Source organism: Paenibacillus sp. JNUCC 35, assembly GCF_058269095.1.
Window position 1 is genome coordinate 1,838,639 of the sequence record NZ_CM177771.1, and the last position, 57,671, is coordinate 1,896,309.

Annotated in this window: 43 protein-coding genes (1 of these 43 cut by a window edge); 38 read left to right on the top strand and 5 right to left on the bottom strand. The window is 57.6% G+C overall.

Going from position 1 to position 57,671, the window contains the following annotated elements:
• Nucleotides 1-4: 4 nt before the first annotated feature.
• The 18 genes from lepA to AC2TF6_RS08520 all read left to right on the top strand — a co-directional run bounded on the left by lepA (nt 5) and on the right by AC2TF6_RS08520 (nt 22,283).
• On the top strand, nt 5-1,822 hold the full coding sequence (gene lepA / locus AC2TF6_RS08435; RefSeq protein ID WP_491310665.1) for a translation elongation factor 4: 1,818 nt from the start codon (nt 5-7) through the stop codon (nt 1,820-1,822).
• 131 nt (nt 1,823-1,953) lie between these two features.
• Nucleotides 1,954-3,105 carry a radical SAM family heme chaperone HemW gene (gene hemW / locus AC2TF6_RS08440; protein WP_491310666.1) on the top strand — a complete coding sequence of 384 codons (1,152 nt, stop codon included), beginning with the start codon at nt 1,954-1,956 and terminating at the stop codon, nt 3,103-3,105.
• Between the two features lie 211 nt (nt 3,106-3,316).
• Nucleotides 3,317-3,778: an N-acetyltransferase gene (locus AC2TF6_RS08445; protein WP_491310667.1), complete on the top strand. Its 462-nt coding sequence runs from the start codon at nt 3,317-3,319 to the stop codon at nt 3,776-3,778.
• A 137-nt stretch (nt 3,779-3,915) separates the two neighbouring features.
• Nucleotides 3,916-4,941, top strand: a complete 1,026-nt coding sequence (gene hrcA, locus AC2TF6_RS08450) for a heat-inducible transcriptional repressor HrcA (RefSeq protein ID WP_009675428.1) — start codon at nt 3,916-3,918, stop codon at nt 4,939-4,941.
• 117 nt (nt 4,942-5,058) lie between these two features.
• Nucleotides 5,059-5,643 carry a nucleotide exchange factor GrpE gene (gene grpE, locus AC2TF6_RS08455; RefSeq protein WP_369993392.1) on the top strand — a complete coding sequence of 195 codons (585 nt, stop codon included), beginning with the start codon at nt 5,059-5,061 and terminating at the stop codon, nt 5,641-5,643.
• Between the two features lie 67 nt (nt 5,644-5,710).
• Nucleotides 5,711-7,555, top strand: a complete 1,845-nt coding sequence (dnaK, locus tag AC2TF6_RS08460) for a molecular chaperone DnaK (protein ID WP_491310668.1) — start codon at nt 5,711-5,713, stop codon at nt 7,553-7,555.
• 129 nt (nt 7,556-7,684) lie between these two features.
• Nucleotides 7,685-8,809, top strand: coding sequence for a molecular chaperone DnaJ (gene dnaJ, locus AC2TF6_RS08465; protein WP_009675385.1), 1,125 nt, complete (start codon nt 7,685-7,687; stop codon nt 8,807-8,809).
• A 203-nt stretch (nt 8,810-9,012) separates the two neighbouring features.
• Entirely contained in the window at nt 9,013-10,356 is a 1,344-nt protein-coding gene (locus AC2TF6_RS08470) for an APC family permease (RefSeq protein ID WP_491310669.1), read from the top strand.
• Between the two features lie 232 nt (nt 10,357-10,588).
• Nucleotides 10,589-10,762 (top strand): YfhD family protein, encoded by a 174-nt coding sequence (locus AC2TF6_RS08475; protein WP_491310670.1) that lies wholly within the window; start codon nt 10,589-10,591, stop codon nt 10,760-10,762.
• Nucleotides 10,759-11,130 (top strand): hypothetical protein, encoded by a 372-nt coding sequence (locus tag AC2TF6_RS08480; RefSeq protein WP_491310671.1) that lies wholly within the window; start codon nt 10,759-10,761, stop codon nt 11,128-11,130. The genes AC2TF6_RS08475 and AC2TF6_RS08480 overlap by 4 nt, the downstream gene beginning before the upstream one ends.
• Before the next feature lie 266 nt (nt 11,131-11,396).
• Nucleotides 11,397-12,371: a 50S ribosomal protein L11 methyltransferase gene (prmA, locus tag AC2TF6_RS08485; protein ID WP_491310672.1), complete on the top strand. Its 975-nt coding sequence runs from the start codon at nt 11,397-11,399 to the stop codon at nt 12,369-12,371.
• A 9-nt stretch (nt 12,372-12,380) separates the two neighbouring features.
• Nucleotides 12,381-13,085 (top strand): site-2 protease family protein, encoded by a 705-nt coding sequence (locus tag AC2TF6_RS08490; RefSeq protein ID WP_491310673.1) that lies wholly within the window; start codon nt 12,381-12,383, stop codon nt 13,083-13,085.
• Nucleotides 13,086-13,265: 180 nt separating this feature from the next.
• Nucleotides 13,266-14,096, top strand: a complete 831-nt coding sequence (locus AC2TF6_RS08495; RefSeq protein WP_491310674.1) for a 16S rRNA (uracil(1498)-N(3))-methyltransferase — start codon at nt 13,266-13,268, stop codon at nt 14,094-14,096.
• Nucleotides 14,097-14,100: 4 nt separating this feature from the next.
• The gene (mtaB, locus tag AC2TF6_RS08500) at nt 14,101-15,462 is read left to right on the top strand and encodes a tRNA (N(6)-L-threonylcarbamoyladenosine(37)-C(2))-methylthiotransferase MtaB (RefSeq protein ID WP_491310675.1); all 1,362 of its coding nucleotides are present in this window, start codon (nt 14,101-14,103) and stop codon (nt 15,460-15,462) included.
• A gap of 297 nt (nt 15,463-15,759) precedes the next feature.
• Nucleotides 15,760-16,977, top strand: a complete 1,218-nt coding sequence (locus tag AC2TF6_RS08505; protein WP_491310676.1) for an LLM class flavin-dependent oxidoreductase — start codon at nt 15,760-15,762, stop codon at nt 16,975-16,977.
• 55 nt (nt 16,978-17,032) lie between these two features.
• Complete coding sequence (locus AC2TF6_RS08510; protein WP_491310677.1) at nt 17,033-18,106, top strand: aliphatic sulfonate ABC transporter substrate-binding protein; 1,074 nt, start codon at nt 17,033-17,035, stop codon at nt 18,104-18,106.
• A 238-nt stretch (nt 18,107-18,344) separates the two neighbouring features.
• The gene (locus AC2TF6_RS08515) at nt 18,345-20,813 is read left to right on the top strand and encodes a transglycosylase domain-containing protein (protein WP_491310678.1); all 2,469 of its coding nucleotides are present in this window, start codon (nt 18,345-18,347) and stop codon (nt 20,811-20,813) included.
• Nucleotides 20,814-21,158: 345 nt separating this feature from the next.
• A complete protein-coding gene (locus tag AC2TF6_RS08520; protein WP_491310679.1) occupies nt 21,159-22,283 on the top strand; it encodes a hypothetical protein in 1,125 nt (374 codons plus the stop codon).
• Nucleotides 22,284-22,432: 149 nt separating this feature from the next.
• Here AC2TF6_RS08520 and AC2TF6_RS08525 read toward each other — a convergent pair whose 3' ends face one another.
• The gene (locus tag AC2TF6_RS08525) at nt 22,433-23,410 is read right to left on the bottom strand and encodes a peptidoglycan-binding protein (protein WP_491310680.1); all 978 of its coding nucleotides are present in this window, start codon (nt 23,408-23,410) and stop codon (nt 22,433-22,435) included.
• A gap of 277 nt (nt 23,411-23,687) precedes the next feature.
• Here AC2TF6_RS08525 and AC2TF6_RS08530 point away from each other — a divergent pair, with 277 nt between their 5' ends.
• A complete protein-coding gene (locus tag AC2TF6_RS08530; RefSeq protein ID WP_491310681.1) occupies nt 23,688-24,131 on the top strand; it encodes an NUDIX hydrolase in 444 nt (147 codons plus the stop codon).
• Complete coding sequence (gene deoC / locus AC2TF6_RS08535; protein WP_491310682.1) at nt 24,128-24,805, top strand: deoxyribose-phosphate aldolase; 678 nt, start codon at nt 24,128-24,130, stop codon at nt 24,803-24,805. The genes AC2TF6_RS08530 and deoC overlap by 4 nt, the downstream gene beginning before the upstream one ends.
• Here deoC and AC2TF6_RS08540 read toward each other — a convergent pair.
• The gene (locus AC2TF6_RS08540) at nt 24,771-26,036 is read right to left on the bottom strand and encodes a Na/Pi symporter (RefSeq protein WP_491310683.1); all 1,266 of its coding nucleotides are present in this window, start codon (nt 26,034-26,036) and stop codon (nt 24,771-24,773) included. The genes deoC and AC2TF6_RS08540 overlap by 35 nt on opposite strands.
• A gap of 163 nt (nt 26,037-26,199) precedes the next feature.
• Here AC2TF6_RS08540 and AC2TF6_RS08545 point away from each other — a divergent pair, with 163 nt between their 5' ends.
• The 4 genes from AC2TF6_RS08545 to AC2TF6_RS08560 all read left to right on the top strand — a co-directional run bounded on the left by AC2TF6_RS08545 (nt 26,200) and on the right by AC2TF6_RS08560 (nt 29,101).
• Nucleotides 26,200-27,564, top strand: a complete 1,365-nt coding sequence (locus AC2TF6_RS08545) for a class I SAM-dependent rRNA methyltransferase (protein ID WP_491310684.1) — start codon at nt 26,200-26,202, stop codon at nt 27,562-27,564.
• A gap of 99 nt (nt 27,565-27,663) precedes the next feature.
• Nucleotides 27,664-28,197, top strand: coding sequence for a DinB family protein (locus AC2TF6_RS08550; protein ID WP_491310685.1), 534 nt, complete (start codon nt 27,664-27,666; stop codon nt 28,195-28,197).
• A gap of 122 nt (nt 28,198-28,319) precedes the next feature.
• Nucleotides 28,320-28,769, top strand: a complete 450-nt coding sequence (locus AC2TF6_RS08555) for a NucA/NucB deoxyribonuclease domain-containing protein (protein ID WP_491310686.1) — start codon at nt 28,320-28,322, stop codon at nt 28,767-28,769.
• A 56-nt stretch (nt 28,770-28,825) separates the two neighbouring features.
• A complete protein-coding gene (locus AC2TF6_RS08560) occupies nt 28,826-29,101 on the top strand; it encodes a hypothetical protein (protein ID WP_009675426.1) in 276 nt (91 codons plus the stop codon).
• Between the two features lie 66 nt (nt 29,102-29,167).
• Here AC2TF6_RS08560 and AC2TF6_RS08565 read toward each other — a convergent pair whose 3' ends face one another.
• Nucleotides 29,168-29,521: a hypothetical protein gene (locus AC2TF6_RS08565; RefSeq protein ID WP_491310687.1), complete on the bottom strand. Its 354-nt coding sequence runs from the start codon at nt 29,519-29,521 to the stop codon at nt 29,168-29,170.
• Between the two features lie 123 nt (nt 29,522-29,644).
• Between AC2TF6_RS08565 and AC2TF6_RS08570 the strand changes: the two genes are divergently transcribed.
• The 10 genes from AC2TF6_RS08570 to AC2TF6_RS08615 all read left to right on the top strand — a co-directional run bounded on the left by AC2TF6_RS08570 (nt 29,645) and on the right by AC2TF6_RS08615 (nt 48,916).
• Nucleotides 29,645-30,568, top strand: coding sequence for an AEC family transporter (locus tag AC2TF6_RS08570; protein ID WP_491310688.1), 924 nt, complete (start codon nt 29,645-29,647; stop codon nt 30,566-30,568).
• Nucleotides 30,569-30,817: 249 nt separating this feature from the next.
• Nucleotides 30,818-31,252: a GNAT family N-acetyltransferase gene (locus AC2TF6_RS08575; protein WP_491310689.1), complete on the top strand. Its 435-nt coding sequence runs from the start codon at nt 30,818-30,820 to the stop codon at nt 31,250-31,252.
• 215 nt (nt 31,253-31,467) lie between these two features.
• Complete coding sequence (locus AC2TF6_RS08580) at nt 31,468-31,692, top strand: spore germination protein (RefSeq protein WP_491310690.1); 225 nt, start codon at nt 31,468-31,470, stop codon at nt 31,690-31,692.
• A 122-nt stretch (nt 31,693-31,814) separates the two neighbouring features.
• Nucleotides 31,815-35,399 (top strand): helicase-exonuclease AddAB subunit AddB, encoded by a 3,585-nt coding sequence (gene addB, locus AC2TF6_RS08585; RefSeq protein WP_491310691.1) that lies wholly within the window; start codon nt 31,815-31,817, stop codon nt 35,397-35,399.
• Entirely contained in the window at nt 35,396-40,018 is a 4,623-nt protein-coding gene (gene addA, locus AC2TF6_RS08590; RefSeq protein ID WP_491310692.1) for a helicase-exonuclease AddAB subunit AddA, read from the top strand. Before addB ends, addA begins: the two co-directional genes overlap by 4 nt.
• Before the next feature lie 80 nt (nt 40,019-40,098).
• Nucleotides 40,099-41,286, top strand: a complete 1,188-nt coding sequence (locus AC2TF6_RS08595) for an exonuclease SbcCD subunit D (RefSeq protein WP_491310693.1) — start codon at nt 40,099-40,101, stop codon at nt 41,284-41,286.
• A 15-nt stretch (nt 41,287-41,301) separates the two neighbouring features.
• Nucleotides 41,302-44,853 carry an AAA family ATPase gene (locus AC2TF6_RS08600; RefSeq protein WP_491310694.1) on the top strand — a complete coding sequence of 1,184 codons (3,552 nt, stop codon included), beginning with the start codon at nt 41,302-41,304 and terminating at the stop codon, nt 44,851-44,853.
• A gap of 338 nt (nt 44,854-45,191) precedes the next feature.
• Nucleotides 45,192-47,627 carry a nitrite reductase large subunit NirB gene (nirB, locus tag AC2TF6_RS08605; protein WP_491310695.1) on the top strand — a complete coding sequence of 812 codons (2,436 nt, stop codon included), beginning with the start codon at nt 45,192-45,194 and terminating at the stop codon, nt 47,625-47,627.
• A gap of 54 nt (nt 47,628-47,681) precedes the next feature.
• Complete coding sequence (gene nirD, locus AC2TF6_RS08610) at nt 47,682-48,017, top strand: nitrite reductase small subunit NirD (RefSeq protein ID WP_491310696.1); 336 nt, start codon at nt 47,682-47,684, stop codon at nt 48,015-48,017.
• A gap of 110 nt (nt 48,018-48,127) precedes the next feature.
• On the top strand, nt 48,128-48,916 hold the full coding sequence (locus AC2TF6_RS08615; RefSeq protein ID WP_491310697.1) for a formate/nitrite transporter family protein: 789 nt from the start codon (nt 48,128-48,130) through the stop codon (nt 48,914-48,916).
• A 300-nt stretch (nt 48,917-49,216) separates the two neighbouring features.
• On the opposite strand, the gene AC2TF6_RS08620 is transcribed toward AC2TF6_RS08615, so the two are convergent.
• Together AC2TF6_RS08620 and AC2TF6_RS08625 are read right to left on the bottom strand one after the other, a co-directional pair.
• Nucleotides 49,217-49,942, bottom strand: a complete 726-nt coding sequence (locus AC2TF6_RS08620) for a Crp/Fnr family transcriptional regulator (RefSeq protein WP_009675045.1) — start codon at nt 49,940-49,942, stop codon at nt 49,217-49,219.
• Nucleotides 49,943-50,156: 214 nt separating this feature from the next.
• Nucleotides 50,157-50,684, bottom strand: coding sequence for a hemerythrin domain-containing protein (locus AC2TF6_RS08625; RefSeq protein WP_491310698.1), 528 nt, complete (start codon nt 50,682-50,684; stop codon nt 50,157-50,159).
• A 165-nt stretch (nt 50,685-50,849) separates the two neighbouring features.
• On the opposite strand from AC2TF6_RS08625, the gene adhE reads away from it, so the two are divergent.
• The 4 genes from adhE to AC2TF6_RS08645 all read left to right on the top strand — a co-directional run.
• Nucleotides 50,850-53,459, top strand: coding sequence for a bifunctional acetaldehyde-CoA/alcohol dehydrogenase (gene adhE / locus AC2TF6_RS08630; protein WP_491310699.1), 2,610 nt, complete (start codon nt 50,850-50,852; stop codon nt 53,457-53,459).
• 187 nt (nt 53,460-53,646) lie between these two features.
• Complete coding sequence (gene pflB, locus AC2TF6_RS08635) at nt 53,647-55,917, top strand: formate C-acetyltransferase (protein WP_491310700.1); 2,271 nt, start codon at nt 53,647-53,649, stop codon at nt 55,915-55,917.
• A 39-nt stretch (nt 55,918-55,956) separates the two neighbouring features.
• Nucleotides 55,957-56,715, top strand: coding sequence for a pyruvate formate-lyase-activating protein (pflA, locus tag AC2TF6_RS08640; protein ID WP_491310701.1), 759 nt, complete (start codon nt 55,957-55,959; stop codon nt 56,713-56,715).
• Between the two features lie 329 nt (nt 56,716-57,044).
• Nucleotides 57,045-57,671, top strand: the 5' portion of a protein-coding gene (locus AC2TF6_RS08645; RefSeq protein ID WP_491310702.1) for a polysaccharide deacetylase family protein. Its footprint extends 318 nt past the window's final position; 627 of the gene's 945 nt are visible here — the first part of the coding sequence; the start codon lies at nt 57,045-57,047; its stop codon lies off the right edge, out of view.

Genomic DNA, 57,671 nt, shown 5'->3' on the forward strand with positions numbered 1-57,671 from the left:
AGGCATGACTGACATTCGGCAAAGACAAAAGCAAATTCGAAACTTTTCGATTATCGCACATATTGATCACGGTAAATCTACGCTTGCGGACCGCATCCTCGAATTCACAGGGGCTCTTTCGTCTCGTGAAATGCAGGAACAGGTTCTCGACACGATGGACCTTGAGCGGGAACGCGGTATCACCATCAAGCTTCAGGCGGTACGCCTGAACTACAAGGCCGATGACGGTCAGGAATATATCCTGAACCTGATCGACACTCCGGGACACGTCGACTTCACGTATGAAGTTTCGCGGAGTATGGCCGCCTGCGAAGGCGCGCTGCTCGTTGTGGACGCGGCCCAGGGGATTGAAGCCCAGACGCTGGCCAACGTATATCTGGCCCTGGACAACAATCTGGAGATTCTCCCGGTCATCAACAAGATCGACCTGCCGAGTGCCGATCCGGAACGCGTCAAGCAGGAAGTCGAAGACGTGATCGGACTGGATGCGAGCGAAGCGGTTCTGGCTTCCGCCAAAGCCGGTATCGGCATCAAGGAAATTTTGGAGCAGGTGTGCCAGAAGGTACCCGCCCCGCAGGGCGATCCGGACGAGCCGCTCAAAGCGCTCATCTTCGATTCGCACTACGACCCGTACAAAGGCGTCATCGTGTACGTGCGTGTCGTGGACGGCGCTATCAAGGCCGGCACGAAAATCAAGTTCATGGCGACGGGCAAAGTCTTCGACGTGATCGAAGTCGGCGCTTTCAAGCCGCGCATGTCCATCGTGGATGAGCTGAACGTCGGCGATGTCGGCTTTATCGTAGCCGGGATCAAGAACGTCGGCGACACGCGCGTCGGGGATACGGTCACGAACGCCGTCAAACCGGCGGTGGAACCGCTGCCCGGCTACCGCAAAATCAATCCGATGGTATTCTGCGGGCTGTACCCGATCGAAACATCGGATTACAACGATCTGCGCGAAGCGCTCGAGAAGCTGGAGCTTAACGACGCGTCGCTCACTTACGAGCCGGAGACGTCCTCCGCGCTCGGCTTCGGTTTCCGCTGCGGATTCCTGGGCCTTCTCCATATGGAGATCATCCAGGAACGCATCGAGCGCGAATTCAACATTCCGCTTATTACGACGGCGCCAAGCGTTATTTACCGCATCACGATGACGAACGGCGAGATCATCGAGATCGACAACCCGTCGAACTATCCGGATCCCCAGCGGATCGAATTCGTTGAGGAGCCTTACGTGAAGGCGTCGGTCATCGTGCCGAACGACTTTGTCGGCGCGATTATGGAACTGTGCCAGGGCAAGCGCGGCGAGTTCATCAACATGGAGTACCTGGACACGAACCGGGTAACGCTGTCTTACGACATTCCGCTTGCGGAAATCGTGTATGACTTCTTCGATCTTCTGAAATCCCGGACGAAGGGGTACGCCTCGTTCGATTATGAAATTTCCGGGTACAAGAAATCCAACCTGGTCAAAATGGACATTATGCTGAACGGCGAGCAGGTCGATGCCTTGTCTTTCATCGTTCACCGGGACGGCGCCTACAACCGGGGCCGCATTATTTGCGAAAAGCTCAAAGAGCTTATCCCGCGGCAAATGTTCGAAGTGCCGATTCAGGCCGCAATCGGACAGAAAATCATTTCGCGCGAAACCGTCAAGGCGATGCGGAAGAACGTTCTGGCCAAATGTTACGGCGGCGACATCTCGCGGAAACGGAAACTGCTGGAGAAGCAGAAGGAAGGCAAGAAGCGGATGAAGCAGGTCGGCAGCGTGGAAGTGCCGCAGGAAGCGTTCATGGCGGTACTTCGTATCGACGACAACTAATATTGAGTGTATGACCGAGAAATAGGAGCCGCGTGCTCCTATTTTTATTGCCTTCGATCTTTTCCGCTTTTCATAGTACAATGAAGGAACGGCCGTGAGGCCCGACCCTTTCTGGAAAGGAACTACCTGCAATGAACACACGTTATACCGCCCCCGAGGCGGTTTATATCCATATCCCTTTCTGCACGAACAAATGCTTTTACTGCGATTTCAATTCTTATGTCCTTAAAGGCCAGCCCGTTATGGACTATCTGGATGCCCTTGAGCGTGAGATGGAGCGTACGGTGCAGGCGCAGCCGCCCGGAAAGATCGCGACGATCTTCGTGGGAGGGGGCACGCCGACGGTTCTGCTGCCGGATCAGATGGCGCATTTTCTGAAGCTGGTGAGAACGTATTTCCCGGATCAGCATGAGAATCTGGAATTTTCCATGGAGGCCAACCCCGGGACAACGGACCTCGAAAAGCTGACAGCGATGAAAGAAGGCGGCGTCAACCGCATTTCATTCGGTGTCCAGTCGTTCGACAACGGTCTGCTGGAGACGATCGGCCGCATTCATAACACGGACGACGTTTACCGGAGCTTGGAAAATGCGGCGAAGGCGGGCTTCGACAACATGTCGATCGACTTGATGTTCGGGCTGCCTAACCAGACGCCGGAAATTATGGAGAAGACGCTGAACGCGGCACTGGCCCTTGATCTCAAGCATTATTCGATCTACAGTTTGAAGGTGGAAGAGAACACCTTGTTCCACACGATGTACCACAAAAACCAGCTTCCGCTCCCGAGCGAGGACGACGAGCTGGACATGTACCTGCTCATTATGCGCCGGTTGAAAGAAGCGGGCTACGGGCAGTATGAAATCAGCAATTTCGCGCGCCCCGGTTACGAAAGCCGGCACAACACGACGTACTGGCGCAATCAGCCTTATTACGGCCTTGGCGCGGGGGCTCACGGCTACGCCGAAGGACACCGTCATGTGAATGTCAAAGGCGTCCAGCCTTATATTGACCGGACGAAAGAGGGCCTTCCGCATCTGGAAAGATTCCCTGTGACGGAGCAGGAGGCGATGGAGGACTTCATGATGGTCGGCCTGCGTCTCTTGGAAGGAATCAGCGGGGACGATTTTACCGCTCAATTCGGTGTTCCGGTGGAGGAGAAATTCGGCGGGATTCTGGACAGTCTGATCAAACGCGGACTTCTGGAGCGTGCCGGAAACAAGATCCGTTTGTCGGAACAAGGAATTTTGTTCGGCAACGACGTGTTTGCTTCGTTCCTCGAATAACGGCAGGCAAGGGCGTGGCCCAGGCTGGAGAACGCTCGTCATTTACGCTTCAAAATCCATTCAAAATTTTACAAAAAGCCACTTGTGCGATTATGCATGCTGATGTATATTTATTCAATATACTATTTCCGCATAGCAATTGTACAAGTGGTTTTTTTGATTTGTTCCTATTTTTTCATATATTTTCAGCAGGCGAATGGTGGGATGCGAGATGACAGTGGCTTGCCGCAGAGCAACGGAAGACGATATAGAAGAACTCGTACATATTATACAAGGATATGCACGTCAGGGGATTATGCTCCCCCGAGACCGGGAGATGATCCGGCAGCATTTGGATACTTTTGTAGTCGCGGAAGACGAAGGCGCGCTGATCGGCTGCGGGTCGCTGACGAGGCTCGGTGAGAATCTGGTGGAGATTCGCTCGCTGGGCGTTTCCGAGGATTACAAGGGACAGGGCGTCGGTACCAAACTGGTGGATTCCTTGCTGGAGGAGGCGCAGCGCCTGACCGTTACGAAGGTAATGGCCCTCACTTACGAAGTGAAATTTTTTCAGAAAAACGGCTTCAGAATCGTGCCGAAACATATCTTTCCGGAAAAAGTGTGGACTGATTGCATTCACTGTAAAAAACAGTACTGCTGCGACGAGATTGCGGTACTCCGGGAGTTGGATTGAACTTGACAACAGGCCGAAAGGTCTGTTATTTTTGTATTAGGAATTAGCACTCGTTAAGGTTGAGTGCTAACGAAGCGGATCGTGCCCGAGCGGCGCATTCATGCGGCGGTTTACCTATATGTAAAGGAGGAGTTACTATGTTGACGGAGCGTCAGCGGATGATTTTGAATGCCATTGTAGATGATTATATTCGTTCCGCAGAGCCGATCGGTTCCAGAAGCATTTCCAAACGGGGCGATGTCGGTTTCAGTCCGGCCACGATCCGCAACGAAATGTCGGATCTCGAAGAATTGGGCTTTCTGGAGCAGCCGCATACGTCAGCAGGCCGTATTCCTTCTCATAAAGGGTACCGTTACTATGTAGATCACCTGGTGCGACACGGTACGCTGGACGCTCACGAGCTGGAGACAGTCAAGCTGTTCTTCGCGGAGAAGGTCCAGGAGATGGAAGAGGTCATCCAGCATACGGCGAATATGCTGTCGGGTTTGACCAATTACACATCGATCGTGCTCGGCCCCGAGGTTTTTACCAATACGCTGAAACATCTGCAGATTATTCCGCTTAACGACAAGACCGCCGTTGCGATTATCGTGACGAATACGGGGCATGTCGAGAACAAAACCGTCGCGATCCCCCCGGGATTGCCGATGAACGAAATCGAGAAGGTCGTCAATTTGTTGAACGCACGCCTTCAAGGAGTGCCGCTGCTGCAGTTTAAGTCGAAGCTCTATACGGAAGTGGCCGGCGAGCTGAATAAGTACGCCGTGGGCTACCACGAGCTTCTGAACATGGTCGAAAGCGTGCTAGAGAATGACGAGAAAGACCGCATTTTCCTGGGCGGCACGACCAATATGCTGACACAGCCGGAATTTAAAGATGTGGATAAAGTTAAAAATATTTTGGATCTGCTGGAGCAAACTCCGGTTTTATTCAAATTGGTGACTTCATCGCCTACAGGACTTCAAATCAAGATCGGTTCGGAGAACAGTCTGGCCGCCATGAACGATTGCAGCCTGATTACGGCGACCTATTCGTATGACGATCAGCCGCTTGGAACGATCGGGATACTCGGACCTACGCGGATGGAATATGCCAAAGTGATCCGGCTTCTCGAGCACTTGTCCGCCAATATGGAAGTTCTTCTGTCAAGGTGGTACAAATAAAGAGACAGGTTTACAATGAGATTCTACACGAAGTTTAAGCGGGATTAGCTGGGGCAAACTTAAACGTGGCCGGCAAACGCGGGCCCGTCCACTCTTTCAAGGAGGTGAACACGACAAGTGAGTACCGAAGAAACAAAGAACATCAACCCGGATACGAACGCCGCGGAAGCAGAAGAAGCTACATATGACGCGGAACAAGCAGAAGCTGCCGAAGCAGCGGCTCCTGATGCGGAAGGCGCGGCCTCCGGCCGGAACGCGGAGCTGGATGAGCTTCGTAAAGCGGCCGAGGAGAGCCAGCAGCGTTTGCTGCGCGCTCAGGCCGATTTCGACAATTTCCGCCGCCGCACACGCCAGGAGAAAGAAGAGTTTGCGAAATACGCTTCTCTTAAGCTGATCGAACAAATGCTGCCGGTCATCGACAATTTCGACCGTGCGCTGGTTTCCAGCCGCGAGACGCAGGATTTCGAAGCTCTCACCAAAGGGATCGAAATGGTGTACAGACAGCTCGAGCAGCTGATGACCCAGGAGGGTCTGACGCCGATCGAAGCGGTAGGCCAACCCTTTAACCCGGAATTTCACCAGGCGATCATGCAGGTGGAATCGGATGATTACGAAGAAGGCATCGTTGTGGAAGAAGTCCAGAAGGGCTACATGCTGAAGGATAAAGTGATCCGTCCTTCGATGGTTAAAGTCAGCATGTAAGCCGGAAGGGCTTTAGGCCCGGCGAATTCATATATACGCACCCCTAATAAGGAGGAAATAGATTATTATGAGCAAAGTAATCGGTATTGACTTAGGAACCACCAACTCCTGCGTAGCCGTAATGGAAGGCGGCGAAGCCGTCGTTATCCCTAACGCCGAAGGAAACCGCACCACTCCGTCCGTAGTGGGCTTCAAGAAAGACGGAGAGCGTGTTGTGGGCGAGACGGCAAAACGCCAGTCCATCACGAATCCGGACCGTACGATTATCTCCATCAAGCGTCACATCGGTACGAACCATAAGGAATCCATTGACGGCAAGGACTACACGCCTCAAGAGATTTCCGCGATCATTCTGCAAAAGCTGAAAGCCGACGCAGAAGCTTACCTGGGATCTCCGGTAACGCAAGCGGTTATCACGGTCCCTGCTTACTTCAACGACAGCCAGCGTCAAGCGACCAAAGACGCCGGTAAAATCGCCGGTCTCGAAGTGCTCCGTATCGTCAACGAGCCTACGGCGGCTGCACTCGCTTACGGCCTGGAGAAATCCGAAGATCAGACGATCCTCGTATATGACCTTGGCGGCGGTACGTTTGACGTATCTATCCTTGAACTCGGCGACGGCTTCTTCGAAGTTAAAGCGACAAGCGGCGACAACAAGCTGGGCGGCGACGACTTCGACCAAGTGATCATCGATCACCTGACGGCTGAATTCAAGAAAGAACACGGTATCGACCTGAGCAAGGACAAAGCGGCTGTACAGCGTTTGAAAGATGCGGCCGAGAAAGCCAAGAAAGAACTTTCCAGCGTCCTGACAACGACCGTTTCCCTGCCGTTCATTACCGTTGTCGACGGAGTGCCTCAGCACTTGGAGCTTAACCTGACCCGCGCCAAGTTCGAAGAGCTTTCCGCTTCTCTGGTTGAAAGAACACTGGGCCCGACTCGTCAGGCTCTGAGCGATGCGGGCTTGTCCCCAAGCCAAATCGACAAAGTCGTACTGGTCGGCGGATCGACTCGTATTCCGGCTGTTGTCGAAGAAATCAAAAAGCTGATCGGTAAAGATCCTCACAAAGGCGTTAACCCGGATGAAGTTGTTGCTCTGGGCGCCGCTGTCCAAGCGGGCGTTCTGACCGGCGACGTTAAAGACGTGGTTCTCCTGGACGTTACTCCGCTGTCCCTGGGTATCGAAACGGCCGGCGGTGTATTCACCAAAATGATCGACCGCAACACAACGATTCCTACCAGCAAATCGCAAGTGTACACCACTTACGCGGACAACCAAACAAGCGTGGAAATCCACGTTCTGCAAGGCGAACGCTCGATGGCTAACGATAACAAAACACTCGGACGCTTCATGCTGGGAGACATTCCTCCGGCGCCGCGCGGTATTCCGCAAGTCGAAGTTACCTTCGATATCGATGCGAACGGTATCGTGAACGTATCGGCTCTGGATAAAGGAACAGGCAAAAGCCAGAAGATCACGATCACTTCTTCCGGCGGCCTGAGCGATGATGAAATCGATAAAATGATGAAGGATGCGGAGGCGCACGCCGAAGAAGACCGCAACCGCAAAGAACTCGTTGAAGTCCGCAACCAAGCTGACCAGCTTGTTTACAGCACGGATAAAACGATCAAGGAACTGGGCGACAAAGTAGACCAGGCCGAGATCGACAAAGCGAACGCAGCGAAAGAAAAAGTGAAGCAGGCGCTCGAAGGCAACGACCTGGCTGCAATCAAAGCGGCTACGGAAGAGCTGACCGAAGTGGTCCAGCAGCTTTCCGTGAAGCTGTATGAGCAGGCTGCCCAGCAGCAGGGAGCGGGCGACGCGGCAGGCGAAGCGTCCGAAGCCGGCAAGAAAGACAACGTAGTCGATGCGGATTACGAAGTAGTTGACGAGGACAAAGACAAGAAATAAGGGAATTTCACACCGGGAACTGTCTGACACAAAGAGAAGTCAAAGCCGTCCGAAAACGGCTTTGACTTTCCCTATGTTTCGACAAGACCATCCGGTTGAGGTTGCCGTTAAAGCAGCGGGGGTGGAGCGATGAGTAAACGGGACTATTACGAAGTGCTGGGCGTCGGCAAGGACGCGTCCGCGGAAGATGTCAAAAAAGCGTACCGGAAGCTGGCGCGCCAGTATCATCCGGACGTTAATAAGGCAGACGATGCCGAAACGAAGTTCAAAGAGGCCAAAGAAGCGTACGACGTATTGAGCGACGATCAGAAGCGTTCGACGTATGACCGTTTCGGGCATGTCGATCCGAATCAGGGAATGGGCGGCGGAGGCATGGGCGGCGCCGATTTCGGAGGATTCGGGGACATCTTCGACATGTTCTTCGGAGGCGGAGGCGGCGGCCGGCGCAATCCGAACGCGCCTCAGCGCGGAAGCGATCTGCAGTATAACCTGCAAATCGAATTCAAGGAAGCGGTATTCGGCAAGGAGCTTGACCTGCAGATTCCGCGCACGGAAAACTGCGACAAGTGCTCGGGTTCGGGCGCCAAACCGGGCACTCACCCGGAGACTTGTACCACCTGTCAAGGTTCAGGCCAGCAGGAAGTGGTTCAGAATACGCCGTTCGGTCGTATCGTGAACCGCCGTCCTTGCTCGACCTGTAACGGCCAAGGCAAAATTATCCGTCACAAGTGCGGAGAATGCGGCGGCTCCGGCAAGGTCAAGAAACAGCGCAAGATACACATCAAAATCCCGGCCGGCGTAGACGACGGCGCTCAGCTGCGCGTCAGCGGAGAGGGCGAAAGCGGTACGCGCGGAGGCCCGGCGGGTGACCTGTACGTCGTCATCCACGTGAAGGCGCACGAATATTTCGAACGCAGGGACGACGACATTTATCTGGATATGCCGCTGACCTTCGTTCAGGCGGCTCTCGGCGCGGAAGTGGAAGTTCCGACCCTGACGGAGAAAGTGAAGCTCAAGATTCCGGCGGGCACGGACACGGGAACGTATTTCCGTCTACGCGGCAAAGGCGTACCGAAGCTTCGGGGCTACGGACAGGGCGACCAGCACGTGCGCGTCGTGATTGTGACACCGAAAAACATGACCGACGAGCAGAAAGATCTGCTCCGCGAGTTCGCGAAAGTAAGCGGAGAAGATACGAAAGAGCACGAGGAGTCCTTCTTCGATCGGATGCGTAAAGCGTTCCGCGGAGATTGATTCCCGGATAGATAGCCGCATGGCGCATGCCTGCGAAGCAAGCACCTTTCCCTGGCGGAGAGGTGCTTTTTCTTGTGCCAATGGTTAAAATTTCGGACTGGAACATCATGCAATTTCCTGTATAATAATTCGTTGTACCCTTACAGAGGCGCTCCGGCACAGGAGCGCGGACGGCAATTTTCAACGCAAAAGGAGAATCTTACTTGAAACCCAACATGGAATTGCAGCGGACGCTGAAACTTTGGCATATCGTGGTCATCGGTCTCGGATATATGGCTCCTATGGCGGTGTTCGATACGTACGGAATCGTGTCGGATGAAACGGGAGGGCACGTCCCGGCCGCTTATGCGCTGACTTTGCTGGCGATCCTTTTCACCGCGTCCAGCTACGGCAAAATGGTGAGAGTTTACCCGACGGCGGGCTCCGCTTACGCATACGCGCGGAATACGATTCATCCGTATGCGGGTTTCCTGGTCGGCTGGGCGGCGCTGCTGGATTACTTATTCCTGCCCATGATCAACGCTCTGCTGACAGGCATTTATTTGTCCGCGGTTTTCCCGGAAATTCCGGCCTGGATCTGGATCGTCGGTTTCGTCCTCTTTATTACGGCGCTGAACCTGCTGAAGGTGAAAATAACGGCTTCGGTCAACACATTCCTTGTGCTTTTCCAGATCGTCGTCGTGGTCCTGTTCGCCGCACTCGCCGTAAAAGGCCTCATGAACGGGCAAGGAGTCGGTGAGGTGTTCAACGCCCAGCCTTTCTACGCCCCGGATATGTCCATCCCGGCCCTGCTCGTAGGCGCCTCGATCCTCTGCTTCGCCTTCCTCGGATTCGATGCGGTATCGACGCTGACCGAAGAAACGGTGGACCCGGAAAAGAACACGCCGCGGGCCATCATTCTCGTCGCGATGATCGGCGGAATCCTGTTTATGACGGCTTCCTACTTCACTCAGTCGCTGTTCCCGGACGTTTCCGTATTCGAAGACCCGGAGGGGGCTTCGCCGGAAATCGCCCTGTTTATCGGGGGCAAGGTGTTCCAGCTCGTGTTCCTGGCCGCGGCGCTTTCGTCCACACTGGCTTCGGGCCTCGTTTCCCTGACTAGCGTTACCCGGCTTTTGTACGCCATGGGGCGTGACAGCTATCTGCCGAGGAAATTTTTCGGGTATGTGCATCCCAAAACGGGCACGCCGGTCTATAACGTCCTGTTTATCGGCTGTATATCGCTGATCGCGTTAAAGCTCGATCTCGTGACGGCTACCTCGTTTATTAACTTCGGGGCGCTGATTGCGTTCACGTTTGTGAACCTTTCCGTCATTATCCATTATATTTTCAAAAAGAAGCAGAGAAGCTTCGACGATTATATGCGGTATTTGGTCGCGCCTCTGATCGGAGCGGGATTTGTGGCGTACATCTGGACGCATCTGGACCGCCATTCGATGACGCTGGGATTGATCTGGACGGCAGTAGGGATCGTTTATCTGATCTATCTGGTCGCGGTCGCGAAGAGAGATGTGAAAAAAATCCAAATGGACGATTCCGGCAGTTAATACGAAGTCGGCGGACAAATTCGAAGAGATCAAGTTGGTCGCGCGAGTTGTCTGTGACCTTCGCCGCTCCGCTAAATGCGTGTCCCCAGTGATTCGTCGGCTGGCCTGTGTCTGACCGGTCAGAACAGGAAAGGGACGTACGATAAGACAAAGCGGAGGACGTTCCCGACTGCATAAAAAAAGCCTCTGTAAAGCATGCTAATTTTTAGTTTGCATAAGGAGGCACAAAACGATGAGCGAAAACCGGAACGAACACGAAGAAATCTCCGAACCGATTTCGCAGCTGATTCCGATCGGCAAAAACGAGGATGTGGAGTTCAGCTCGGAAGAAGCCGACGCGGAAGATCTGGAAGCCCTGCAGCGCGCGAGTGCTGCGGACAGCCGCCAGGAGCGGCAGGGTCGATGAGCGAGAAGAGCATACTCGCGACTTTCCGCTCCCCCGAGGAAGCCGAGGGGGCTGCCGCCAAACTGAAAGCGCTGCGGGCGATCGACATGCAGATCGCCCGGTTCGACCGCTTTCAGGGAGAAGACGTTCAGCAGCAGATGAATCCGCTGAACGGGGATTTCGCCAGCCTCGGCAATTTGACGCAGAGTGCCGAGTGGTATTCGCGCGACGCCGGCATTCTCGCGGCGGCGGATCCTACCGCCAGCGGAATGAGCGACGGCGGGTCGGGGATGCCGACCGGCCGCGATATTCTGCTGACGGTCGTGGTGGACGAGAGCACGCATCACCAGGCGATGCGTGTGATCCGCGAATGCGGGGGCGAGATCTGACGTCCGGCCTGTAACCGGGCCGGACGCCGCGACCGCTCCCCCGCACTGCGGCGGGCGAAATCGCACGGCCGATCAGCCGGCAGCCGGTACAAGCCCTCACCCCTCCGGGTTTCACAGCGGAGGAGTGAGGGCTTTCTTGCATGCTCCGCATGAGCCGGTATCGCGGCCGGTGCGGACGGTTTTACCGGGCTTGTAAAGTATAGTACAATAACAAGATATGTGAGCGGATAAGCAAGGCTAAAATCCGCAAGGGGGAACAAGTCGCGATGCGTTGGCATGAAATTACGGTAAACACGACGGAACAAGCCGTCGAAATGATCTCCAATTTTCTCCACGAATTTGGAGCCGGAGGGGTTTCCATCGAAGAATCCGGCACTTTGAATAAGAAGCGGGATACTTCGCTCGGACAGTGGTACGAGCTTCCTTTTAACGATATTCCGGAAGGCCGTGCCGTTATCAAAGGGTACTTCGTGGAAGGAACCGAGCTGGATTCCATTATGAGCACGCTCAAGCAGTCGGTCGAAGGGCTGGCCGAATTCGGCATCGATACGGGAAATCCGTCTTACGAGCTGCGCGAGGTGGACGACGAAGACTGGGCGAACGCCTGGAAGCAGTACTTTAAACCTGTCCGCATTACAGAACGTTTAACGATCAAACCGACATGGGAAGAATATACGGCATCGGAAGGCGAGATCATTCTGGAGCTCGATCCGGGAATGGCATTCGGTACGGGAACACATGCCACCACGTCGCTGTGCCTCAAGACCCTGGAAGAGGTCATTAAGGGCGGGGAAGATGTGATCGACGTGGGCACGGGTTCCGGCATCCTGTCGATCGCTGCGGCCAAGCTCGGGGCCCGGCGCGTCCTTGCCGTCGACCTTGACCCGGTTGCGGTTTCGAGCGCAAGCGAGAACTCCAAGCTCAACGGCCTGGAGGATACGATTCACGTGAAGCTGAGCGATCTCCTGGGCGTTTTCAAAGAAAGCGAAGCGGGCGGGGGCGCGGATCTCGGCGTGAAACTCCCCGTTCAGGTGGTCGTCGCGAACATTTTGGCGGAAATTATTCTGCTCTTCCTTGACGATGTCTACAAAGTGCTGGCGCCAGGCGGCTGCTATGTCGTGTCCGGCGTTATTCTAAGCAAGCAGAAAGATGTGGAAAACGGCCTCCTCGCAGCCGGCTTCGAAGTTGAGGACGTGCGCCGCGACGGAGAGTGGGTCGTGCTGATCGCGCGGAAAAGGTAGGCGGGCCGCATGGGGGATTTCAGCGCCATTTTACAACTGCTGCCGTTCACGCTGCTCGTGCTCATCATCGCCTTTACGGTGCATGAGTTCGCGCACGCCTACTCGGCTTACAAATTCGGGGACCCTACCGCTTACAAGGAGGGCCGGGTGACGTTGAATCCCCGCGTCCATCTCGATGTGCTGGGGACGCTGCTGTTCATCATCGCCGGGTTCGGCTGGGCGAAGCCCGTTCCCGTCCGGCGCTCCAATTTCAAGAAGCCCCGCCTCATGGGCGTCATCGTCAGCTTCGCGGGGCCCTTCAGCAACCTGGTTCTCGGTTTCCTCGGCATTATCGTGTTTTATGTGCTGCTGAACTACACGGGAATCGTCGGTTGGTCCGCGGGCGTGCAGAAGGCCGTGCTTATTTTTATGATCCTGTTCGTGAAAATGAACGTGCTGCTGTTCATCTTAAACCTGCTTCCGGTTCCTCCGCTCGACGGATACCGGATTCTGGAGGATGTGCTCCCGGTCGCCGGGCGCGAAAAGCTCAGGCAATATGAGCAGTGGGGAATGCTTGTCCTGCTGCTGGTCGCGTTTATCCCGCCTTTGTACCGGGTAACGCTGGGGCCGATTTTCTCGCTGCAGTACGATATCATTTATGCGTTTAACGATCTGATCGGCTCGCTTTTCGGCGAACGGCTGCCCATCGACCAGTTTTTCAGACTGATCGGATAAAAGGAGTTCCGGGCTATCCCGCAGGACCGAATACGCCGGATACACCTAAGGCCGTTAAAGCTGACCGGGCCTTTGACGGCTCGATGAAAATTTGTGCCAGCGGTAGCTTTTGAGACGAGAACATTGTAAGATGAAATGTACGCGATTTTTAGCATTTTCGACAAAGAAAGAGTGGCCGCAATGCAAAGATATTTCATTCCAGCCGGAGATTTCGGCGCGGATTCCGTCGCGATTACAGGCGACGATGCTCATCATCTCGCGCGCGTCATGCGTGCCGAAGAGGGCGACCGCTGCATCTGCAGCGACGGCGTCAGCCGTGAAGCGATCGTTGAAATTACGGCGGTCGACAAAAACCGCGTCGAAGCGAAGATCGTCGAGACGCTGGAAATGAGCGCGGAGCCTGCCGTCGAGGTATGGATCGCGCAAAGTCTGCCCAAGGGCGACAAGATGGAGACGGTCATCCAGAAGGGGACCGAAATCGGCGCCGCGCGTTTTCTGCCGTTCGTGTCCGAACGGACCGTCGTCCAGTACGATGCGAAGAAAGAAGCCAAGCGCACCGAGCGCTGGAATAAAATAGCCAAGGAAGCGGCGGAGCAGGCGCACCGGAACCGGATTCCGGTCATCGAGTCCGTGCTTTCGTGGAAAGCTCTTTTGAAGCTGGTTTCCGAAGCCGCCGACGGAGCCTGGATTTGTTACGAGAAAGAAGACGGATTCGGCATCGGAACGGCGATCCGCCGTTATTTCGGGTCCCGGGACAGCCGGACGGACGAAATCGGCGCTCCGCGGAAAGCGGCGGCCGGAGCCGGTGCGGACAGCGCAGCGGACGGCAAACCGTCGAGGCTGCTGCTGCTTGTAGGCCCCGAAGGGGGATTCACCGAGCAGGAGATCCGCGAGGCCGAGGCCGCGGGCTGCGTGTCCGTGTCGCTCGGACGGAGAATTTTACGCACGGAGACGGCCGCTATGGTCGGGCTTGCGTGCATCCTATACGAATCCGGAGAGATGGGAGGATAACATCATGTCAACTGTGGCATTTCACACCTTGGGGTGCAAAGTTAATTTTTACGACACCGAAGCGATCTGGCAGATGTTCAAAGGCGAAGGGTATGAACAGGTCGATTTTGAACAGACGGCGGACGTTTACGTGATCAATACGTGTACCGTTACGAATACCGGCGACAAGAAAAGCCGCCAGATGATCCGTCGAGCCGTTCGGCGTAATCCGGAGGCCATCGTGGCCGTTACGGGCTGTTACGCGCAGACTTCGCCAGCGGAAATCATGGCGATTCCGGGCGTCGATCTCGTGATCGGGACGCAGGACCGCGACAAAATCATTTCCCTGGTGAAGCAGTTCCAACAGGAGCGCCAGCCGATCAACGCCGTGCGCAACATCATGAAAACGCGCCAGTTCGAGGAACTGGACGTACCGGATTTTGCCGACCGCACCCGCGCGTTTCTGAAAATCCAGGAAGGCTGCAACAATTTCTGCACCTTCTGCATCATTCCGTGGTCGCGCGGCCTTATGCGCAGCCGGGAACCTGAGAGCGTCGTCAAGCAGGCGCACATGCTCGTTGACGCGGGCTACAAAGAAATCGTGCTGACGGGTATTCACACCGGCGGCTACGGCGAAGATATGGAGAATTACAGTCTGGCCCGCCTGCTGTGGGACCTGGACAAGGTAGACGGTTTGAACCGGATCCGGATCTCCTCGATCGAAGCGAGCCAGATTACGGACGAAGTACTGGAAGTGCTGGGCGCCTCCGATAAAATGTGCCGTCATCTGCACATTCCGCTCCAGGCCGGCAACGACCAGGTTCTGGCACGGATGCGCCGCAAATATACGACTGCCGAATACGGCCGCAAAATCGAGCTGATCCATAAAGCGCTGCCGGGCGCGGCCATCACGACGGACATCATCGTCGGCTTCCCGGGCGAAACGGACGAAATGTTCCGCGAAGGTTATGCCTTTATGGAACAGATGAAGTTCGCCGAAATGCACGTATTCCCGTATTCCAAACGGACGGGAACGCCCGCCGCGCGGATGCTGGACCAAATCGACGAAGAGATCAAGAACGCACGCGTTCACGAGCTGATCGACTTGTCGGAGAGAATGCAGTTGGAGTACGCGAAGCAATATGTGGGCAAACAGCTGGAAGTCATTCCGGAGCGCGCCTACAAAGGGGCCGCCGAAGACAGCGGCCTGCTGATGGGCTACAGCGACAACTATATGCAGATGGTATTCGAGGCGCCTGAAGAGATGATCGGCCGGGTATGTACGGTCGAAGTGCAGGAAGCCGGCGTGAACGAATCCAAAGGCAAGCTGATCCGCGTGGCGGAAGAGCAGTCCGCGCCCGCGAATCGGATCAAAGCGATTGTCTGAGAAACGTTTTATAGCGGGTTGACAGACCCTGGGCACGGTGTTAAGATGGGGTACAATTCCATTGATTCCCATCTACCGGACAGCCGGAGACATAAGCGAGAGCTTATTGTTTCCGGCTTTTTTGCGTAGCCGAGAGGAGTGAAGCGGACGGGCCGCGGGAAGAAGAGGCGGCATTTTTTGCAGGGAAGGGGGCGTGAATTAGGAAGGGTGGCTTTACATTGTTTTTAATCCGACTAAATGCATGAGAAAAGTTTAATATTCGCAGGGTGAAATATGAACATCGAAGGAGCGTGGAACATGGGAAACGCGGTTCCGGAAGTGGAATTCGGCTGGTTTATTCCGACCACGGGAGATGGCAAATATATCGGAGTCGAGCCGGAAAGAGAATCATCCGCCGACTATATGATTCAAGTGGCGCAAACGGCGGAGGAAGCGGGCTTTACGTTCGCCCTCATCCCCACAGGCGGATCGTGCCTGGATGCCTGGATTGTCGGCTCCATCGTCGCTTCGCATACGAAGACGCTCAAGCCTCTGGTGGCGATGAGGCCGGGGCTGATCGCGCCCGTTCTTGCCGCCAGAATGGCCGCCACGCTCGACGTCCTGTCCGGCGGCCGGGCGCTGATCAACGTCGTAACGGGCGGATCTCCGTCCGACTTGTCGGCTGCGGGAGATCCGCTCGCCGGCGATCATGACGAGCGGTATGTACGCACCCGGGAGTTTCTGCATATCGTCCGCAGCGTGTGGACGCGCTCAAACGACGGCGGGGAGAAATTTCTCGCCGGCGGCGGATACAAGTACGGCGATTCGGAGAAGGTCGAGTTCAGCGGCAAGTATTACCGGCTCGAAGGAGGGGCGGCACTGCCTCTGCCCGTGCAAAAGCCTTATCCGCCTCTTTATTTCGGGGGCAGCTCCGAAGCCGGGAAGCGGACGGCCGTCGAAACCTCGGACGTCTACTTGATGTGGGCGGAGCCTCTTGCCTGGATACGGGAGCAGATCCGGGAAGTGGAGGAGATTCGGGCCGAAGTGAAGGCGTCCACCGGGAAAGAGCGCGATCTCCGCTACGGGCTGCGTGCGCAGGTGGTCGTTCGCGAAACGGAGGAAGAAGCCTGGAAAGACGCGTGGGAGATTATTTCCAAAGTGGACGACAGCGCGATCGAATGGTCCAGCCACCGCTTTAAGGAAACGGATGCGACGAACCAGCAGCGCCAGAACTCGCTGCGGGAAGGTTCCCGGGCGAACGGGTATCTGATCGGCCCGAATTTGTGGGCGGGCATTTCCATTGTGCGCGGCGGCGGCGCCATGACGTTCGTCGGCAGCGCCGAGCAGGTGGCGGATCGTCTGCTGGAATTTACGGATATCGGCATTTCTTCGTTTATTCTTTCGGGGTATCCGAATCTGGAAGAGGCCCGGATTACGGGAGATTTGCTGCTGCCGGTTTTCAAAAGAAAGCTGGCGGAGCGCGGAGCGGCGGCGGAGATAACTTTTTCAGGGCATAAGGAGAAGATTGAGGCGTAGGCTCGCTCGGGGTGGCCGTACAGGAGACTTGAACCGGAACGAAAGGGGAGAAAGAATGAAAGCTGCACGCAAAACGGCTCCGGCGGCGGATGAGAGAAAACGTGGTTGCAGGTGGGCCGTACCTTTTGCGCTCCTGATGATTCTGCTGCTTTCGGGCTGCACCGGCAGAGGGGAGCAGGCTTTAACGGAAGGGGCGGCCCCGGCCGGAAAAAGCGGGAAAGACAAAGTGACGGTGAGCATCGGAATCCAGCAGAGCCTGGGACCGCTGCTGATCGCCCGGGAGAAGAAATGGTTCGAGGAAGCATTCGCGGAAGCGGGGGCGGAGGTCAAATGGCAGGAGTTTCAGAGCGGCCCTCCCCATTTCGAGTCCATTACGGCCGGGCGGCTCGACTTCGGGATCGTCGGAAACGGGCCTGTCATTGCCGCCCAGGCAGGTAAGGTGGAATTTAAAGAAATCGCCGTAAGCGGCGACGGCAAGAAAGGGAACGCGATTCTCGTTCCGAAAGGCAGTCCCCTCCAAACGGTGCGGGACCTGAAAGGCAAAAAAATCGCCGTGGCCAAAGGCAGCAGCGGCTGGATTTTCCTGTACAGGGCAATCGTCCAAGCCGGTTTAAAGCCCGACGACATTAAAATCGTCCAGCTTCAGCCGGACGAGGCAAGGCCCGCATTCCAGAGCGGGGCGGTGGATGCCTGGGCGATCTGGGAGCCGTTTATAACGAGTGAAGTCGTGACGGGAGGCGCATCGGTGCTGGCGGACGGAAAGCAGCTCGATCTTCTCGGGCCGGGCTTTATCGTCGCGCGCAGCGAGTTTACCCGGGAACACCCGGATTTGACGGTGCTTTTCCTGAAAACGTACGAGAAAGCCAGACTTTGGCTGACGGAACATCAGGAGGAAGCGGTCGGAATTTTGGCCAAGGCCAAAAAGCTGGACCCCGGGATCGTGCGGAAAGTGCTGAGCAATCTCGAAGCGCTGAACGCGGTCATTACGCCGGAATTTGTGGAGGCGCAGCAGTCGACGGCGGATTTTATGCTCTCGCAGGACGCGATCAAGCAGAAGATCGACGTGACCCGGGTGGTGGATAATTCTTTCATCGAGCAGGCGCTGAAGCAGGTTGCGGCAGGCAAATAAGCGGCAGATGGAGCTAAGGCGCGCCAACGCGGTTTGGCTGCACAAGTTTCCGGAGAGCGGCTGCACATTTTTTTATCGGATAGGAAAAATAGAGAGAAAAGAAGCTGCGGATCGGCCGCCTGCAGGGGCGGAGGTCCGTTTTTTCATGGGCAAAAACGCGCCGTGTGTTTAAAACCTCTTTTTCCGGTGGTAATAGGTAGCAGGCATGTTACATACACAGCTGGATGGAGGGGGACGCATGACCGACACCGAGCAGACGGATAAGCCCGGAAGAAAGAATCGAACGACACCGAAAAAGAAGAGAAAATTGCGTAAAATCGCCGGTTTTGTCGTTCTGGGAGCGTTAGTCGTTGTACTTGGTGCAGGAGCGTGGGCAGCGAAGACGGGAATCGAGATGTACCGGCAGACGGATCTTTCGAAGCTGGCGCAGGAGCCGCCGATGCCGCTGCGGATTTACGATGCGAATAAGGAGCTGATCACGGAGCTGACCAATTCCAGAATGGAATATGTTCCGTATTCGGCGTTTCCGAAAGAGCTGACGAATGCGATTGTTGCGGTGGAAGATTCCCGGTTTTACGAGCATGACGGGATTGATTACAAGGGTCTGAGCCGCGCGTTGTTTACAAATGTGAAAAACGGGGAGGTTGTGCAGGGCGGGAGTACGATTACCCAGCAGCTTGCCAAAGTGAAGCTTTTCAGCTCGGAGCAGACGCTTGAGCGCAAAATCAATGAAGCGGTCGCCGCGCTCAAGATCGAAAACAAGTACGGCAAAGAGCAGATTCTGGAGCTTTACCTCAATTATATTTATTACGGCCGGGGGGCCTGGGGGATCGAGCGGGCTTCGCAGATTTATTTCGGGAAAAACACATCCGAGCTTACGCTGGCGGAGGCGGCGCTGCTTGCGGGACTGCCGAAGTCGCCGAATGCGTATTCGCCGCTTAACAATCCCGATAAAGCCAAAGAGCGCCGGGATCTCGTGCTCGGCATGATGGCGTCGCAGGGGAAAATTACGGCCGAGGAACGCGACCGTGCCCAGAACGAGCTCATTAAGCTGACGGAGAATACGTCTCTTTCGGCAAGCAACAAGTACCCCACTTACGTGGATTATGTCATTCAGGAGACGCTGGATAAAACGAAAATGTCCGAGCAGGAAATTTTGTCGGCGGGGCTGGAAATTTACACGAATCTGGACCCGAAAGTCCAGGATGCGGCGGAAGCCGTCTACCGGGACAAGAAAAATTTCCCCGGGGACAAAGGCGGGCTGCAGAGCTCCGTCGTCGTCCTGGATGCGAAGACCGGCGCGGTAAAAGGGCTGGTCGGTTCCCGCAGCGAAACGAAAGAGTTCCGGGCGTTTAATTACGCGACGCAGCTTCAGCGCCAGCCGGGCTCGACGATCAAGCCCGTGGTCGTGTATACGCCGGCGCTGCTGGCCGGCTTCAAGCCCCAGGATCTGATCAACGATGCGGAAACGGAATTCGCCGGAGGCTACAAGCCGAACAATTACGGCCACCGGTTCCACGGCTGGGTGACGATGGAGGAAGCGCTGGCTCAGTCCTATAATGTGCCTGCCGTGGCGCTGATGAAGGAAGTGGGCATCGAGAAGGCGCTGGCTTTCGGACGCAAAGCCGGTCTTCCGCTGGAAGATGACGATCGGGTTTACGGCCTTGCCCTGGGCGGCATGAAATACGGCACTTCTCCGTTAATCATGGCGCAGGCCTACACGATGTATGCGAATGGCGGCAATCTGGCTCACGCTTATGCGGTCACACAAGTGAAAGACCGAAGCGGCAACGTCATTTTGGAGCAGAAAACGAAAACGATGCGGGTGATCGATGCCAATACGGCCTACACGATGTCGGAGATGCTCCAGAAGGTCATCACGGAAGGCTCGGGCCGCAACGCAAGGCTTAACCGCGATGTGGCGGGCAAGACGGGAACGACGCAGCTTCCCGATGTGGCCGAATTCCGCACTTCATCCGGGAGCGTTATCGACGGCTCCAAGGATGCGTGGTTTGTCGGCTATACGCCGGAACTGGTGACGGCCGTGTGGGTCGGTTACCCGGTGACGAACCGCGAGCATTACCTGACGACAGGCGGCGATAAGCTTCCGGCCGCCATTTTCCAGAAAATCATGAGTCAGGCGCTCAAGGGACAGCCGGTCACCGCATTCAAAGCTCCACAAGGCTACCGCCTTGCCGGAGGAAAAATCCAGCGGATCAACGGGGAGAACGGCAAAGCCTACGCCTCCGTCGATTCTAGAGAGCGCAAAAGCGGAAGCCGCACGCGGACGGAGGATTCTACGGCCGGGGAAGCACCCGCGACTCCGCCGCCGTCGCCGTCGCAAGCGCCGGCAGATGGGATGGACACCGCTCCCGGAGGGAAAGAGACCCCGGCGGGTGCCGGAAGCCCGCCTCCCAAGAACGGGACGGGAAGCGTGAAGCCTCCCGTCGCGGGCAAAGAGCCGCCGGAAGGCACGGAGAAGCCTTCCGGGGAGGCGACCCCGCAGCCTTCTCCGGGAGTCAAGCTGCCGGAGGGCGAGGCTGCGCCTACGGCCTCCGCGAAGCCGACTCCGAAGCCTCCGGCGAAGAAGGAGGAGGGAGGCGCTGCGGGGTCCGGGGCGAGCGCTTCCCGGCCTAGTACCGTTCCTTCGCCTTCACCGATCGCTGCACCTTTACCGGCCGGCGAAGGTGCAGCGGCCGGTAACTGAACCGGCGGGTGCTTGGCCGGAGACGGAGAAGGGAAGCGTGCGTCCCGGTTCGGAAATCCGCACGAAAAAGCTTGCCAGAAACGAGCAAACAAGGACTGCATACCCGGCGCATAGAGAGATGCCGAGGGCAGCATACAGGATGAGGAAACCGCGTAGATCGCGGTTTTTTTTGCGCAAAAATAAGTCCAGATAGGTGTAGAAAAAATATTGAAAAAAACCACTATTTTGTTATGATTAAGTAGGATTTATTTACCATATTTGGATCGCTTGAAAATACCGGGGAGAGGGGTGAAAGCGGGAAGCGTTTAGTGACGTAAGGGAGACTGCATGGAAAGGGTGATCGTGATGAAAAAGATTTTCGTACACACCGTTTTGTTTATGTTCGTTTGCGTACTTATAACGTTCGTTTACTCGTCTGTATCCTTTGCGGCTTTTGTATCCGGCAGCGATGAAAAATCCGGGGATGCTGCAAGTGCCGAAGTCCCGGCCAACAATGAATTCAATCTTTCTCTTTTCGGGGAACCGCAGCGGGGCGGCATTCAGTATATCGTGAAGGAAGGGAGCAGCGTCAAGATTGCGCATAAATACAACAGCGGCAGCGACATGTGGATCGTGTTCGATTATGCCGGCGCCAATAAGTTGTACGGGATGAAGGAATGGCGGCTCAGCCCGAATGCGGACAAACATACCAGCTCTGACTTGACCCGTCCTTCCGTTGTTTTGTGGCCCGACATCTCGGATTGGATCGGCCCTTATATCGCGAGAGCCGATCGGAACGGCAACGGAAACGGCCAGGATTTCACCGGCGGCAACCACAACTACGACGGGGGCGAGAACAGCTCGGCGACGGCCAGAACCGTACACTATAAAGTGACCGTGGACGGGAAGGAGCTTCAAGACGGGAAGATCGTTTCCGGCAAGGTGAAGATAGAAGCGGTCAACCGGATCCAGGGCTATAACACGAAGGAACCGGACGGCAGCGGACGCGAGATTTTGCAGGAAACGGTCTCGTATGAAATCGAAGGAGGAAAGGTACGGGTCCGCACGGACATCCTGCCTTTAGAAAATATCACCTTGTACCGCTATTACGGCCTGCAATCCGTCAATGGCGCATGGAACCGGGAAGTCCGTTATTACGCCGGAAAAACGGAAGTGGCGAGAAGCGAAGCCGGCAAGTACAGCGACTCCGGCATGAAATCTCTGCATCCGGATGTAGACAAGTATCTGCTTGGTTCGGCTTCGCAGAACGGGTTCCGGCACCAGCTGCTGGTCTCGCTTGACCGGCACTACGGACTGGGCAAATTACATTACCTCGCAGAAGACCAGCCGGTCGTATTTACGCAAGAGTACGGCAAGTCATACTTCCTGCAAGTGTATAATAAGCTTGCAGTATTAAGGAAGGGGGAAAAGATTAGCTGGCGTGGAGGCTATTACTTTTTCTCCACAGCCTCTCAGGAAAAAATCGACTGAGACAGGATGACAAGGAGAGGCAGGACCTAGCGGGATTTAAAGGATCTATTTGAAAAAGCAAACCGGAACAGCAAACCCGGAAAAGCCCGCTCACCTTTATAGGGAGCGGGCTTTTTTATAAATAAATAGTAATCGTATGAGTCAGGAAATTACTGTCTTAATTTAGACCAGGTAGCGGAACCGACGATTCCGTCCGAAGTAAGCGAGTTGGCCGTCTGGAACTTCTTCACGGCCGTTTCCGTGCCGCTGCCGAAAGCTCCGTCAGCCGTTAACGCGTAGCCTTTTTTGGTCAGCAGGCGCTGAAGAACTTTCACTTCGTCGCCGGAGCTGCCCGAGCGGAGCACGGTCGTCGTGGTGGAGAGCGCGTCCAGCTTGGCGTTGGTCGCCACGCCTACGATTCCGTCGGAAGTCAGGCCGTGCGCGGACTGGAACTGCTTCACCGCGGTATCCGTGCCGCTGCCGAAGATGCCGTCCGTGGAGACCGTGTAGCCGACTTTGTTAAGCTGCTGCTGCAGCTCCGTTACTTCCGGACCCTGGTCTCCGAGCCTCAGCACGCCGTCGTCCGGTGTCGTGGAGCCGCCGGCAACAATATGGTGAACGCCGTCGGTCGTCGGAAGCGGGAAGCTGAGGCCGGCCTGCGCCGCCACGTCTTTCAGCTGGCTGTTGACGAACGTTCTGCCGTTCAGGGCGTTGCCCGCCGAGTCCTTTACTATGGCATCGAACGCGATGCCGCGAGTGTGCGGAGCGGTATTGCTCGGCTTCGCGACTTCCGTGCCGAGTCCGTGTGCCGCTTTTTCCGCCGCGACACAGGACGATTTGGAAGCATTCTGTACGATTTCATACAAATGCCGCTGATACTGGTACGGACGGTAAGCCGAGTTGAAGGTGATCGTCCAGTTTTTCTGCTTCAGCAGGCTGACATACTTGTCCCGTTTTTGAATCAGGACGGGGTCGACGTTGTCCCAGATCACTTTCTCACCGTTTTCCATTCTGATGGCGAGAGGGTCTGTCATGTTGGACAAATATCCCCCGCACGTCTCGGATGCGGATGCGGAGTTGGCTATCATCAGGGAAGAGAACATGAGGCCCGTACAGGTTGCTGCGATCATTGATTTTTTTCCTAACATAAGCTACCTCCTGAAAAATGTAAATTTGGGTAACATACCCAAATATAATTAAACAGAATAAAATGATTTTAAACAATATATTCCATATTAAGATTTTATAAAAATAATTTTATAAGCTCCTAATCTAAAGAAAGCGTCTAATTTTTCCGCTAACCGGTAAGATTCGAAAATCTCACGTAAAAAAAGAAGCGCCGCCGGCTTCTTTCCGTTGCTTGTCTCCCTGTTTATTCGTTAGAATGTAAAGAATGACCCCGGCACAGGCCGGAGGCTGGAAAGGATGGTTCCGATGAAGGAGATTTCGGGAGGCGGGGTTGTGTTCCGCAAGCAGGAGGAACGCACGGAGGTGCAGCTGATTCAGGACCGTTTCGGGAAAATGACGCTGCCCAAAGGAAAGATGGAGCCGGGCGAAACGATAGAGGAGACGGCGCTGCGGGAAATCGCGGAGGAAACCGGCATTACGGGCCGGATCATGGAACCGCTTGACGTTATCGCTTATCGTTACGAGCATCCGGAACACGGTACCGTGGAGAAGGAAGTGCACTATTACCTGGTGGAAGCGGTCGGAGGCGATCTGCAGGCTCAGATAGAAGAAATCAGCGGAGTGGAATGGATGAGTCCGGAAACCGCTTGGAAGAAGCAGGCGGAATCGGGATACGATAACAACGACGGGGTTGTGCTTGCGGCTTTGCAAAAACTCGGATACGAGGTGAAGCTCGTATGACGGCGACCGGCGATCTGGCGTCTTATATCGACCATACGCTCTTAAAACCGGAAGCGCGGAGCGGCGATATCCGTAAGCTTTGCGGGGAAGCGAAGGAGTTCGGCTTCTACAGCGTGTGCGTGAACAGCGGATGGGTGCCCCTGTGCAGAGAGGAGCTTCAGGGCACCGCGGTGAAAGTATGCGCGGTTGTCGGTTTTCCTCTCGGTGCGTCTCTGCCGGAGGTCAAAGCTTTCGAAGCGGCAAAAGCGGCGGAGTACGGAGCGGAAGAGATTGATATGGTTCTGGCGGTGGGCACCCTGCTGGAAGGAAACGCCGAAGCGGTGCGGGACGATATCCGGCAAGTCGTGGATGCCGTGAAAGGCCGGGCGATCGTGAAGGTGATTCTGGAAACGGGATTTCTGAGCGACGATCAGATTGTGCTTGCCTGCCGTCTTGCCGAAGAAGCCGGTGCCGCTTTCGTGAAAACCTCAACCGGATTCGGACCCGGAGGAGCGACTGCCGAGCACGTGCGTCTTATGCGGCAATCCGTATCCGCAGCGGTTCGTGTCAAGGCTTCGGGCGGTGTCCGCGATCTGGAAACGGCCCGCAGCATGATAGAAGCCGGAGCGCAGCGTCTGGGCACAAGCTCCGGCGTCGCCCTTATGTCCGGGGCTGCAGGTTCTTCTTCCTACTGAAGGGGAGATAGCAGAACGGCAGCGCAATCAGCGAACTGGCCACGTTAAAAAGTGTCTGGGCGCGGGCGATTTGCGCCGACGGATCGGCGGTCATCCAAGTCGAGACCTCATGAAGCAGGCCGATCAGCGGGAAGAAGAGCACCGTGCCTCCCACGTTGAGCAAAATATGCGACCAGGCTACGAACACGCCTGCCCGCGTGCCCCCGATGCTGGCGAGCCAGGCGGTTACGCACGTCCCGATGTTGGAGCCCAAGGTGACGGCGATGCCGAGCTCAGGCGATATGACCCCGCTTGCCGCAAAGCCCATGGCCATCACGATGACCGCGCTGGAGCTGTGGATCAGAGCGGCGACGACCGCGCCGGCGATGACGCCCCACAGCAGGCTGACCCGGGCCTGCTCGATAAACCAGGCGAACAGGCCCAGATGCTGGAGTGCCGGACCGATGCTCTGCATGATCCGGATGCCGATCAGCACCAGGGCGAAGCCGGCCGCGGCCAGCGCCGCATAGCGGACGGCGTGCAGCCAGCCGCGCCCGGCGGGCGGCTCCTGTGCGGGGCCACGGGCGCCGCCCTGCCGCGAAGCCGGACGGACAACATCATGCGCGGGGGAGGGAGCGGGCGCTTCCGAACGCACCGGCGGACGAGCGCGGTCCGGCGCGGGGCAATCGGCTGCGGGGCCGCCGCCTGTACGCGCTGAGCCGGCAGGCCGTCCCTCCGCGATGCCGCCGCCTCGCGGAGACGGCGCTTGAGTACCGGCCGGGCCCGTCTTTGCGCCGCCGGAAGCGTAGCCGCCGGGCCTGCTTCCGCCGCCGCCCGCCGCGCCCGCGCCAGCCCGGCCCCGGGCCGGGCCCGGCAGCCAGCTGGCGAGCCACACGGCGCTGGACGCCAGCAGCAGCGGCAGCGCGGCTGCGCCGAGGTTGAGCCCGATCAGCTCGGTCGTCAGGCACGTGCCGATGTTCGTGCCGAGAATGATGCCGAGCGTTCTCGGGAAAGTCAAGACGCCGGCGTTGACCAGGCCGATCGAGATCACCGTGACGGCGCTGCTGCTTTGGAGCAGCGCCGTCAGCGCGGTTCCGGTGACGAGGCCGTGGGCCGGCGTCCGGGTGGCGGTTTCGAGAAACCGGTATATATGGGGACCGGCCAGCTGGTTTAAGGCGAGCTCCATCATTTTCATCCCGAATAAGAAGACAGACAGCCCCGCGAGTAGGGGGAGAGCCAGTGATAGCCACATAGGTCCTGCTCCTTTGATCGTTATTCCGTGGAGAACGGGTTGTCTTAGAAGTATATGAGCGGACAGCGGAGGGCATGACAAGCACCCCTGCCCGCCGCAATCGAATTGAAGTGCTTCCCGTTCACGCAGGACGGGGGTTTTGGCAGGAGGAAGGAGCCTTACAATGGCAGCAATCGTCTTACAGAAAAAAAGAAAAAAACGGCTTGAACAGGGTCATCCCTGGATCTTCGCAAGCGAAATCGAACGCGTGGAAGGCGAGCCCGTTCCCGGACAGGTCGTGGAAGTGCGGACCCATGCCGGGCAGCCGCTCGCGTCGGCTTACTACAATCCGAAGTCCCAGATTACCGGACGGGTAGTCAGCTATAAACCGCTTGAAGCGATGACGAAGGAGTTTTTTGTCGAGCGTTTCGGGCGCTGCGCCAGACACCGGGCGCGGTTTTTGCACGATTCGGATTCTTATCGTCTCGTATACGGGGAAGCGGATTTTCTGCCCGGGCTTACCGTCGATAAATTTGCGGACGTTCTCGTGGTGCAGATTTTGACGCTCGGCATGGATGTGTGCCGGGAAGCGATCACGGCGGCTTTGGTGGAAGTGTTCGCGCCGCAGGGTATTTACGAGCGCAGCGACGTGCCGGTGAGAGAGCTGGAGGGTCTGACGCAGACCACGGGTCCGCTTTACGGGGAGTGTCCGCGGTATGTCCGCATTCTCGAGAACGGTCTTCATATCGAGGTCGATATCGAGCAGGGACAGAAGACGGGCTATTTCTTCGACCAGCGGGAAAACCGCGCGGCAACCGAGCCGCTTATGAAGGGCTGGGGAGCCGAAAGCGGCATCGCGGTCCGGGAGGTAGACCACGAGGGACAGATGCGGCGTCTGCCGGTTAACGCGAACGGCAAAGTCGTCACGTTCCCGTACTGGGACGGGGCTACGGTGCTCGAATGCTTCTCGCATACCGGCAGCTTTACGCTGCATGCGTGCAAATACGGGGCGAAGAAAGTCACCTGCCTGGACATTTCCGAGCATGCGGTGGAGAGCGCCCGCACGAACGTGTCGCTGAACGGGTTTGAAGACCGGGTCGAGTTCGTCGTGGCCGACGCTTTCGATTACCTGCGCAAGCAGGTGAAGGGAGTCGAGGAACGGCGCCAGAGAGCGCTCGCCGGACAAGGCGCGAAGGTCGACACCTCCAAACCTGTCGGGGAAGGACGGACGTGGGACGTTGTCATTCTCGATCCGCCCGCGTTCGCGAAGACGCGCAGCGCCGTCGAGGGCGCCTGCCGCGGCTACAAGGACATTAACCTGCACGGGATGAAGCTGGTCAACGAAGGCGGCTATCTGGTGACGGCTTCCTGCTCGTACCACATGGCGCCGGAGCTGTTCCTGGAGACTATCCATGCGGCCGCCGTCGATGCCGGGAAGATACTCCGGCTGGTCGAATTCCGCGCCGCGGGCAAAGATCATCCGCGCCTGCTCGGGGTCGACGAAGGAAATTATCTGAAGTTTGCCATTTTTGAAGTACGGAGCCGCTGACGCGGTCTCCGGCTTTTTTTATTCCGGCAACCGGCGTGGTACAATAGAGGACAAAGCAACCAGACAAGCAGAACAACGCGAAACCCGGAGGGGATTAGTTTGGTAGCCTTTAAAGATATTGTGCCTTATATGGATCATGTGCGCCGTCAGCTTACGGAAGTTCTGAATTCGTTCGGCCCGGACGAAAAGCAGCTCCGCGAGAAGCCGGACGGCTGGAATGTGACCGAAGTGGTGGAGCATCTGGCGAAGCTGGAAGGAATGATCCTCTATCAGCTTAAGCAGGTTGTGGACCAAACGCCGGCCGGACCTTCCGAACCGCTGGACGAGAAGGTGACGGACGTGATGGGTATTCTGCAAGCCAGCGGAATTATCGGCAAAAAGATCGAGGCGCCGGACCCGGCCAAGCCTACGGGCACCTTGTCTTATGAAGAAGCGCTGCAAAAGCTGGATGAAGTACGGGCGGCGACGAAGGCGCTCCTCCCGAAGCTGGCCGAACGGAACACCAACGATCTTCTGTTCCCGCATCCGTCGGGTTTTGAAATGAACGCCACCCAGTGGGCGCATTTTATCGCCATCCACGAGACGGCCCATGTCAATCAGCTCAAAAGAATCCGCGAAGCCAACCGCGGATAAGCGGCGGCTGACGGAATTAACCGCGCGGGGCGAAGCCCTGCGGCGGTTTTTTTGCGTCCGGAAAGCGCGTTTGTATGATACAATGGCAAGGATAGCCACTACATAGAATGCGGATGGAAACTATGACCAAAACACGAAAAAAGAACAAGAAAACGACCTCGATTTTTCTTTTTCTGCTGATTGTTCTCGTCTCGGTCGTCGCCAAAAACACCGGTTTGTTCGACGGCGGGACGGGCAAGAGCACTTCTGTCGACCAGACGATCTATTTCCCGAGCGACAAGTATCCCGAAACCGCCAAGCACATCAAAGACGCGGTGGCAAAAGGAGCTTCGCCCGTCTGCACGATCGACCGGAAGGGGGCCGAAGAGAACCGCAGGCAGTCCCTGGCCGGAATCGCGACCAAAAAAAATTACGACCGCGACGAATGGCCGATGGCGATGTGCGCCGAAGGCGGCAAGGGAGCGGATATCGCTTACATCAAACCTGCGGACAACCGGGGGGCCGGATCTTGGATCGGCAATCAGCTAGATAAACTTCCCGATGGAACACGGGTCGAGATCGTGGTAAAGTGAAGAGTCGGAACATCATTGACGGATTTTAATTTGCACACACAGGGGAGTTAATGAAGATGGGTAAAAGAAAGAACGCAGGCGGCGAGTCGCTGGACAAGCTGGATTACCGGGTTAAGGTCCTTTTGAAAGAATGGGCCGGGCTAAGCGGCTTTTACGGATATAAATCCATGAGCCTCGACGAGATTTTGGAGCTGGTGAATACGGACGGCTGGGAAACGAAAGTCGATAAATCGGACCCCTCGGTCAGAAGAGTGATTATGGTTAAAGAAGATACCGTCCGTAAGGCGAAATTTTTTCTCGATGAAAAGGGAAGAGCGCTGAAGGCCGACTAAAAACAGCGAAAACAAAAGAACAACCACTGAGAAACGATCAGTGGTTGCTGCGTTTTCCGTGCCCGTTTAAAAAGACGGATAAAGATCAACGGGGCCCAGGCTGCCGTAACTGCCTTGAAATTCTCCCTGGATAACATACCTTCCCGGAGCCAAGTAACCTACGGACAGTTCAACCGGGCTGGAAACACCCGGACCGATAGCTACGCTTTTGGAGTAGACGGGGTTCAGCTGTCCGTTTGGGCTTTTGGAATAAAGCGTTAGCCGGACGATCTCGTCTGTTGCGCTCCACACCCCTACGCTCGCTTTGTGCGGCGCAAGCTGGCTGACGTACAGATCGTTGGACACGGCCGTATAGGCTGCCGATGCGTTGGCGGAAAAAGCGAAAAAAGCGGCAAAGATCAGGACGACGATTTTTTTCATTGATTTACCTCCTTTCTTGCTTATTAGGGGAACCGATTTCGATTGTTCTTGGTAATTTTACCATATATGGGCTTGGTTGTCCGATTTATCTTTCCCGACTAACTGACGAGAAGTGATGAAAGCATGACCTATTTTATACATATCTTCCTCAACAATATCGTGCCGCTGGCAGTAATGATTCTGATCGGCGCGGCGATGTTCCGTGCGTTCCGCCTGGATATCAAGACGTTGTCGAAATTGAATTTTTACGTATTTGCTCCTGCGCTGGTTTTCGTCAAGCTGTACGAATCGGAGTTATCCGTGGCGATTCTCGGTCAGGTGCTTTTGTTCTTCCTGCTGTTTTTCACGGCCATTTCCGTGATGACCGAATTGTTCGTGCGCATCCGCAGGTACAAGGGCGGAATGAAAGGAGCCATGCGCAACAGCATTATTTTTTACAACAGCGCCAATTACGCGATTCCGCTCAATCAGATGGTATTTGTCGGGGATGCGTTCACCTTGTCCGTGCAAATGATCGTGATGATGATGCAGAATCTGCTGCCCAATACGCTCGGTGTTTACAACGTAAACGCCCATAAGAGCAGCTGGAAAGATATGTTGAAAACGGTCGCCTATTTGCCGACGATTTACATGATTTCGCTCGCTTTCGTTCTGCGGCATTATCAGATAGCGGTGCCCCAGCCGCTTAATATTCCGCTGCATTATATCGTGGACGGCTTTATGGCGACGGCTCTGCTCACCCTGGGTGTCCAGCTCGGAAGCATGAAGTGGACCTTCCGGTTCTCCGACGTGCTCTGGTCGAATTTCCTGCGGCTGTGCATGGGCCCGCTGATCGGTCTGGGCGTCGTCTATCTGCTGGGACTTCATGGCGTGATGGCGCAAGCGCTTGTCCTGTCCTGCGCCGTGCCGACCTCTCTCAGCAGTGTCCTGCTGGCGGTCGAGTACGACAATGAGCCGGAATTTTCTTCGCAGGCCGTGTTTATGTCTACCGTGCTCAGCATGTTTACGGTTACGCTTGTAATCTACCTCCTGCCTTACATCGGGTAGACGGGATAGGCTTACGCCGGAAAGCTTAAAGCAAATGGCTTCCGGATCGACCGGGTGGTCAGCCGGATAGCCCCGAACACGTATACTTGACGCACGGACAGGCATGCTTGTAAGAGGTGCGGCGAGTCACGGCCGGACGGTAAGTTGATGGGTTCTATACATACACCAAGCACACAACGGACACTAACTAACAGATCGTTATTTAAAAAAATTTATGAAATTACACGGACTACGAATGGAGGGATTTCCATGCTCAAACATATAAAATCGCACACGGATCAGGGAAAAATCAGGGAACTGCTGGGCTATGCCGTGTTTCCGGACCCTGAATCCGTGGAAGAAGCGGTGCGGTTCTACGGGCAGGCACCGGAGCGCGAGCTGTACGGATACGAATCGGAGGGAGACCTTATCGGGCTGGTCGGCTTTTCGGCGGATGCGGAAGGGACTCTGACGATCCACCACTTGGCCGTGCATCCGGAGTGCAGGGGGGCCGGTTACGGCCGGGGACAGATCCTGGAGCTGATCCAGCTGAAAAAGCCCCGGGAAATCGTGGCGGAGACGGACGAGGACGCCGTCGATTTTTACCGGAGCATCGGCTTTACGGTAAGTTCGCTGGGAGAGAAATACCCCGGTACGGAAAGATTCGTCTGCCGCTACGAGGCAGAGCCGGAAGAGGAAGAGTAGGCGGAAGCGTTTCCTTACGGAAACGGGACGCGTGCCTGCGTTTCTCCGGGCAAACGTGATGAGAGGGGCGGTCTTCGGACCGCCTTTTTTGGTGCGAAAAAAACCTTTCCGCCAAAGCGCCTCTCCATCCGGTAGGAAATAAAGCGGGAAAGTGACACTTGGGCCCTCTCGTACATACAATGAAACACGGTCAGTCTGGTTTGGAGGGGGTTCGGATGGTGGGTTCAATTGTCGGGAGTATCAAAATCAATAGTGTCTCTAACAGTTCCAACGTTCAAATCGGAAATACCGCTTGTATCGTGATGTCAAGCAACAACAAAATGAGCGGAGGAGCCGCAGCGTTTTCGCCGGGCGACAGCTTCGGAGGTATAAGCAACAACCCTAACAGCATAACGAACGAACCGGAAATCAATCAAGGGACGCGGGCTTTGAACGGCTAAAATTGAAAATAGTCCCATGTCCGCCGCTTGCCCCCCCTCTCGCTACTTATGTTACAATAGAACGATAGAGAACATAGATTCCCCACGGGAACAAGTGACATGGTGAAAGGGGCGTACCCGACATGCCCGTACGTTTTATAACTGGCCGTGCAGGGAGCGGCAAAAGCAAGCTCTGCATGGATGAAATCATAGAGAACTTAAAACAGCGCCCGGAGGGGCCGCCTTTGATTCTGATCGTACCCGAGCAGGCGACTTTCCAGACGGAGCTGGCGCTTGTCGATCATCCCGATGTAGGCGGAACGATACGCGCGCAGGTGCTCAGCTTCCGCCGTCTGGCCTGGAGGGTGATGCAGGAGAGAGGTGGAACGGCCCGCCAGCCTATTGACGACGTAGGGAAAAAGCTTCTTCTGCACAAGCTTTTACATAAGCGGAAAGGCGACCTGCGTTTCTACCGGTCGGTGTACGAGCAGACGGGCTTCGTCGACCGGCTGAACGATCTGTTCGCGGAGTGGAGGCGCTACTGCGTGACGGGAGAGAGTCTCCGTGAACATGTGGACAGGTACGACGATTTTCTCGGCAGCAAAAAGCAGCTCCTGCGGGATAAAATGCGGGATCTCCAATTGATTTACGGGGCTTTCGAACACGAGATTTCGCTCCGGTATCTCGACGGGGAAGGAACGCTGGCCAAACTGGCCGAAGAGCTCGGGCAGTCGTCGCTTGTTCGAGACGCGCAGATTTGGATCGACGGGTTCCACGGCTTTACGCCCCAGGAGCTGATGGTGGTAAAGGGGCTTTTTGAGCACGGAGCCGGGACCACGGTGTCGCTCTGCGTGAACCGGCCTTATTATGCCGGAGAGATTCCGGACGAGCTGGATCTGTTCCACCCGACGGCACGTACGATGGCGCAGCTCCAGGAGCTGGTGGATGCCGTAGGCGCCGGGCCGGCTGAGACCGTGGACGTACGGCCTGTTCTGTCGCCCCGGTTCGCCGCCAGTCCGATGCTCGCCCATCTGGAGAACTCGTTTGAGCAGCGCATCGGCCGGTACGGCAGCCCGTATCTTCCAGCCGGACCCGGCGAACGGGAGCAGCTTTCGCTTTACGCCGCCGTCAACCGCAGGGCCGAAGCCGAAGGCGTAGCCCGGGAAATGACGAGGCTGGCCCGCGAACAGGGAGTCCGCTGGCGGGATATGGCCGTGATGGTCCGCAACATGGCGGACTATGAGGATCTGCTGGAGACCGCGTTTACCGATTACGGGATTCCGCACTTTTTTGACCAGAAAAGAACGGTGCTGCATCACCCTCTTGCGGAATTCATCCGCTCGGCTCTGGAAACGGTGCTTCATAACTGGGGCTACGATGCGGTATTCCGCTGCGTAAAAACAGACCTTCTCCTGCCTTGGAACGGGGACGCCGAAGAAGCGGCGGCGAAGACGCTGACGGAGCAGAGGGCGGCGATGGACCGCCTTGAAAATTACGTGCTTTCCTACGGAATCCAGGGAAACCGGTGGACCGACGGCAAGCCGTGGACTCACCGCAGCAGGGCCTCGCTGGAAGACGAAGAGACGGCGGCGAATGAGGCGGAGGAGCTTTATTTGCAGGGAATTCAGCAGACCCGGGAATGGGTGGCGGAGCCGCTGCTGGGTTTCCAGAAAAATCTTAAGCGGGCCAAAACGGTCCAGTCGAGAACGCAGGCGCTGTACGAGCTTCTGGAAGACGTGCATGCGCCGGAACGGCTGGAGCAGTGGTATGCGGAAGCGGCCGCAGACGGCCGGCCGGAGAAAGCCCGGGAGCACAGCCAGATCTGGGGCAGCCTGATGGATCTTCTCGATCAGCTGGTCGAGCTTATGGGCGAGGAAGAAATATCGGCCGAGCTGTACGGCGAGCTGCTGGAAACCGGGCTGGAGAGCATCAAGCTCGGCCTCGTTCCTCCGGCGCTCGACCAGGTGCTTGTCGGCAGCATGGACCGTACCCGTTCGATGAAAATCCGGTACGCCTTCATACTCGGCGTCAGCGACGGGGTCATTCCGGCGTCGCCGACGGAAGACGGCGTTCTGGCGGAAGCGGAACGTGAGCTGCTGCTTCAGACGGGGTTGCCGATGGCGGACGGAAACCGCCGGAGGCTGCTGGACGAGTCCTTCCTGATTTACTCTTCACTGGCCGTTCCGAGCCGCCGGTTGTCCTTGTCTTACCCGCTTGCCGATGAAGAAGGCAAATCGCTGCTTCCCTCGGAACTGATCCGCCAGGTGAAGGGACTATTTCCCGAGCTGCGCGAGGTCCAGTGGATGGGCGAGCCTTCGCCGCTTATGTCCGCAGAGGAACAGCTTTCCTATATGCAAAACCCCTCGCGGGCGATGTCTTACCTCGGCATCCAGCTGAAGCAGTGGATGAGAGGGGCGGCCATCGGCGATTTGTGGTGGGGCACCTACAACTATTTTGCGGGGGAGCCGGAGTGGAAGGGCAGCATGAACCGCCTCGTTCAAGGGCTGCTGTATGCCAACCGGGAGGACAAGCTGCCACGGGAAACGAGCCGTCTCCTGTACGGCCGTCATCTCCGTGCGAGCGTATCCCGGATGGAGCGCTACGTAGCGTGCCCGTTCGCCCACTTCCTGACGCATGGCCTCAAACTCAAGGAGCGCAGGGTATTCCGTCTGGAAGCTCCGGATATCGGGCAGCTGTTCCACGGCGCGCTCAACTTGTTCGTGCGCGGGCTGCAGGAAGACAAGGTCGATTGGGCTAGCCTGAGTACGGAAGAAACCTACCGCCGGACATCCGACGTCGTCGACCGGCTTGCGCCACGGCTGCAGGGCGAAATTCTCCTGAGCTCCAAGCGGTACCGGTATATTTCCCACAAGCTGAAGCAGGTTGTGGGCAAAGCGGCCGTCATGCTGGGCGAACACGCGAAACGCAGCCGGTTTTCACCGGTGGGGCTGGAAATCGATTTCGGGCCGGGCGGCATGCTGCCTTCTCTGACTTTCCAGCTCGACAACGGATGCACGATGGAAATTATCGGACGGATCGACAGAGTGGACCAGGCCCAGGGGGACAGCGGTCTGCTGCTTCGCGTGATCGATTACAAGTCAAGCCCTACTGCGCTTGATTTGTCCAGCGTCTACTACGGGTTGTCCCTTCAGATGCTCACGTATCTGGACGTGATCTTAACTCATGCGCCCCAGTGGCTCGGCATGAGCGCCACACCGGCAGGGGTGCTGTATTTTCATGTGCACAATCCCCTGCTTCAGTTTACGAACGGCATGACCGTCCAGGACGTAGAGAAAGAACTGCGTAAGCGGTACAAGATGAAAGGGCTCCTTATGGCCGATCCGGAAGTCGTGAAAATGATGGACAGCGACCTTGCGGGCGCAGCGGGCCACTCCCAGCTGGTACCGGCCGCCTTGTCCAAGGATGGAGGCTTTTATAAATCGTCCTCCGTCGCTTCGGAAGAGCAGTGGGATACCCTGCGCGGTTATGTGCGGGACCGGATTCGCGATATCGGTACGGAGATTACGGAAGGACGGGTGGATATCACCCCTTACCGCACGGGTAATAAGACGGCTTGTCAGCATTGTTCTTACAAGGCGGTGTGCCAATTTGATCCCGCGCTGGACGGCAACGAACCCAAGCATCTGGCCAAAATCGGACGCGACCGCGTCTGGGCCGAGCTTACCAGGAAAGAGACGGGAAGCGGAAAGGAGGAGCAGAACCGATGACAACGACACCGAGAACGAAACCTCCGGGAACCACGTGGACGGATGAGCAGTGGGACGCCATCGCCCTGCGGGGGCAAAACATGCTTGTGGCCGCAGCGGCCGGCTCGGGAAAAACGGCCGTACTGGTCGAGCGGATTATCCGCCGCATTTCCGACGAGGGTTCTCCCCTGGATGTGGACCGTCTGCTGGTCGCGACCTTTACGAAGGCAGCCGCAGCCGAAATGAAGCAGAGAATACGCGAGGCGCTGGAAAAAGAGCTGACGGCAAACCCGGACTCTCAGCACTTGAAGCGGCAGCTTGCCCTGATGGGGCGGGCTTCCGTGACGACCCTCCATTCCTTCTGTCTGGAAGTTATCCGCAGGCACTATAGCCTGATTCGGCTTGACCCCGGGTTCCGCATCGCCAACGAAACGGAAGCGGAGCTGATGCGGCACGACCAGCTCGAAGAAATGATGGAGCAGTACTACGGGGAAAGCGGAGAAGACAGCCCGTTCTGGCGGCTCGTCGATACGTTCGGCGGCGAGCGCAGCGACATTCCCCTCCATCTGCTGATCCAGAAGCTGTACGACGAGTCGCGCAGTCACCCGTGGCCGGAACATTGGCTGCGCGAGATGGCGCTGATGTTCGGACCGAAGAACTACGAGCTGATCACTGGAAGGGATGCTTCCGGTGAAGACGAGCGGACGGCCGCCTTGGCGGAAGTCAGCGAGGGTTATGCGGAAGCGGCTGCGGCTTCGAATTCGGCTGCGGTCGGAGCGGCGGAGGAAGCCGCTTTGGCGAATGCGGCGGACAATGAGGATAACGCTGAACTGAACGGAAACGAAGGCGAAGGCGCGCCTGCCGAATTCTGGCTTAAGGGCCTCACCGACGATGTCCGCTTGGAGCTTCAGGGGACCGCCGAACTCTTGAAGCAGGCTCTCGAAATCACCGGTCAGCCGGGCGGCCCGCTTCCTTACGCGACTGCCGTGCAGGATGATCTGACCATGGTCGAGGGACTTACGGACATAGCCGAGAACTATCCGTGGGACATTCTGTTCAGCGCGTTTCAGACCGTGTCTTTCGGGAAGCTCAAGCCATGCAAGAAAGACGAAGTGGACCCGCAGCTCCAGGAACAGGTGAAACAGCTGCGGAGCCGGGCCAAGGAACGCATCACCTCCCTCCAGGAAGAATTGTTCGGGCGGCCGCCGGAGCGGTTTCTGGAGGAAACGCGGGAAATGGCGCCCGTCATTCACGCGCTGGTCGATCTCGTCATCGACTTCGGAGGGCGCTACAGCAAGGCCAAGGCCGCCAAAGGTCTGGTCGATTTCGCCGATCTGGAGCATTTCTGCCTGCGCATTCTGCGCGCCGAAGAGTCTGCGCCGGATCGTCTGATCCCTTCGCGGGCGGCGCTCGAATACAGGGAGCAGTTCGCGGAGGTGCTGCTTGACGAGTACCAGGACACGAACCGCGTCCAGGAAGCTATCGTCGAACTGATCGCCGAACCGCTCCCGGGCAACCGATTTATGGTCGGCGACGTGAAGCAGAGCATTTACCGCTTCCGACTGGCGGAGCCCGGGCTTTTTCTGGAGAAGTACAAGAGCTTCACCGGAGACGGCAGCGGTCCGGGAAGACGGATCGACCTGGCCCGGAACTTTAGAAGCCGGGCGGAGGTAGTCGATGCCGTCAACTTTATTTTCCGGCAGATCATGAATGAGGGCGTCGGCGACATTGCTTACGACGAGCGGGCGGAGCTGGTGAACGGCGCGTCTTATCCGGCGGCCGAAGGCCAGAACCTGTCCGTCGAAATGATGCTCATCGACCGTGCGGCAGCCGCACAGGCGTCCGACGGGGAAGAGACCAATGCGGAGGAGGCGGCCGGGGAGATTTCAGCCGAGGAGCAGGAGGGCGAGCTGGGCGGCATCCTGGAAGGCCAGGAGCTGGAAACCGCCCAGATGGAAGCTCGGGCGATCGCCCGTAAGATACAGGCCATGCTGGATCCGCAGGATGGGCGGCCCTACCTCGTGTACGATAAACGGTCCGGCTCCATGAGGCCCGCCACGTACCGGGATATGGTCATTCTGCTGCGCGCTACCCAGCAGTGGTCGCCGATTTTTATTGAAGAATTGAGGCAGCTTGGCATTCCGGCTTACGCCGATTTGAATACCGGGTATTTTACGGCGACGGAAGTCGAAGTCATGCTCTCGCTGCTGAAAGTGATTGACAACCCGTATCAGGACGTTCCGCTTGCGGGCGTCCTCCGTTCACCGATTGTCGGCCTGACGGCGGATGAACTGGCTTCCCTGCGCATTTCCGGCAAAAATATCCCGTTCTACGAGGCGGTCCGGGCTTACGCCCAAGGAATCCGTCCGCTGGGGAACGCGGAGGGCGGAAGCGGCTTGCAGGATGCCGGCGAGTGGAAGCCGGACGAGGAACTGCGCGGCAAAATCGCAGACTTTCTGCGGCGCCTGGAAAAGTGGCGGAACGAAGCCCGGCAGGGAGCACTCGCCCGTCTCATCTGGAAGGTGTACGGAGACACCGGCTACTTCGATTTCGTGGGAGCGATGCCCGGAGGGCAGCAGCGTCAGGCGAACCTCAGGGCGCTTTACGACCGGGCGAGGCAGTACGAGAACACCTCACTGCGCGGGCTGTTCCGGTTTCTCCGCTTTATCGAGCGGATGAAGGACACCGGAGGCGACCTCGGGACCGCCCGGGCGCTGGGCGAGCAGGAGGACGTCGTGCGGATCATGTCCATCCACAAGAGTAAAGGACTCGAGTTTCCGGTCGTTTTCGTTGCCGGACTCGGCAAAATGTTCAACCAGCGCGACCTGCTTGACCCGTTCCTGATCCATAAGGAACTGGGCTTCGGTCCGCGCTTTGTGGATACGAAGCTGCGGGTCGGCTATCCGACCCTTCCGCAGCTTGCGATCCGGCGCCGGATGCGCATCGAGACGCTTGCCGAGGAGCTGCGCGTCCTGTATGTGGCGCTCACCCGGGCACGGGAGAAGCTGTTCCTGCTCGGAACGGTCCGCTCGCTGGACAAGCAGCTCCAGGGCTGGGCCAGGCACCTGGAGAAGAACAGCTGGCCGCTTCCGGACGACGAAGTCGCGCGTGCGCGCAGCTACCTGGACTGGGTGGGACCCGCACTCATACGGCACCGGGATGCGTCTTTGTGGAGAGAGAAAGCCGGGCTTCAGGAACACAGTCCTCCGGCGCTGGCGGCAGACGGCTCCAAGTGGAGCTTTGAAGTGATTACGCCCGAGGAGCTGGCGGCCATGGGGAAAGCCGACGAATCCGTCACGATTCAGGCGGACCGGCTGGAGGCGCTGAAACACCTGAACAAGGTGCCGACTTTTACCGGGGAATGGGACGTTGCGCTTGCGAAATCGCTGTCGTGGACGTATCCGTTTGCCCAGGCGACCGCTTATTTTTCCAAAACGTCCGTTTCCGAGCTTAAAAGGCAGGCAGACCGCAGTACGGCTTCCGATCACGAAGAAATTCCGTCGGCCGAGCTGAAGCCGAGCCCGGGGAGCGGACTCATTTTGCCGACCCGGCTGCTGAAACTGGCGGATGCTTCCCGGCTGAACGGGGAGTATTCTCCCGGTACGCCTGCCTCTCCGGGCGATACGGAAGGGACCCGTACCGGAGGGAATGCGGTTTTTCATCTGACGACTTTTATGGATAGCCCTGCGCTCATGCAGGCGGAAGATCGGCGGGAGCGGGAAGCGGCTGAGACGCAGGACATGCAGGAACCGCAGGAGACACGGGAGGCACAGGACGCAGAAGACACGCGACAGGGAGAAAACATACAGGACCCGGAAGGGTCACAGGGAACACAATACGCATGGGACACACAGGAGCCGCAAGCGGCACAAGGCACGCAAGACGCATGGGACATGCAGGAACCGCAAGCGGCACAAGACACGCAAGCAGCACAAGACACGCAAGCAGCACAAGACACGCAAGCAGCACAAGACACGCAAGCAGCGGGTAATCCAATTGAATCCCCTGGTGAAACAGGCGGGGAAGTTCCCGCCGGTGCCTCCATTCCCGGTACACCTTCGGCCGGTTCCTCTTCAAGAACGTCGCTTCTGCGGCGTCCCCGTTTTATGGAAGAGAAGAAATTGACCTCTGCGGAGCGGGGGACCGTTTTTCACGCCGTCATGCAGCATATGCCGCTGAAGGAAGTGACGCCGGAAGCGGTGGAAGCTGTTGTCCGGGAAATGATCGATAAGGAACTGCTTACCCCCGCTCAAGCAAGAGCGGTGGATACGGAAATCCTTGCGGGCTTTTTCCGGACACAGATCGGCCAAAAGCTTGCCGCCTCTACCCGGGTATGGCGTGAAGTACCTTTCAGCTTGGGGCTTCCCGCCGGCCGTGTCTACCCGAATGCGGATGCGTCGACCCGCCAGGAGACGGTGCTTGTGCAGGGTGTGATCGACTGTCTGTTCGAATCGGACGGCAATCTGATTATGCTCGATTACAAGACGGACCGTGTCAAAGGCGTCGGCCTCGAAGCGCTCCGGGAAAGATACCGGATCCAGCTTGGCTTGTACGGACAGGCAGTGGAAAAAATCTGGAAGCGCAAGCTTGCGGGAACCTACCTGTTTTTCTTTGACGGCGGGCACGTGGTGGAAATTTGAATGGAAGAGGCCGGACAAAAACCGCTCGATAAAGGCGGGCCGGCTGTTTTTACAGATACAATCAGATTTGGGGGATAGGTATGCGCATACTGCACACCGGTGACTGGCACTTGGGGAGAACCCTGGAAGGGCGGAGCCGGTTTGAGGAACAGGTTGCTTTCGTGGACGAACTCGTCCGCATTGTCAGAGAAGGGAATATCGATCTCGTGCTGCTGGCGGGAGATGTGTATGACACCGTCAATCCGCCTGCCGCTGCGGAGCAGCTTTTTTACGACGCTCTGTCCAGGCTGGCCGAGGACGGCCGCAGGGAAGTTGTCGTCATTTCGGGCAACCACGATCACCCGGACCGTCTGGGGGCGTCTTCCCCGATTGCCAAGGCGCAGGGAATCTCTCTGATCGGGCTGCCGAAAGCGGGCCTGATGGAGATCGGGATTCCGAGAACCGGCGAAACGGCCAAACTGTTTGCGCTGCCGTATCCGTCCGAGTCGAGACTGGGCGAACTGCTCAGCGACGACGCCGGCGAAGAAGTGCTCAGGAGAGCTTACTCCGAGCGGGTAGGCGAGCTGGTTAAAGCTCAAACGGCGGGCTTTCGTCCCGACACCGTGAACCTGATCATGAGCCATATTTACGTGCTCGGGGGAAAAGAAAGCGAATCGGAGCGTCCGATTCAGGTCGGCGGAGCGTACACGGTCGATACATCGGCACTCGATGTCGGCGCGCAGTATGTGGCGCTCGGCCACCTGCATCGTCCGCAGACGCTTAAAGCGCAGAGCCCCATCCGCTACTGCGGTTCCCCGCTTGCCTACAGCTTTTCCGAAGCGGGCCAAGCCAAGTCGCTGACCGTTCTGGACGTCAAACCGGGAGAACCGGCCTCGATCGAAGAAATCTATTTGACATCCGGCCGCCCGCTGGTGAACTGGAAAGCGAAGGAAGGGCTGGCGGAGGTGCACCGCTGGCTGGATGAAGGGCGGGACGCAAACGCGTGGATCGACCTGGAAATCCACATCTCGGAAGCGATGTCGCTGCACGACATTCAAACCCTGCGCAAGGCGCGCAGCGGGTTTATCCATATCAAACCGATCTATCCGCAGCAGCAGCCGGCCGAGGAAGAAGCAGCCGTACTGTCAAGCGCGGGTCTGCCGGTGGACGAGCTGTTCCGCCGATTCTACGAACGGCAGACGGGCGGGGCCAAGCCCGAGCCCGAGCTCGTGCAGCTCTTTATGGAGCTGCTGCAGGATCATTCGGACGGCCCGGAGCAGGCCGAATAAAGGGAGGCGAAACGTATGCGTCCGATACGGCTGCAAATGTCCGGTCTGCAAAGCTACCGGGAATCACAGGAAATAGATTTTACGCAATTGTGCGATGCCGGCGTGTTCGGTATTTTCGGACCGACGGGGAGCGGAAAGTCGTCCATTCTGGACGCCCTGACGCTGGCGCTCTACGGCAAAGTCGAACGGGCCTCCGGCGGTACGCAGGGGATCATGAACCATGCCGAAAATACGCTGGCGGTCTCGTTCACTTTCGAACTCAGCCATCCGACGGGCGCCGTCCGGTACCGGGTGGACCGTCAGTTCAAGAGAGGCTCGGACGTCTCGGTTACGAATACCGTAAGCCGTTTTGTCCGCATGAGCGGGGAGGAGCCGGTTGTACTGGCCGATAAATCCACGGACGTAACCAACCGGGTCCACCAGGTGCTCGGGTTGTCCATGCAGGATTTTACCCGCGCCGTGGTGCTTCCTCAGGGGAAATTCGCCGAATTTCTTTCGCTGACCGGCAAAGACCGGCGGCAGATGCTTCAGCGGCTGTTCCACCTTGAAGCTTACGGCGATCATCTCAGCGCGCGCGTAAGCGGACGGCTGAAGGAAGCCGACGGCCTGCTTAAACAGATCGCCGCCGAGCAGCAGGGACTGGGAGACGCGTCCGAAGAAGCGCTGGCCCAAGCCGGCGAGAGGTTGAAGGAGGCGGCTGAGTATGCCGTCGTCCAGCGCAAGCTTTTTCAGCAGGCGTCCGCCCGCTACGAGGAGATGAAGCAGATTGTAAGCGTGCAAAAGGATGAGCGGCAGACGGAATTGGAGCTTCGCAAAACCGAGGAAGAAGAGCCGGGAATCCGGCAGCGCGAAGATAACCTGAAGCGCGCGGAGGAAGCGGAGAAGCTGCGTCCTTATGTCGAGCACGCGGAAGCTTCGGCGAAAGCAGAGGCGGAGCACCGGGGGCGGATCGCTCAGGCAAGGGACCGCTCCAGCCAGGCCGAAGTGAAATTAGACACGGCCTTGCAGGCGTCCGAGCAGGCCCGGAAGGAGCTGGCCGGAAGCGAGGAGCCGCTGCTGATCCGGTTGGAGCGTTTGAACCAGGCACTGGAGCAGGAGCGTCAGCTTGCCGACCTTCACAAGCAGTGCGAAGGCCTCAAAACGAGCGAGGAACATCTGCTTTCACAGCTTTCCGCGGTGAAAGAGGCGTTCCGCAAGGAACAGGAGACGAAGGAAAAGGCGCTGGGCAGGCAGGCGGAGCTGAAAGAAGCGCTGAAAAGCGTAGAGGTCGGCTACGAGCAGCGCAGCCTTCTCCAAGAAGCGTGGGACGCCAAAAGGGAGCTGGACATGCAGATGCGCCAGCTCCAGGAATTCCGGCAGGAGATCGGCGGAAGACGCCGGACGATGGAGGCCGGAGAGCGCGATCTGGCGGTCCGTGCCGGGGAACTGACCGCTTGGACGGAACACTTTGCCCGCTGGCTCGGTGAACTCGGCGCCGGCAGGACGGAAGCTCTGCAGCTGCGTCAACGGCTGGCGAAGCAGGAAGAAGCGGCGGCCGCGGTGCTTCAGATCCGCAAACGGGAAGACCGTGAGCGCGAGCTGCGGAATCTGGCCGGGAAGCTGGCGCACGAACTGCACGAAGGGCAGCCCTGCCCCGTGTGCGGCGCTGTGGAGCATCCGGCTCCTTACCGGGAAGAAGAGGTGGAGGCGGAGAAGGCTTCCCCTGGCGCAGAGGAATGCGAAACGCTCCTTCGCGCGATCCGGGAAGCCGGAATGGAGGCGGACCGTCACGTTTTCGGCCTCGATAGTCTCGCCAAGCGGGCCCTTGAGCACGAGCGCGCCGGAACGGATCATCCGCAGGCTGCAGCAAACAAGCTTGACGCTGATGTCCGGGCCGGGGCCGTTTCCGCGGACGAGACCGACCTTGCGGCCACAGAGGCGGCGCTCATGCTGGCGGAAGCGGCAGCGTCCTCGGCGGCGGCAGAGAGCCTTACCGTCACCGCTGGTATCCGGCAGGGCGAAGCCGGAATCTCCGCGGGAGAGGCGCTGCGTCAGCTGGCCGCTTTCGAGCGGCCGCAAGCGGAGACCGCACGTATAGGCCGTTTGGCGGCAGAACTCGAAGCGGGCTTCCAAACCCTCCTGAAACGGTTGAAGCCGCTTGAAGCCGGCATGCAGGCCGTGGAGGCGGAGCTGCGTTCGCAGCGCGCGGCCCTTCAGGCCGACGAAACCAAAGCGCAGGTTTTGGAGCAAAGCATCCGCGGCCGGGAAGAAGCCTGGCAGAAGCGGTTCGGCGCCCGTGGCCTGGAGCTGGACGCCGTGGAGGCCCGCCTGAAGCAGCTGGGCGAGCAGGAGCGCCAGGCGGAAGAGCTGCGCGGCCGCATCGAGAAGAGCATCCCGTTCATCGACGGGGTGCTCGCGAAGATCGAGCAGCTCCGCACCGAGGCGGCGGAGCTCGACAAAACCGCCCTGCAGCTCGCGACCAAGCTGCAGGGGCTGTCCCAGCTCGCCGCCGAGAAGGCGCAGCAGCTGCACGACCGCGTCGGAGGCGAGCCGGTGCCGCGCCAGATCGCGGCGGCTCAGGCCGAGCTCGATGGGCTGCGCACCCGCGCGGAGCAAACCAGGCTCGCGCACGAGCAGGCCCGCCGCGAGCAGCAGGAGGCGGCCCAGGCGCTCAGCGCAGCCGAACAGGCCGCCGCATCCGCCGCCGGGCAGCTCGCAGAGGCGCGGGAGCGGCTGGACCGCGCGCTGAAGGCTTCCTCCTTCGCGGATGCCGACGCCGTGCGGAGCGCGTACGTCGCCGAAGCGCAGCGCGCCGAGTGGAGCGCGGAGGCGCGGCGTCACCGCGAGCGCGAGCAGACGCTCCGCTCCCGGCTCGCGCAGCTGCGGGAGCAGCTTGCCGGGCGGACGGTCAGCGAAGAAGACTGGACCGGCATGCTGCTCGAGCTGCGCGAAGCCCAGGAGCGCGACGAGGCCGCGCTCGCGGTCCGCGCCAAGGCGGAACGCGACTGCGAGGAGCTGCAGGCGAAGCACGAGCAGTGGCGCCGGCTGGAAGAGCGGCGCAGCGCGCAGCAGACCTTGCACGGTCGGCTGGCGAAGCTGCAGTCCGTGCTGAAAGCGAACGCCTTCGTCGAGTTCCTTGCGGAGGAGCAGCTGATGCAGGTGAGCCGGGCCGCTTCGCAGCGGCTCGGGCAGCTCACCCGGCAGCGCTACGCGATCGAGGTGGACTCCGGCGGCGGCTTCGTGATCCGCGACGACGGCTCCGGCGGGGTGAAGCGCCCGGTCGGCACGCTGTCCGGCGGCGAAACGTTCCTGACGTCGCTCGCGCTCGCGCTCGCTTTGTCGGCGCAGATCCAGCTCAAGGGCGAGGTGCCCCTGGAATTTTTCTTCCTGGACGAAGGGTTCGGTACCCTGGACCAGGATCTGCTGGATATGGTGGTCACCTCCCTCGAGAAGCTCCACATGGACCGGCTTGCGGTCGGCGTGATCTCGCACGTGCCGGAGCTGAGGGCTCGTCTGCCGCGCAAGCTGATCGTCGAGCCGGCCGAACCGTCCGGACGCGGCAGCCGGGTAAGGCTGGAGCTGCTGTAAGGCCGACGGGCCGTATACGGCGGACGGCGGCTCTGCAGTGCTCTGCCTGCGTTTTTAGGCGTGTAGAACGGCTGTTTTCAAATAAATACGACAACGGTATCTTGGCTTGTCCATGGAATCCGATCAAGAAAGCACATTCCCGGTTTACCGGTGCGAATGTGCTTTTTTTGTATGGCGGCAGTTTCGGTTCACGTTTCTTTCAATCGATGTTCACATCTGTTTCCCGTCCTGTGACTTTTTTCACATCTGACCGGCACCGAAGACGTTTATACTTAGTATGTGCTTAATTTCACAAGTGAAACTTTTCAAAGATCGACCAAGGCAGGGGGCGTTAGGCAATGAATCGCAGAAAACTGGTGCTTATCGGAAACGGAATGGCAGGAGTGGGTGTGATCGAGCAAATTTTAAAAATCAACACCGGCTTGTTTGATATAACGATTGTGGGGAGCGAGCCTCACCCGAATTACAACCGGATACAGCTCTCTTATGTGCTTGAGGGTAGCAAAACGACGGATGAAATCGTCCTGAACGATTGGAGCTGGTACCGGGAAAACGGCATTGAGCTTCTGACGGGGACGACAGCGACTGCGCTGGATACGACGGCCAAAACGGTCACGACGGACCGCGGGGATGTCCTTCCTTATGACGTCCTGATTTTGGCAACGGGCTCGAAGCCGTTCATTCTGCCGGTTCCGGGCGCGGACAAAGAGGGAGTCGTCGGTTTCCGCGACATTGCCGACTGCGAAGCGATGACGGAAGCGGCCCGGACTTATCGACAGGCGGCCGTCATCGGCGGCGGCCTCCTCGGTCTCGAAGCGGCCAAGGGCCTTTCGAAGCTGGGCATGGAAGTGACGGTCGTTCATCTGATGGACGATCTGATGGAACGCCAACTGGACCCGGCGGCTTCGGGAATGCTGCGGGCGGAGCTGGAGCGCCAGGGACTGCGTTTCGCAATGGGAAAACAAACGAAGGAGCTAACGGGCGGCGTGCGTGTCGAAGGGCTGGCGTTTACGGACGGAACCGCGCTGGAAACGGACTTTGTCGTCATGGCGGCGGGAATTAAGCCGAACAGCGTTTTGGCCGCGGCCGGAGGCCTGGAAGTCAATCGCGGAATCGTCGTGGACGATTTTATGCGGACCTCGGCGCAGGACGTGTATGCTGTCGGAGAATGCTGCGAGCACCGCGGCGTGTGCTACGGGCTTGTCGCCCCGCTTTTTGAACAGGGCAGCGTGCTAGCCAAGCATTTGTGCGGGGTGCAGACGGCTCCTTATGAGGGAACGGTGCTGGCCACCAAGCTGAAAATATCGGGTGTGGACGTATTCTCCACCGGTGAATTTATGGATCGTCCGGATCTTACAATCGTCAAAATGCAGGATGACTGGAGAGGCGTGTATAAAAAGGTGCTCGTCCGCGGCAGCCGGATCGTAGGCGGCGTGCTGTTCGGCGATGTCAGCCAGGCGACCCAGCTTCAGCAGTGGATCCGAAGCGGCCGCGAAATGACCGAAGACGTGCACGCCGTCCTGATGGGAATTCCCGCGGGAGAGGAAAGCGGCGGCGGGGCGGAGCTTCTGGCCGACGAGGATATCGTATGCGGCTGCAACGGGGTGACGAAAGGAACCATCGTGGAAGCCGTCCGCGCACAGGGTCTGAAAACAGTCGACGAAGTGAAAGCCTGCACCGGAGCTTGCCGCTCATGCGGAGGCTGCAAGCCGCTTGTCGAGCAGATTCTGGCCGGCGTGCTGGGAGACGGCTACGAAGCGGGCACAGCGGCCCATGGCATCTGCGGCTGCACGCAGCTCGGCCGGGATGAAATTGTCGCAGCCATGCGTGAGCGGAAGCTGACGACGACCCGCGAGACCATGGCCGCTCTGAATTGGAGCAACCCCGAAGGCTGCTCGAAGTGCCGGCCTGCGCTCAACTACTACTTGACGATGTTGTGGCCGGAAACCTACGTGGACGAAAAAGAATCGAGATTCGTCAACGAACGACTGCATGCGAACATCAACAAGGACGGCACATATACGGTCGTACCGCGGATGTACGGCGGCGTAAGCTCGGCGGAAGAGCTGAAACGGATCGGCGATGTGGCCGTGAAATATAACGTCCGTGCCGTCAAAATGACCGGCGGACAGCGGATCGACCTGATGGGCGTTCGCAAAGAAGATCTGCCGAAAGTCTGGGAAGAACTCGGTATGCCATCGGGCTACGCGTACGCGAAAGCGCTCCGGACGGTCAAAACGTGCGTAGGCTCGACCTTCTGCCGGTTCGGCACCCAGGATTCGATGGGGATGGGACAACTGCTGGAGAAGAAATTCGAAAGGATCGACATGCCCGCCAAGTTTAAAATGGCCGTGAACGGCTGCCCGCGCAACTGTGCGGAATCGTGCACCAAGGATGTCGGAATCGTCGGCAATGACGGCGGCTGGGAGATTTACATCGGCGGCAATGGGGGCATTAAACCGCGGCTTGCCGATCTTGCGGTAAAGGTGAAGACGGATGAGGAGCTTCTGGAAATTACCTCGTCGCTGATCCAGTTTTACCGGGAAACCGCCAATTACCTGGAAAGAACATCGGATTGGGTCGAGCGGTTGGGTCTGGCTTATATCCAGAACCATGCGATCACGGATGAAGCGAACCGGCGGGAGCTTGTAAACCGCATGGAGACCGCCCTGACACGCGCGCACGATCCTTGGCAAAAAGTGATCGGCGACCGCCAGCTCCGTCAGGAACTGTATGAAGGAGTCAACGTGCCGGTAGGGCCGCCAACGGAATAAAGCGCATCGGACAGACAGGGGCTCTCAAGCAGCTCCCCAAAGGAGGAGAAATCGATGAACCGACAGCTTCAGGACAAACCGGAAACCTACGTTTGCATCGGCAGACAAGGTGATTTTCCGGCTCGGCTGGGAAAGACCGTTTTCGTGGGAGAAGAAGAAATCGCCGTGTTTCATTTGACGGACGGCCGTCTCTTTGCGCTCCAGAACCGGAGTCCTCACCGTAGGGGAGGTCCGCTCTGCGAAGGGATGATATCGGGGGACCTGCTTTACGATCCCCTGTATGACTGGAAAATCAACCTGCTGGACGGTAAAGTGCAGGCGCCGGATACGGGACAGGTGAAAACTTATCCGGTGAAACTCGACGGGGAGCATGTCTGGATCGGGCTGTGATGCCCCTTCCGGCCGTGGTTCCGCCTGCCGGCTTGTACGCACAAGAGGCTTATCCGGAACATCCTTCGTCCGGCTTAACCTGCTTTCAACCCGCGAGGAGATGACGCATAATGTTTACTGAAACCGTGGAAAAAATGGCCGCCGCGGCCGCGCAAAAAAAGAATTTTCTCTCCGAAAGCCTTCTTCGCTACCTGACGGCGGCGGGTCTGGCCGGTGCTTACGTAGGACTCGGCATCGTGCTTATCTTTTCCGTAGGGGCCCCGCTGTTTGCCGCAAAATCGCCGGTTACGACAACGGTCATGGGCCTGTCGTTCGGAGTTGCGCTCACACTGGTGATTTTTGCCGGATCGGAGCTTTTTACGGGGAACAACATGTATTTCACCATTGGGACGCTTTCGCGCAAAGTCACTTGGAAGGATACGCTCGTCAACTGGTTCTGGTGCTACCTGGGGAACCTGACGGGGGCTATGGTCCTCGTTCTGCTGGTCGTCGGTGCCGGGGTGTTTGCCAATATTAAGCCGGACCATTTGTTAATGACCATCGCCGCCAAAAAAATGAACATGGACACCACGCAGCTGTTTTTCCGGGGAATTCTTTGTAATTGGTTCGTCTGCCTGGCGATCTGGACTTCGATGAGAGCCAAAGAGGACACGGCGAAGCTGATCCTCATCTTCTGGATGCTGTACGGCTTTATCGCATCGGGGTATGAACACAGCGTGGCGAATATGACCGTGCTGGGGCTGGCCCTGATTCTCCCGCATCCCGAAACGGTTACCCTGGCCGGCTGGTTCCACAACATGATCCCGGTAACGCTGGGGAACATTGTCGGCGGGGCCGTGTTTGTCGGGCTGCTGTATTACTTCATCTCGCCTGCGAAACGGGGGGACGGAAGGCTGTAAACTAACTAAAGCGCAGCAGGCATAGCCCCGCAAGCGCAGAAAACTCCCTGATTTCAATCAGGGAGTTTTTTTGCGGCCGCAGCCGCGTGACCGGGGGCCGTCATCCTGCGCGGGGGCTGGCCGTTCGCCGCCATGCTCTTGCGCCTGCGCCATGCTGTGCCGGACCGCGCTTCCGGGAACCCCGGGCCCGGGCTCCCCGTGCCGGCAGCGCTAGCGCCACTCGCCGGGGCGCCCGGATATTTCAGCGCCGCACGACATCGGGAGCCGCCTCGTCGGGCCCAAATAAAAAAAGTGTGCCGGTTACATCCGGCACACTTCTACGGGGCAGTTTTCGCAGTGGCAAATGCCCTTTAAATAATTCAAATCGCGAATGATGATGTAGCCGTTATCCATTTCAATGGCCTGAGCTTTGCGCAGGTCGCTGAACATGCGGTTCACGCTTTCGCGGGTGGAGCCGATCATATCCGACAGCTCCGAGTGGGTGAGCTTCTTCGTAATGCGGATCGTCCCGTCCTCTTCGTGCCGGCCGTACGTGTTCGACAAGCGGATGATGGTGGAGCACAGGGCCCCGGGTTTTCCGTACAGCATCATATCGCGGTATTTTGTCTGCGTCATCCGGTGGCTGAGCCCCATCCAGCGCATAAATTCCAGAGCGAATTCGCCGCTCTGCCAGATCAGCATTTCCACGTCTTTCTTGTGCGCCACGCCGATCAGGGTTTCTTCCAGCACTTCCGCGCTGTACCAATGCTTCGTGTCGTCGTAGGGATCGATCATGCCGATCAGATCGCCCTGCTGGTATAAGTAAAGCACAAGATCCTTGCCTTCGTCCGTAGACTTCGTAGCGCGTACCCGGCCGTTTTTTATAAAATAAAGCTTGTCAGCCGTATCGCCTTCCCAAAACAAGTAGGCGCCGGGTTGAAGCTTCTGCTCATGCATAATATCCGTCAGCTTCTGCAAATTTTCCGTCTTAAAGGCAGCCGTGTTCCGGGGATTCGTATAGTAAACGGGATTTGTGCCGGTGTTCATGATGGCTTCCCTCCTCTTTGACTTCTGCTTCCAGTATACCGGATATGACGTAGATCATATATGACAAAAATCACATTTTGCGCACAATGTTAATAACCGCGCTCGTCCATATCCAACGCAAACCTTCCGTTTACAGGCAAAAGGACACAAAAAAACCGGAGTTCCGTCTGCATTAGGCGGCTCCGGTTTCCTTTTAATCGGGAAAAGCGGCTTTCTACGAATAAAACTGCTCGATATCGGTCAGCATCTGCTCGGCGAGCGGGAATACCCATTCTTTTTCTTTACGCATATGCTCAAGAAGAATGAAGCACGACTGGAGCACGTGGGATACCGAACGTTTGGCGCACAGGGGATCGAGGGTTTGACTGTCTTCTTTGAGAGCCTGAAAGAAAAGGCGCAGATTGTGGACGGCCATGTTGTATTCCTGCTTCATAACGGCGGTAGGGCCCATTTTGTCGCCCGTGTACAAATCAACGATAGGGAAAAGCGTTTCCTGTTCATCCTGCTGATACTGCTGGAAAAACTTCAAGAACCGTTCGGCGCGTACCTTCAGCTGGTGTAAATCGGTTTTGAGCGAATCCCGGCTTCCGGCGGCTCCGATTCCGCGTGCGAGCATTTGCAGCTCCAGCAGATCGGCCTCAAGAAATTCATGCTGCTGCTTCAAATAATATAGGGCGTCGGACAACTGGCTGCCTGGGTCCATAGAGGCATAGGGCAGACGTTCCACGGTTATTGTGCTCATCGTCATTTCCTCCTGTCGGGTCCTGCGGATGATGGTAAAGCGCGCGCGTGTTTCCTGTCTTCACCATAAGGCGGGGACGCTCTTTTTGTCTGTGAGAAATGTCATAGTGAAAAAATTCACAATCTCCTACAATGAAGGTGTAGAAAGAACAGAGGAGGCGGAGAGATGGCTGTACAGGAAAATGAGACCGTAAAACCCGCAGCTGCGGCGGCCAAAGAACAGGTAGACCGGCTGGTGCAGAACGCGAAGAAAGCGCAGGCCGCTTTTGAAGGCTTGGACCAGTCCCAGGTCGACCGCATCGTACAGGAAATGGCGTTGGCCGGCGTAGACCGGCATATGGTTCTCGCCAAGCTTGCAGTGGAAGAAACGGGGCGCGGCGTATATGAAGACAAGATCATCAAGAACTTGTTCGCGACCGAGTACATCCATAATTCCGTGAAGTACGACAAAACGGTCGGTGTAATCGACGACGATCCGACGACCGGCCTTACGTCCATCGCCGAACCGGTCGGAATTATCGCTGGCGTCACCCCGGTAACGAATCCGACCTCGACGACGATGTTTAAGGCGCTGATCGCGATGAAGACGCGGAATCCGATTATTTTCGCCTTCCATCCGTCCGCGCAGAAATGCAGCTCCGAAGCGGCCCGCGTTCTGTACGAAGCGGCGGTAAGCCACGGGGCGCCGAAAGATTGCATTCAGTGGGTGGAGAAGCCTTCTATGGAAGCGACACACGAGCTTATGCACCACGAGGGAGTGGCCCTGATTCTGGCTACCGGCGGCTCCGGCATGGTCAAATCCGCTTACAGCGCAGGTAAACCCGCTCTCGGCGTCGGTCCTGGCAACGTGCCGTGCTTCATCGAGAGAACCGCGGACCTGCGCCAGGCAGTCACGGATCTGATTCTCTCGAAGACGTTTGACAACGGCATGATCTGCGCATCCGAGCAGGCCGTTATCCTGGACGAAGCGATCGCGGCGGAGGCCAAGGCGATGCTGAAGGCGCAGGGATGCCATTTCCTGAGCGCCAAGGAAACGAAGAAGCTGTCCCAGTTCGGCATGAACGCCGGATGCGCCGTGAACGCGGCGATTGTGGGCCAGCCGGCGGCACGCATCGCCGAAATGGCGGGGTTCGAGGTTCCCGCCGGGACGAAAATCCTGATCGCCGAGCTGGACGGCGTCGGTCCGGCCTACCCGCTGTCCGCCGAGAAGCTGAGCCCCGTGCTGGCCTGCTACACGGCCGCCACGGCTCAAGCGGGCATTGCCCGGGCAGCGGAGATTGCGGCATTCGGCGGACTCGGCCACACCTCGGTCATCCATTCGAACGACGACGGAGTGATCGCCGCTTTTGCCAAGGAGCTGCCGACCTGCCGCATTATCGTTAACGCGCCTTCGACTCACGGGGCGATCGGGGATATCTACAACGCGAATATCCCTTCACTGACGCTAGGCTGCGGATCTTACGGCCGTAATTCCACTTCTTCGAACGTGACGGCGGTCAACCTGATCAACGTCAAAAAAGTCGCACACCGGACGGTGAATATGCAGTGGTTTAAAGTACCCGAGAAAATTTATTTCGAGAGAAACGCCACCCAGTACCTGGCGAAAATGCCGGACATCACGCGTGTTTTGATCGTGACCGACCCGATGATGGTGAAGCTCGGCTACGTGGAACGCGTGGAACATTATTTGCGCCAGCGCCGGATGCCGGTAGCCATCGAAGTTTTCAGCGATGTAGAGCCGGACCCTTCGGTCGACACCGTTGAACGCGGTACGGCCATGATGAACGCTTTCCAGCCGGACTGCATCGTGGCACTCGGCGGCGGATCGCCGATGGATGCGGCGAAAGCGATGTGGCTGTTCTACGAGTACCCCGACGTCACGTTCCATTCGCTGAAACAGAAGTTCATGGACATCCGCAAGCGGACATTCAAGTATCCGAAGCTCGGCAAGAAGGCGAAGTTTGTTGCCATCCCGACGACTTCGGGTACCGGTTCGGAAGTGACTTCGTTCGCCGTCATCACGGATAAACAGAACGGCCACACGAAATATCCGCTTGCCGATTACGAGCTTACGCCGGATGTGGCCATCGTCGATCCCGAATTCGTTTACTCGCTCCCGAAAACAGCCGTGGCCGACACCGGCATGGATGTGCTCACACACGCGATCGAAGCTTACGTCTCCGTTATGGCAAACGACTATACGGACGGGCTCTGCTTGCAGGCCATCAAGCTCGTGTTCCGCAACCTGGAGCAGTCCCATGCGACGGCCGACAAGCTGGCCAGGGAGAAAATGCACAATGCGTCCACGATCGCCGGCATGGCCTTTGCGAACGCCTTCCTGGGCATCAACCACAGCCTGGCGCACAAGTGGGGCGGGCAGTACGGAACGGCGCACGGACGGACCAACGCGATCCTGATGCCTTACGTCATCCGGTATAACGCGGCGAAGCCGTCGAAATACGCGTCGTTCCCGAAATACTCGCACTACTGCGCCGACGAGCGCTACGCCGAAATCGCCCGGTTCCTCGGGCTTCCGGCCGCCACCACGGAGGAAGGCGTCAAGAGTCTCATCGACGCCATCCGCGAGCTGAATCAGAAGCTGGGCATCCCCGCTTCGTTCAAAGAACTCGGATTCGATGCCGATGATTTCGAAAGCCGTGTGGAGTACCTGGCGGACAAAGCGTTCGAAGACCAGTGCACGACCGCGAATCCGAAAATGCCGCTCGTCAGCGAACTGGCCGAAGTGTACCGGGACGCTTTCTACGGCAGAATCTGAGCAAGCGGATCGGGATTTATCTGCTGCCTGAATAAGCGGGAGCGGCGCCGCAGCAGCCGGTGCGGTGAAACGGAAACAGAGACAGTGATCATAACGGCGCGTGCAGTAAAGTTTGCGCTGAAACGAAATCAGCTTTGCCGGGCGGCCGCTCCGCGGCCCGTCCGTTCATTCCAAGGAGGGAACGAAAATGGCTATCGAAGAGCGCGAGATGCGCATGGAGTCTACTGAAGAGGGAGTATACCGCGGGTTCCGCAAAGGAAAGTGGCAGCACGGGATCGACGTCCGTGACTTTATCGAGCTTAACCTGACGCCTTATGAGGGAGACGAGGCTTTTCTTGCCCCTCCGACGGAAGATACGAAGGCGCTTTGGGAAGTCGTTAAGGACCTGACCCGGCGCGAAAGAGAGCAGGGAGGCGTGCTCGATGTGGATGTGAACACCGTGTCCACGATCGTTTCCCACGCACCGGGCTATCTCGACAAAGACAAGGAGCGCGTAGTCGGGCTCCAGACGGATGAGCCGTTCAAACGCTCCGTGCAGCCGTTCGGCGGCATCCGGATGATGGAGGACGCCTGCGAAGCTTACGGCTTCAAGCTGCCGCAGGACATGGTCCGGCTGTTCACGGACATCCGCAAGACGCATAACCAGGGCGTGTTCGACGCCTACACCAGCGACATGCGGGCCGCCAGAAAAGCCGGCATCATCACCGGCTTGCCGGACGCTTACGGGCGCGGTCGGATCATCGGGGATTACCGCCGGGTAGCGCTGTACGGCATCGACGCCCTCGTGGCCGATAAGAAGAAGGATCTTCTGCTTCTTGAAGTGGATGCGATCACGGAGGACGTCATCCGTGCCCGCGAGGAGCTGTCCGAGCAGATCCGGGCGCTCGCCGAGCTGAAGAAGATGGCCGCCGACCACGGTTTTGACATCACGGGGCCGGCCTCCGATGCCCGCGAAGCGTTCCAGTGGCTGTACTTCGCCTACTTGGCGGCGATCAAGGAACAGAATGGCGCGGCGATGAGTTTGGGACGGGTGTCCTCTTTCCTCGATATTTATATCGAAAGAGACCTCCGCGAAGGAACCTTGACCGAAACGCAGGCGCAGGAGCTGGTGGACCATTTCGTCATGAAGCTGCGGATTGTCAAATTCCTGCGTACGCCGGATTATAACGAGCTGTTCAGCGGCGACCCCACCTGGGTGACGGAGTCCATCGGCGGCATGTCCTTGTCGGGCCGGACCCGCGTGACGAAAAACTCCATGCGGTTTCTTCATACGCTGTATAACCTGGGTCCCGCTCCCGAGCCTAACTTGACGGTGCTCTGGTCAGAGCAGCTGCCGGAGGCGTTCAAGAAATACTGCGCCAAAGTCTCGATCGAAACGAGCTCCATCCAGTACGAGAACGACGATCTGATGCGTCCTTTCTACGGCGACGATTACGGCATCGCCTGCTGCGTATCCGCCATGAAGATCGGCAAGCAGATGCAGTTCTTCGGAGCGCGGGCCAATCTGGCCAAAGCTCTCCTATATGCCATTAACGGCGGCGTGGACGAAAAGCTTGGGGTCCAGATCGGACCCGAAAGCGTACCGATTACCGCCGATGTACTTGATTACGACGAGGTCATGCATAAATTCAAGGGTGTCATGGAATGGCTGGCGAAGCTGTATATGAACACGCTGAACGTGATTCACTACATGCACGACAAATACTGTTACGAGCGGATTGAAATGGCCCTTCATGACCGGGAAATCGTCCGTACCATGGCCTGCGGAATCGCGGGATTGTCCGTAGTCGCCGACTCGCTGAGCGCGATCAAATACGCCAAAGTGCGCCCGGTCCGCAACGAGAAAGGAATCGCCGTCGATTTCGAAATCGAAGGTGATTACCCGATGTACGGCAACAACGACGACCGCGTCGATTCCATCGCCGTTTCTCTCGTTGAAGCGTTCATGGGCATGATCCGCAAGCACAAGCCTTACCGGGATGCGGTTCCGACCCAGTCGGTCCTGACCATTACGTCCAACGTCGTTTACGGCAAAAAAACCGGCTCCACGCCGGACGGGCGCAAAGCGGGCGAACCGTTCGCGCCGGGCGCGAACCCGATGCACGGACGCGACCGCAAAGGCGCGCTGGCCTCGCTCGGCTCCGTCGCCAAACTGCCTTACGAGCACAGCCTGGACGGCATCTCGAACACGTTCTCGATCGTGCCCAAAGCGCTCGGCAAAGAGCCGCAGACGCGCAAGGACAATCTCGTCCATATGCTGGACGGATATTTCGAAAGCGGAGCGCACCATCTCAACGTGAACGTATTCGACCGGCAGCAGCTTCTGGACGCGATGGAGCATCCCGAGCAGTATCCGCAGCTCACCATCCGGGTTTCGGGCTATGCGGTCAACTTTATCAAACTCACTCGCGAGCAGCAGCTCGACGTTATTAACCGGACGTTCCACGGCGCCATGTAAAAGGGACCGGGGCACGCCGAAGCAAAGGACGTGTTAGTCATGAAAGGCAGAATCCATTCCATCGAAACGTTCGGCACGGTAGACGGCCCCGGTATCCGGTTTGTTCTCTTCATGCAGGGATGCGCCCTGCAGTGCGGCTACTGCCACAACCCCGATACGTGGGACACCTGCGGAGGACGGACGGTGACCGTCGATGAAATCCTCGCCGAAATGGAGCCTTATCTTCCGTACTACCGGAAGTCGGGCGGGGGAATCACCGTAACGGGAGGAGAGCCGACGCTGCAGGCGGCGTTTGTCGCGGAGCTTTTCAAAGCGTGCAAGGAACGCTTCGGCGTGAACACGGCGCTCGACTCTTCGGGCTTTTGCGAAGTGGGCCACGAGCATGTCCGCGAGCTTTTTGAAGAAACGGACCTCGTTCTGCTTGATCTGAAAATGATGGACCGCGACAAGCATATCGCGCTGACGAGCCAGCCCAACGACAAGATCCTGCGCACGGCGCGCTGGCTTTCCGATCACGGCAGGCCGATGTGGATCCGGCGGGTGCTCGTTCCCGGAATGACGGATACGGAAGATGAGCTGGAGCGACTCGGTTCTTTTCTGGTCAGTCTGACGACCGTGGAAAAATTCGAGCTTCTTCCTTATCACAAGCTGGGAACCTATAAATGGGATCTTCTTCACCGGGAATATCCGCTCAAGGACGCCCGCACACCGACGGAAGAAGAAGTCGCGAGAGCGTACGAACTTATCGAGCGTGCGCGGAACCAAAACGTTTCGCGGCCGACCTGCCAGTCTCTCTAAAAATTGGTCTTTACAGGAAATAAAACTTCCTCTATATTTAAGCTTTCGGCCCCTGCGCCGGAAGCTTTTTTCGTCATGCTTGTACATTTTTTTACAAGTGTAACGGGATCGTAACGGCTTAATTGTTCCAAATGTAATGGTTTCGTAACTACTTGTGTCGAAAGATGGAGTACACTTAGGATAAGGAAACACGTTGAAGGGAACGGACCCGGGGAATACAGGAGAAGACGCCTTGCCGCGTCAGTCGTTCCTATGTGCTGGAAATCATAGACAGGCTGGTAGGTTCATAGACAATCAGCCGAAGAAACAAATGGGAGATGGAAGGAATCATGAAAAAAAGAAAAGTGTTCAGACTGCGCTATGTCCTTATGATAGTGCTGGGGTTGTTTATTGCATACAATGTCAGCCATGCATTGTTGACCAAACAAACGGCTGCCGGCCCCTCCCCAGGAGAAACGGCGGCTACGCCAAGCCCGACGCCGGTCCCGACCGCGAATGAACCGGAGAAGAAGCCGGATAAGAGCGCGCATCCCAATCCTACGCCGACTCCGGAGCCGACTCGGAAGCCGGATTCTACGCCGGTTCCGACGGCCACGCCCGATCCTGCGCCGACGCCGCAGGCAACGCAAGCTCCGCAGGGCGGCGGGTCGGCAAACTTGGCCACGCCGATTTATTCGGTTTCGACCAAAAATAAACTCGTTGCGCTTACGTTCGACGACGGTCCGGACCTGCACTGGACGCCGCAGGTTTTGGAAGTGCTGAGCAAGTACAACGCGAAAGCGACGTTCTTCCTGGTCGGTCGCCAGGTCGATAGATATCCCGACATGGTGAAGCGGATCGTGGACGAGGGCCATGCGGTCGGCAACCATACCTGGAGTCACGCGCAGTTGCCTAAGCTGACGCCCGAACAGGCCCGCGAACAGATGACGAGCACGGACGAGGCCCTGAAGAAAGCG

Coding starts and splice junctions, on each gene's coding strand:
- lepA (WP_491310665.1), top strand. CDS start 5: ATGACTGACATTCGGCAAAGACAAAAGCAAATTCGAAACTTTTCGATT.
- AC2TF6_RS08510 (WP_491310677.1), top strand. CDS start 17,033: ATGAAAGCTGCACGCAAAACGGCTCCGGCGGCGGATGAGAGAAAACGT.
- dnaK (WP_491310668.1), top strand. CDS start 5,711: ATGAGCAAAGTAATCGGTATTGACTTAGGAACCACCAACTCCTGCGTA.
- AC2TF6_RS08505 (WP_491310676.1), top strand. CDS start 15,760: ATGGGAAACGCGGTTCCGGAAGTGGAATTCGGCTGGTTTATTCCGACC.
- AC2TF6_RS08480 (WP_491310671.1), top strand. CDS start 10,759: ATGAGCGAGAAGAGCATACTCGCGACTTTCCGCTCCCCCGAGGAAGCC.
- AC2TF6_RS08520 (WP_491310679.1), top strand. CDS start 21,159: ATGAAAAAGATTTTCGTACACACCGTTTTGTTTATGTTCGTTTGCGTA.
- adhE (WP_491310699.1), top strand. CDS start 50,850: ATGGCTGTACAGGAAAATGAGACCGTAAAACCCGCAGCTGCGGCGGCC.
- AC2TF6_RS08600 (WP_491310694.1), top strand. CDS start 41,302: ATGCGTCCGATACGGCTGCAAATGTCCGGTCTGCAAAGCTACCGGGAA.
- nirD (WP_491310696.1), top strand. CDS start 47,682: ATGAACCGACAGCTTCAGGACAAACCGGAAACCTACGTTTGCATCGGC.
- AC2TF6_RS08575 (WP_491310689.1), top strand. CDS start 30,818: ATGCTCAAACATATAAAATCGCACACGGATCAGGGAAAAATCAGGGAA.
- AC2TF6_RS08445 (WP_491310667.1), top strand. CDS start 3,317: ATGACAGTGGCTTGCCGCAGAGCAACGGAAGACGATATAGAAGAACTC.
- dnaJ (WP_009675385.1), top strand. CDS start 7,685: ATGAGTAAACGGGACTATTACGAAGTGCTGGGCGTCGGCAAGGACGCG.
- addB (WP_491310691.1), top strand. CDS start 31,815: ATGCCCGTACGTTTTATAACTGGCCGTGCAGGGAGCGGCAAAAGCAAG.
- AC2TF6_RS08515 (WP_491310678.1), top strand. CDS start 18,345: ATGACCGACACCGAGCAGACGGATAAGCCCGGAAGAAAGAATCGAACG.
- AC2TF6_RS08555 (WP_491310686.1), top strand. CDS start 28,320: ATGACCAAAACACGAAAAAAGAACAAGAAAACGACCTCGATTTTTCTT.
- pflA (WP_491310701.1), top strand. CDS start 55,957: ATGAAAGGCAGAATCCATTCCATCGAAACGTTCGGCACGGTAGACGGC.
- deoC (WP_491310682.1), top strand. CDS start 24,128: ATGACGGCGACCGGCGATCTGGCGTCTTATATCGACCATACGCTCTTA.
- AC2TF6_RS08570 (WP_491310688.1), top strand. CDS start 29,645: ATGACCTATTTTATACATATCTTCCTCAACAATATCGTGCCGCTGGCA.
- addA (WP_491310692.1), top strand. CDS start 35,396: ATGACAACGACACCGAGAACGAAACCTCCGGGAACCACGTGGACGGAT.
- AC2TF6_RS08615 (WP_491310697.1), top strand. CDS start 48,128: ATGTTTACTGAAACCGTGGAAAAAATGGCCGCCGCGGCCGCGCAAAAA.
- AC2TF6_RS08625 (WP_491310698.1), bottom strand. CDS start 50,684: ATGAGCACAATAACCGTGGAACGTCTGCCCTATGCCTCTATGGACCCA.
- AC2TF6_RS08490 (WP_491310673.1), top strand. CDS start 12,381: ATGGGGGATTTCAGCGCCATTTTACAACTGCTGCCGTTCACGCTGCTC.
- nirB (WP_491310695.1), top strand. CDS start 45,192: ATGAATCGCAGAAAACTGGTGCTTATCGGAAACGGAATGGCAGGAGTG.
- AC2TF6_RS08545 (WP_491310684.1), top strand. CDS start 26,200: ATGGCAGCAATCGTCTTACAGAAAAAAAGAAAAAAACGGCTTGAACAG.
- AC2TF6_RS08540 (WP_491310683.1), bottom strand. CDS start 26,036: ATGTGGCTATCACTGGCTCTCCCCCTACTCGCGGGGCTGTCTGTCTTC.
- AC2TF6_RS08475 (WP_491310670.1), top strand. CDS start 10,589: ATGAGCGAAAACCGGAACGAACACGAAGAAATCTCCGAACCGATTTCG.
- AC2TF6_RS08580 (WP_491310690.1), top strand. CDS start 31,468: ATGGTGGGTTCAATTGTCGGGAGTATCAAAATCAATAGTGTCTCTAAC.
- AC2TF6_RS08525 (WP_491310680.1), bottom strand. CDS start 23,410: ATGTTAGGAAAAAAATCAATGATCGCAGCAACCTGTACGGGCCTCATG.
- AC2TF6_RS08565 (WP_491310687.1), bottom strand. CDS start 29,521: ATGAAAAAAATCGTCGTCCTGATCTTTGCCGCTTTTTTCGCTTTTTCC.
- hrcA (WP_009675428.1), top strand. CDS start 3,916: ATGTTGACGGAGCGTCAGCGGATGATTTTGAATGCCATTGTAGATGAT.
- AC2TF6_RS08530 (WP_491310681.1), top strand. CDS start 23,688: ATGGTTCCGATGAAGGAGATTTCGGGAGGCGGGGTTGTGTTCCGCAAG.
- AC2TF6_RS08620 (WP_009675045.1), bottom strand. CDS start 49,942: ATGAACACCGGCACAAATCCCGTTTACTATACGAATCCCCGGAACACG.
- prmA (WP_491310672.1), top strand. CDS start 11,397: ATGCGTTGGCATGAAATTACGGTAAACACGACGGAACAAGCCGTCGAA.
- hemW (WP_491310666.1), top strand. CDS start 1,954: ATGAACACACGTTATACCGCCCCCGAGGCGGTTTATATCCATATCCCT.
- AC2TF6_RS08595 (WP_491310693.1), top strand. CDS start 40,099: ATGCGCATACTGCACACCGGTGACTGGCACTTGGGGAGAACCCTGGAA.
- pflB (WP_491310700.1), top strand. CDS start 53,647: ATGGCTATCGAAGAGCGCGAGATGCGCATGGAGTCTACTGAAGAGGGA.
- mtaB (WP_491310675.1), top strand. CDS start 14,101: ATGTCAACTGTGGCATTTCACACCTTGGGGTGCAAAGTTAATTTTTAC.
- AC2TF6_RS08495 (WP_491310674.1), top strand. CDS start 13,266: ATGCAAAGATATTTCATTCCAGCCGGAGATTTCGGCGCGGATTCCGTC.
- AC2TF6_RS08560 (WP_009675426.1), top strand. CDS start 28,826: ATGGGTAAAAGAAAGAACGCAGGCGGCGAGTCGCTGGACAAGCTGGAT.